The organism is uncultured Campylobacter sp., from assembly GCF_938017775.1.
Taxonomy (GTDB): Bacteria; Campylobacterota; Campylobacteria; order Campylobacterales; family Campylobacteraceae; genus Campylobacter_B.
The window spans coordinates 1-57523 of the sequence record NZ_CALIIU010000033.1 but is presented as its reverse complement, the minus strand read 5'-3'; the positions used below and the strand labels follow the sequence as shown (position 1 = coordinate 57523).

49 protein-coding genes, 10 tRNA genes and 1 pseudogene (1 of these 60 cut by a window edge) are annotated in these 57523 nt (G+C 48.5%); 29 read left to right on the top strand and 31 right to left on the bottom strand.

The window, feature by feature from the left end; translation table 11 throughout:
- The 4 genes and pseudogenes from pyrE to Q0537_RS04975 all read right to left on the bottom strand — a co-directional run.
- On the bottom strand, positions 1-51 hold the beginning of the coding sequence (gene pyrE / locus Q0537_RS04990) for an orotate phosphoribosyltransferase (RefSeq protein ID WP_299225602.1). It extends 561 nt beyond the left edge of the window; 51 of the gene's 612 nt are visible here — the first part of the coding sequence; the start codon lies at positions 49-51; the stop codon falls past the left edge of the window.
- 3 nt (positions 52-54) lie between these two features.
- On the bottom strand, positions 55-612 hold the full coding sequence (frr, locus tag Q0537_RS04985) for a ribosome recycling factor (protein ID WP_299225601.1): 558 nt from the start codon (positions 610-612) through the stop codon (positions 55-57).
- Between the two features lie 301 nt (positions 613-913).
- Positions 914-1234, bottom strand: a pseudogene (gene secG / locus Q0537_RS10405) (preprotein translocase subunit SecG); the annotation flags it as partial.
- Between the two features lie 95 nt (positions 1235-1329).
- A complete protein-coding gene (locus Q0537_RS04975) occupies positions 1330-2025 on the bottom strand; it encodes a Bax inhibitor-1/YccA family protein (protein ID WP_005870935.1) in 696 nt (231 codons plus the stop codon).
- 131 nt (positions 2026-2156) lie between these two features.
- Between Q0537_RS04975 and Q0537_RS04970 the strand changes: the two genes are divergently transcribed.
- The 4 genes from Q0537_RS04970 to Q0537_RS04955 are packed head-to-tail and all read left to right on the top strand — an operon-like array spanning position 2157 to position 5802.
- Positions 2157-2825 (top strand): carbonic anhydrase, encoded by a 669-nt coding sequence (locus Q0537_RS04970; RefSeq protein WP_297948409.1) that lies wholly within the window; start codon positions 2157-2159, stop codon positions 2823-2825.
- A complete protein-coding gene (locus tag Q0537_RS04965; RefSeq protein WP_299225596.1) occupies positions 2791-4905 on the top strand; it encodes a mechanosensitive ion channel family protein in 2115 nt (704 codons plus the stop codon). The genes Q0537_RS04970 and Q0537_RS04965 overlap by 35 nt, the downstream gene beginning before the upstream one ends.
- On the top strand, positions 4898-5071 hold the full coding sequence (locus tag Q0537_RS04960; RefSeq protein ID WP_005870938.1) for a hypothetical protein: 174 nt from the start codon (positions 4898-4900) through the stop codon (positions 5069-5071). The genes Q0537_RS04965 and Q0537_RS04960 overlap by 8 nt, the downstream gene beginning before the upstream one ends.
- On the top strand, positions 5071-5802 hold the full coding sequence (locus Q0537_RS04955; RefSeq protein WP_299225594.1) for a superoxide dismutase: 732 nt from the start codon (positions 5071-5073) through the stop codon (positions 5800-5802). Before Q0537_RS04960 ends, Q0537_RS04955 begins: the two co-directional genes overlap by 1 nt.
- Before the next feature lie 925 nt (positions 5803-6727).
- Here Q0537_RS04955 and Q0537_RS04950 read toward each other — a convergent pair.
- The 4 genes from Q0537_RS04950 to Q0537_RS04935 form a co-directional block, all read right to left on the bottom strand.
- Complete coding sequence (locus Q0537_RS04950; protein WP_299225592.1) at positions 6728-7939, bottom strand: toxin-antitoxin system YwqK family antitoxin; 1212 nt, start codon at positions 7937-7939, stop codon at positions 6728-6730.
- Positions 7940-8101: 162 nt separating this feature from the next.
- The gene (locus tag Q0537_RS04945; RefSeq protein WP_299225591.1) at positions 8102-8614 is read right to left on the bottom strand and encodes a DNA-deoxyinosine glycosylase; all 513 of its coding nucleotides are present in this window, start codon (positions 8612-8614) and stop codon (positions 8102-8104) included.
- Between the two features lie 339 nt (positions 8615-8953).
- Complete coding sequence (locus Q0537_RS04940; RefSeq protein ID WP_299225589.1) at positions 8954-10165, bottom strand: molybdopterin molybdotransferase MoeA; 1212 nt, start codon at positions 10163-10165, stop codon at positions 8954-8956.
- On the bottom strand, positions 10162-11460 hold the full coding sequence (locus Q0537_RS04935) for an MFS transporter (RefSeq protein WP_299225587.1): 1299 nt from the start codon (positions 11458-11460) through the stop codon (positions 10162-10164). The genes Q0537_RS04940 and Q0537_RS04935 overlap by 4 nt, the downstream gene beginning before the upstream one ends.
- A gap of 105 nt (positions 11461-11565) precedes the next feature.
- On the opposite strand from Q0537_RS04935, the gene Q0537_RS04930 reads away from it, so the two are divergent.
- From Q0537_RS04930 to hcp, 8 genes are all read left to right on the top strand, one after another.
- Complete coding sequence (locus Q0537_RS04930; RefSeq protein ID WP_299225585.1) at positions 11566-12195, top strand: non-canonical purine NTP pyrophosphatase; 630 nt, start codon at positions 11566-11568, stop codon at positions 12193-12195.
- A gap of 74 nt (positions 12196-12269) precedes the next feature.
- Positions 12270-12346 (top strand) — tRNA-Pro (locus Q0537_RS04925).
- Between the two features lie 5 nt (positions 12347-12351).
- A tRNA-His gene (locus tag Q0537_RS04920) sits at positions 12352-12428 on the top strand.
- A gap of 6 nt (positions 12429-12434) precedes the next feature.
- A tRNA-Arg gene (locus Q0537_RS04915) sits at positions 12435-12511 on the top strand.
- 15 nt (positions 12512-12526) lie between these two features.
- Positions 12527-12603, top strand: a tRNA-Arg gene (locus tag Q0537_RS04910).
- Between the two features lie 49 nt (positions 12604-12652).
- Positions 12653-12737, top strand: a tRNA-Leu gene (locus Q0537_RS04905).
- Positions 12738-12751: 14 nt separating this feature from the next.
- Positions 12752-12826, top strand: a tRNA-Asn gene (locus tag Q0537_RS04900).
- Positions 12827-13099: 273 nt separating this feature from the next.
- Positions 13100-14428 carry a hydroxylamine reductase gene (hcp, locus tag Q0537_RS04895; protein WP_299225583.1) on the top strand — a complete coding sequence of 443 codons (1329 nt, stop codon included), beginning with the start codon at positions 13100-13102 and terminating at the stop codon, positions 14426-14428.
- 328 nt (positions 14429-14756) lie between these two features.
- Here the strand turns inward: hcp and Q0537_RS04890 are convergent, their stop codons facing one another.
- Entirely contained in the window at positions 14757-15326 is a 570-nt protein-coding gene (locus Q0537_RS04890; protein WP_299225581.1) for a hypothetical protein, read from the bottom strand.
- A 30-nt stretch (positions 15327-15356) separates the two neighbouring features.
- Positions 15357-16253: a tetratricopeptide repeat protein gene (locus Q0537_RS04885; RefSeq protein ID WP_299225579.1), complete on the bottom strand. Its 897-nt coding sequence runs from the start codon at positions 16251-16253 to the stop codon at positions 15357-15359.
- 512 nt (positions 16254-16765) lie between these two features.
- Between Q0537_RS04885 and Q0537_RS04880 the strand changes: the two genes are divergently transcribed.
- Together Q0537_RS04880 and Q0537_RS04875 are read left to right on the top strand one after the other, a co-directional pair.
- Positions 16766-19273, top strand: a complete 2508-nt coding sequence (locus tag Q0537_RS04880) for a molybdopterin-dependent oxidoreductase (protein ID WP_299225577.1) — start codon at positions 16766-16768, stop codon at positions 19271-19273.
- Between the two features lie 2 nt (positions 19274-19275).
- Positions 19276-19977, top strand: a complete 702-nt coding sequence (locus Q0537_RS04875) for a hypothetical protein (protein ID WP_299225575.1) — start codon at positions 19276-19278, stop codon at positions 19975-19977.
- A 902-nt stretch (positions 19978-20879) separates the two neighbouring features.
- On the opposite strand, the gene Q0537_RS04870 is transcribed toward Q0537_RS04875, so the two are convergent.
- Positions 20880-21710 carry a pyridoxamine kinase gene (locus Q0537_RS04870; protein WP_299225573.1) on the bottom strand — a complete coding sequence of 277 codons (831 nt, stop codon included), beginning with the start codon at positions 21708-21710 and terminating at the stop codon, positions 20880-20882.
- A gap of 178 nt (positions 21711-21888) precedes the next feature.
- On the opposite strand from Q0537_RS04870, the gene menA reads away from it, so the two are divergent.
- Complete coding sequence (menA, locus tag Q0537_RS04865) at positions 21889-22791, top strand: 1,4-dihydroxy-2-naphthoate octaprenyltransferase (RefSeq protein ID WP_299225571.1); 903 nt, start codon at positions 21889-21891, stop codon at positions 22789-22791.
- Positions 22792-22866: 75 nt separating this feature from the next.
- Here the strand turns inward: menA and Q0537_RS04860 are convergent, their stop codons facing one another.
- Together Q0537_RS04860 and Q0537_RS04855 are read right to left on the bottom strand one after the other, a co-directional pair.
- Positions 22867-23154 carry a DUF2695 domain-containing protein gene (locus tag Q0537_RS04860; protein ID WP_299225569.1) on the bottom strand — a complete coding sequence of 96 codons (288 nt, stop codon included), beginning with the start codon at positions 23152-23154 and terminating at the stop codon, positions 22867-22869.
- Between the two features lie 344 nt (positions 23155-23498).
- Positions 23499-25346, bottom strand: a complete 1848-nt coding sequence (locus tag Q0537_RS04855) for an aryl-sulfate sulfotransferase (RefSeq protein WP_299225567.1) — start codon at positions 25344-25346, stop codon at positions 23499-23501.
- Positions 25347-25580: 234 nt separating this feature from the next.
- Here Q0537_RS04855 and Q0537_RS04850 point away from each other — a divergent pair, with 234 nt between their 5' ends.
- From Q0537_RS04850 to Q0537_RS04835, 4 genes are read left to right on the top strand one after another with little or no spacing between them, the layout of a single operon-like run.
- Positions 25581-26237: a thiol:disulfide interchange protein DsbA/DsbL gene (locus Q0537_RS04850; RefSeq protein WP_299225565.1), complete on the top strand. Its 657-nt coding sequence runs from the start codon at positions 25581-25583 to the stop codon at positions 26235-26237.
- Between the two features lie 8 nt (positions 26238-26245).
- Complete coding sequence (gene dsbI, locus Q0537_RS04845; RefSeq protein WP_299225563.1) at positions 26246-26869, top strand: protein-disulfide oxidoreductase DsbI; 624 nt, start codon at positions 26246-26248, stop codon at positions 26867-26869.
- A 39-nt stretch (positions 26870-26908) separates the two neighbouring features.
- Entirely contained in the window at positions 26909-28558 is a 1650-nt protein-coding gene (locus Q0537_RS04840; protein WP_299225561.1) for a sensor histidine kinase, read from the top strand.
- Between the two features lies 1 nt (position 28559).
- Entirely contained in the window at positions 28560-29240 is a 681-nt protein-coding gene (locus Q0537_RS04835) for a response regulator (protein ID WP_299225559.1), read from the top strand.
- Positions 29241-29744: 504 nt separating this feature from the next.
- On the opposite strand, the gene Q0537_RS04830 is transcribed toward Q0537_RS04835, so the two are convergent.
- Together Q0537_RS04830 and Q0537_RS04825 are read right to left on the bottom strand one after the other, a co-directional pair.
- Positions 29745-30395 carry a thiol:disulfide interchange protein DsbA/DsbL gene (locus Q0537_RS04830; protein WP_299225557.1) on the bottom strand — a complete coding sequence of 217 codons (651 nt, stop codon included), beginning with the start codon at positions 30393-30395 and terminating at the stop codon, positions 29745-29747.
- A gap of 193 nt (positions 30396-30588) precedes the next feature.
- The gene (locus Q0537_RS04825) at positions 30589-32361 is read right to left on the bottom strand and encodes an aryl-sulfate sulfotransferase (protein WP_299225555.1); all 1773 of its coding nucleotides are present in this window, start codon (positions 32359-32361) and stop codon (positions 30589-30591) included.
- Between the two features lie 188 nt (positions 32362-32549).
- Here Q0537_RS04825 and Q0537_RS04820 point away from each other — a divergent pair, with 188 nt between their 5' ends.
- On the top strand, positions 32550-32759 hold the full coding sequence (locus Q0537_RS04820; RefSeq protein ID WP_297882796.1) for a 4-oxalocrotonate tautomerase family protein: 210 nt from the start codon (positions 32550-32552) through the stop codon (positions 32757-32759).
- Between the two features lie 23 nt (positions 32760-32782).
- Here Q0537_RS04820 and Q0537_RS04815 read toward each other — a convergent pair whose 3' ends face one another.
- The 10 genes from Q0537_RS04815 to thiD form a co-directional block, all read right to left on the bottom strand.
- A complete protein-coding gene (locus Q0537_RS04815; protein WP_299225553.1) occupies positions 32783-33145 on the bottom strand; it encodes a hypothetical protein in 363 nt (120 codons plus the stop codon).
- Complete coding sequence (locus Q0537_RS04810; RefSeq protein ID WP_299225551.1) at positions 33142-33366, bottom strand: hypothetical protein; 225 nt, start codon at positions 33364-33366, stop codon at positions 33142-33144. Before Q0537_RS04810 ends, Q0537_RS04815 begins: the two co-directional genes overlap by 4 nt.
- Positions 33367-33478: 112 nt before the next feature.
- Complete coding sequence (locus Q0537_RS04805) at positions 33479-34237, bottom strand: SDR family NAD(P)-dependent oxidoreductase (RefSeq protein WP_299225549.1); 759 nt, start codon at positions 34235-34237, stop codon at positions 33479-33481.
- Positions 34238-34346: 109 nt separating this feature from the next.
- Positions 34347-34829 (bottom strand): flavin reductase, encoded by a 483-nt coding sequence (locus Q0537_RS04800; RefSeq protein ID WP_299225547.1) that lies wholly within the window; start codon positions 34827-34829, stop codon positions 34347-34349.
- Entirely contained in the window at positions 34801-34923 is a 123-nt protein-coding gene (locus Q0537_RS04795; RefSeq protein WP_299225545.1) for a hypothetical protein, read from the bottom strand. Before Q0537_RS04795 ends, Q0537_RS04800 begins: the two co-directional genes overlap by 29 nt.
- A 176-nt stretch (positions 34924-35099) precedes the next feature.
- Entirely contained in the window at positions 35100-35573 is a 474-nt protein-coding gene (locus tag Q0537_RS04790) for a hypothetical protein (protein WP_299225543.1), read from the bottom strand.
- A 21-nt stretch (positions 35574-35594) separates the two neighbouring features.
- Positions 35595-37178, bottom strand: a complete 1584-nt coding sequence (locus Q0537_RS04785) for a tannase/feruloyl esterase family alpha/beta hydrolase (protein ID WP_299225541.1) — start codon at positions 37176-37178, stop codon at positions 35595-35597.
- Between the two features lie 109 nt (positions 37179-37287).
- Positions 37288-37509, bottom strand: a complete 222-nt coding sequence (locus tag Q0537_RS04780; RefSeq protein WP_299225639.1) for a hypothetical protein — start codon at positions 37507-37509, stop codon at positions 37288-37290.
- 92 nt (positions 37510-37601) lie between these two features.
- Positions 37602-38705 (bottom strand): MFS transporter, encoded by a 1104-nt coding sequence (locus tag Q0537_RS04775; RefSeq protein WP_366811278.1) that lies wholly within the window; start codon positions 38703-38705, stop codon positions 37602-37604.
- A gap of 634 nt (positions 38706-39339) precedes the next feature.
- Positions 39340-40455, bottom strand: coding sequence for a bifunctional hydroxymethylpyrimidine kinase/phosphomethylpyrimidine kinase (gene thiD, locus Q0537_RS04770; RefSeq protein ID WP_299225539.1), 1116 nt, complete (start codon positions 40453-40455; stop codon positions 39340-39342).
- A 174-nt stretch (positions 40456-40629) separates the two neighbouring features.
- Between thiD and Q0537_RS04765 the strand changes: the two genes are divergently transcribed.
- The 9 genes from Q0537_RS04765 (at position 40630) to Q0537_RS04725 (ending at position 50170) form a co-directional block, all read left to right on the top strand.
- A complete protein-coding gene (locus Q0537_RS04765) occupies positions 40630-41757 on the top strand; it encodes an efflux RND transporter periplasmic adaptor subunit (RefSeq protein WP_299225537.1) in 1128 nt (375 codons plus the stop codon).
- Positions 41757-44915, top strand: a complete 3159-nt coding sequence (locus Q0537_RS04760; RefSeq protein WP_299225535.1) for a multidrug efflux RND transporter permease subunit — start codon at positions 41757-41759, stop codon at positions 44913-44915. The genes Q0537_RS04765 and Q0537_RS04760 overlap by 1 nt, the downstream gene beginning before the upstream one ends.
- On the top strand, positions 44902-46359 hold the full coding sequence (locus Q0537_RS04755; RefSeq protein WP_299225533.1) for an efflux transporter outer membrane subunit: 1458 nt from the start codon (positions 44902-44904) through the stop codon (positions 46357-46359). Before Q0537_RS04760 ends, Q0537_RS04755 begins: the two co-directional genes overlap by 14 nt.
- Before the next feature lie 418 nt (positions 46360-46777).
- Positions 46778-46865: transfer RNA gene (locus Q0537_RS04750), tRNA-Ser, on the top strand.
- 231 nt (positions 46866-47096) lie between these two features.
- Complete coding sequence (locus tag Q0537_RS04745; RefSeq protein ID WP_299225531.1) at positions 47097-48050, top strand: Dyp-type peroxidase; 954 nt, start codon at positions 47097-47099, stop codon at positions 48048-48050.
- Between the two features lie 32 nt (positions 48051-48082).
- The gene (locus tag Q0537_RS04740) at positions 48083-48628 is read left to right on the top strand and encodes a hypothetical protein (protein ID WP_299225529.1); all 546 of its coding nucleotides are present in this window, start codon (positions 48083-48085) and stop codon (positions 48626-48628) included.
- A 32-nt stretch (positions 48629-48660) separates the two neighbouring features.
- Positions 48661-48993, top strand: coding sequence for a hypothetical protein (locus Q0537_RS04735; protein WP_299225527.1), 333 nt, complete (start codon positions 48661-48663; stop codon positions 48991-48993).
- A gap of 97 nt (positions 48994-49090) precedes the next feature.
- A complete protein-coding gene (locus Q0537_RS04730) occupies positions 49091-49381 on the top strand; it encodes a hypothetical protein (protein ID WP_299225525.1) in 291 nt (96 codons plus the stop codon).
- A 372-nt stretch (positions 49382-49753) separates the two neighbouring features.
- Positions 49754-50170 carry a hypothetical protein gene (locus tag Q0537_RS04725; RefSeq protein ID WP_299225523.1) on the top strand — a complete coding sequence of 139 codons (417 nt, stop codon included), beginning with the start codon at positions 49754-49756 and terminating at the stop codon, positions 50168-50170.
- Between the two features lie 245 nt (positions 50171-50415).
- Here the strand turns inward: Q0537_RS04725 and Q0537_RS04720 are convergent, their stop codons facing one another.
- From Q0537_RS04720 to Q0537_RS04695, 6 genes are all read right to left on the bottom strand, one after another.
- Positions 50416-53142: a TonB-dependent receptor plug domain-containing protein gene (locus tag Q0537_RS04720; RefSeq protein ID WP_299225521.1), complete on the bottom strand. Its 2727-nt coding sequence runs from the start codon at positions 53140-53142 to the stop codon at positions 50416-50418.
- Positions 53143-53472: 330 nt separating this feature from the next.
- Entirely contained in the window at positions 53473-56214 is a 2742-nt protein-coding gene (locus Q0537_RS04715) for a M16 family metallopeptidase (RefSeq protein WP_299225519.1), read from the bottom strand.
- A gap of 729 nt (positions 56215-56943) precedes the next feature.
- A tRNA-Ser gene (locus Q0537_RS04710) sits at positions 56944-57031 on the bottom strand.
- Positions 57032-57089: 58 nt separating this feature from the next.
- Positions 57090-57245: a hypothetical protein gene (locus Q0537_RS04705; RefSeq protein WP_177387338.1), complete on the bottom strand. Its 156-nt coding sequence runs from the start codon at positions 57243-57245 to the stop codon at positions 57090-57092.
- Positions 57246-57265: 20 nt separating this feature from the next.
- Positions 57266-57339: transfer RNA gene (locus Q0537_RS04700), tRNA-Cys, on the bottom strand.
- A 16-nt stretch (positions 57340-57355) separates the two neighbouring features.
- Positions 57356-57442: transfer RNA gene (locus Q0537_RS04695), tRNA-Leu, on the bottom strand.
- Between the last annotated feature and the right edge of the window lie 81 nt (positions 57443-57523).

Below are 57523 nucleotides of genomic sequence, written 5' to 3'. Positions count from 1 at the left end.
ATGCCCTCGCAAATATGCGCCGCAGTCGCGATAGATTTTTTCTATATTCACAGCTCAAACCTTCAAAAGCTCGGCTTCTTTGGCCTTAACTGCGTCGTCGATCTTGGCGGAGTAGGAGTCGGTGATCTTTTGCACCTCGTCGTAGCCCTTTTTGGCGTCGTCTTCGGAGATCGCTTTGTCTTTTTCGAGCTTTTTGATCTCGTCGTTAGCGTCTTTGCGGACGTTGCGAATGCCGATTTTAGCCTTCTCGCCCATCGCTTTGGCCTTTTTTGCGTTTTCTTGGCGTTGCTCGACCGTCATCGGCGGGAAAAATAGCTTTACGCTCTCGCCGTCGTTAGTCGGATTGACGCCGATATTTGCCGCTGCGATCGCGCTTTCGATCGCCTTTAGCATCGGCTTTTCCCACGGCGTGATCGAAATCGTTACCGCATCGATCGAAAGGACGGTTGCGACCTGATTTAGCGGAGTTTGCGAGCCGTAATAATCCACGAAAATATGATCCAGGATCGCCACGCTCACCTTACCGGTGCGTAGCGTCGTAAAGTCCTTTTTCAAAGCCTCGATAGCTCGATCGCCGTTTGCCCTTTGCTCTTTGTAGATAGCTTCTAGCATTCAAATCCTTTAAATAAAATTTGCGAAATTATAGCGTTAAAAAATAAGAATAGCATTTAAAAGCGCGGATTTTGCGCTTTTAAATTTTAAAATTTAGAGTTTATTTGGTTGTGTTTTGATCTGCAGAAGCGGCGCTCGCATTGGTATCGCTTGATGCTTGCGACCGAACAGGCGCGCTAGCTGCGGCGGTACCGGTAGCAGGAGCTGCTGGCTCTTCGATTTTCGTATCCGTCGCATTGATCTCGCCGCTAATTATAGAATTTGATTCGGTGCTTGCCGGAGCGAAATTAGGCTTTGCGCCTGAAGCAGGGATAGATGGCACGCCAGGAATAGCGTTTGGCACGGATTTAGTAGCATTTGCTTCAATCTTTACGCGATCGACTACGGAAGATTTAGCATCTTGCTGATAGAAATATGCGAGTACAAGTGTATTTATCACGAATAAAATTCCCATCGCGGCGGTAAATTTAGCTAAAAATCCCGCCGGACCCTTCGCTCCAAATAAGCTTTCGTTGCTTCCGCTGTATGCGCCAAGCCCGATAGAAGAGCTCTTTTGCAGCAGGACGGATATCGTAATTATCACGGCGAAGACGACTTGTAAAACCAAAAATAACGTAGTCACTATAAAAACCTTTTGAAAAAATTGAATTCGCGATTATAATAAAAGATTTATAAATTTTAAGTTAAGAGTGCACCGCACGAAGCGGTGCGTAAAATTTAGTCTCTGCTTGCGCCGAAAATTCTTAGCAGCGAAAGGAAGAGGTTGTAGATGTTTAGATACATATCTACGGCAGCCATTATCGGTGAAGTGTAAGTGCCGTTGATGATGTTTTTAGTATCATAGATAATATACATCGAAAAGATTAAAGCCGAAAAAGCTGAAATTGCTATATCAAGCACGGTGCTTTTGAAAAAGAAGTAGTTCAAAAGGCTTAGCACGATAATAGCCACAAGCGATACCAATAGCGGTTTGCCCCAAGAGTCGAAATTTGTCTTTGTATTCATCGCATAAACGGTAAGAGCACCGAAAGTAATCGCCGTAGCCACAAACGCATGCGTTACTACGTCTCCGGCACCCGCTGCGATATAAATAGCGATCAATTTACCTAGAGTAAGACCGGTAATAAAGGTAAATGCAAAAAGCAAAACCAGCGCAATCGTGTTGGCGCCGCGATTTACAGCTGCTTGCATACCGAAGATCAGCCCCATTAAAAGCACTAGATATAAAAATGGATGAATAGCCAAGCTCACGCCGAAGCTCATCGCCACAAAAGCCCCTGCCGCTGCAGCTATCATCGAAGCGGTTAGAAGCGCGTAGGTTTGTTTAATGGTCTGAGAGATTCGTCCTTGTTCCAGTGACGCGTCCGATAGCTCGTAGCCGTCCGCGTAATTTCGTCTGTCGTATAGACTCATATCTTTCTCCTTCTTTTGATTTATGAGCGGGGAGTTTAGCGAAAATTTGGTAAATATATCATTAAAAATTCCCAGAATTCTATCTATTTATGAAAGTAATATATAATTCCCGACTTTTTTAAGGAGAAAGTATGCCCAGCCAGTTAATAAATGGAGCTATTAAATTTATGGAAGAAAATTTTGCCGAGCATGCCGAGCTTTTCGGAAGTCTGGCAAATCATCAAAAGCCCCACACGCTTTTTATCGGCTGCTCTGACTCGCGCGTGGTGCCGAGCCTAATTACTTCGACGCTTCCAGGAGAGCTTTTCGTCGTACGAAATATCGCAAACGTCGTTCCTCCATACCGCATTAGCGAGGAATTTTTAGCGACTACCTCAGCGATTGAATACGCGCTGTATTCGCTAAAAATCAAAAATATCATCGTTTGCGGGCACAGCAACTGCGGTGGCTGCGCGGCGCTGTTTTACGACGCTAAAAAACTCGAAAAAATTCCAAACGTAAGGCGCTGGCTAAATTTAATGCAGCCTGTAAAAGACGAGGTCGAAAAGCTAAAAGACCTCGGCGCCGATAAGCGCGAGTGGATCACCGAGCGGCTAAATATTATAAATTCCATGCAAAATTTACTTAGCTTTCCTGGCATCAAAGATGCCTACAAAAACGGCGAGATTAAAATTTACGGCTGGCACTACGTCATCGAAACGGGCGAGCTATTCAACTACGATGACGAAGGCGCGCATTTTACGCTATTAAATAAGGGAATGGATTATGAAAAAATCTATAATCAGCTTTTTAACGATTAGTATTTTTAGCGCCGCTTTAGCGTTTGCAGACCTCAACACGACCGGTGAGGGAAGCTTTGTAGAGACAAATTCTTCCGCGCCCGAGGCAAATCTTACTTTAGAAAACAACAAAACCGAGATCAAAAAGGAAGTCGCTAAAATTCTATCCAAATCCCTCGGTGCGGAGGATGGAAATAAAACTGAAGTAATAAATATGATCGCAGAAAAGGTCGCCAAAACGGAGACTTCGCAGAAAAAAACTCCTAATGGAGAGACGCTTATCTCTGTAATCAAAGAGATTAAAAAGCTAAATTTGCAGCGTAGCTCCCTGCTTAACGGCGGCGATGCCAACGCGAGCAAAAACGAGCTGGACGCCATCGATCGCAATAAAGCTAAGCTCTTTGATCGCCTACCTTTCGCGATTACACAGCAGGATATGGATATCGAAAGCATAATGTCGTATGCGCAAAATAAAAAGAACATCCAAACTACGCTAAAAAAATACGCCAAAAAGCAGAGCTCTCCCGAATACGTAAATGCAAGCGCGGATTTGGAAAAAATGGAGATGGCAGAGATCTTTTATACCTCGCTTATGAAAATTGAGGATATGTTTGTAAACGGCGCAAGCAGAAGCGCGCTTGAAAGCGAGCTGAGTAGTACGCTACTAAATATCCAAACTAGGGATTTTAGCAAACTTAATGATTTGAAAAACAATCTAAGCAGTCAAGAGCAGATAGACGCCTTAGAGTCTAAAATCAACGATTTGAAAAACGACAAGCAGACCTACGACGAGGTGCTTACGTATCTGTCTCGAAATAGCGATCTGCTCGCAAGTAGCGTGGTTTTTACGAGCTTAAATTTTAAATCGGTGATCGATTATATCAACGATAAAATTCCGTTTAAGCTCAGCCACGTAAATTTCGGCAAGCTCATTTTGATCACGCTAATTACGCTATTTTTCTACTCGCTTCGCAGACTGCTTGCCAACATCATCTATTTCGTATTTAAATTCTTTAATAAAAGCTTTTCGCTGGATAGCGAAACTCTAAAAACGCAAGTAGTAGGTATCATCAAGCGTCCGATGGGTATTTTGCTGATCGCTTATTCGGTTGATATCTGTCTTAGTATCTTTTATTATCCGGCGCCCGTGCCGATAAAATTTGCAAATTTATTCTCGATCGTTTACGTGGTGCTTTGGGCATGGCTCATCATCGAGATCATCGACGGTTACGGTATTATCGTGCTTGGAAACATCACGAAAAAAGGCGTCAGAAAAGATATCATAAATCTAGTCGTTAAAATTCTATATGTCATCGTAATCATCATCGCCGCACTTTTGGTGCTAAAGCGTCTGGGCTTTGACATCTCGGCGCTTATGGCATCGCTTGGAATCGGCGGACTTGCGATCGCGTTTGCGACCAAGGACATCATCGCGAATTTCTTCTCATCCGTGATGCTATTATTTGATAACTCGTTCTCGCAAGGTGATTGGGTCGTATTAGGAGACATAGAAGGAAACGTCGTAGAAACAGGCTTCAGAAAGACGACGATCAGAACCTTTGACAACGCTCTTGTTTTTGTGCCGAATTCCAACATAATGGCGCAAAATATCAAAAACTGGAGCCGCAGGAAGGTAGGACGGAATTTAAAGCTTACCGTAGGCGTCGAATACGGCGCGAGCACAGCTCAACTTCGAAAGTGCGTAAACGACATCAAAGAGATGCTAAAATCTCACCCGGGCATCGCTCAATCTGCCGATACAGCGCTAAATTCCAAAGATTTTCGTATGCGCTATAGGCAAAACATGGTCTCTATCGACGATTTAGCGGGCTATAAAAGTACTATGTTCGTGGCGTTAGATAGCTTTGGCGATTCGTCTATTAATATTTTAGTTTACTGCTTCACAAAAACCGTAATATGGGCAAATTTCATCCAAACCAAAGAGGATGTTTTATTTAAAATAATGGAGATCGTGGAGCAAAACGGACTATCGTTTGCCTTCCCATCGCAGAGCGTTTATATCGAAAACATCCCGGAAATAGCAAGCGAATGCGTAAAATCAAAAGTAAATTCCAACGACAAAGGAGAGCAAAATGGCTGATTTCGATGACTTCGAAGACGAAGAGTTCGATGAGGACGAATACGAGGACGATGATCTAATCGGAGGTGACGAGAGTTACAACTACAACTACGACGAGGACGATTACAGCTACGAAGACGACGACGGTTTCAACGATTATAGCGATTTGGACAGCGAGGATTATTAGTGTTTAGATCCAGGGCGCTGCCTTTTGATCCGCGCGCGAATAAAATCGCGAGCCTGCAGAGCTTAAAATTTCATCACGGCGGACTTTACGAGGACTACGTCTCCGCCCTAAATCGGGATATTGCGGATACGCCGATACAAAACGCGGATCTTTTTACGATCATCACGCAGTCGTTTAAGCAGGCGCACGGCGAGGAGTGCGAGTTTTCGCAAATTTCAAGGCTTTATCAAATTTGCCTAAATTTTAGCCGTATTTTTAATAGCGCCTCTGAAATTTACAACCACGATTTTTATTTTGATTGTATCGCGCAGCCAAGCGAGCCTAGCGGCGAGCTAGCGGACGCTTTAGCTCAGGCTTTCGGCGGGATGGAAAATTTTAAAAGCGAGTTTTTAAAGCGCGCGATGGGGCTTTTTGGCAGCGGCTGGTGCTGGCTCGTATGCGACGAGAGCGGCGCAAATTTAGAAATCATCACGACGCAAAACGCAGACACGCCGATCGCACGCGGCAAAATTCCACTTTTAGCCTGCGATCTTTGGGAGCACGCCTATTGCATAGACTATCAAAATGCGCGCAAATCCTACGTGGAGAGTTTCTTGCGTTTTGCCGACTTCGGCTTTGCAAGCGACGCCTATTCGTGGGCGAAAAAGCAAGGGCTTGGCTCCGTGAAGCTCTACATCGGCGAGCTTCATTCAGCCGCATCTTCGCGCTGCGATTGTGGCTGCTGCGGATAGATTTGAGCTTTCGTTACGCAGCTTCGAGCGCTGCGGATTTTCGGCTCTCTATGACCCCCGCGCTCTAAATTTCAAACGGCTACGTCTTTCAATGCCCGTATTTTGCCGCACGGATACTGCGCCATACAGCCTGCGGTGCTCTGCGAGCACTCACGGTCTACCGCGCTCTAAATTTACGTAAATTTAATTTTGAACCCATTTGGCGTCCGCGGATTAAAATTTAAGATTTTTTATCTGGAGTCCATCTCGCTTCCGCTTACTACGCGCTAAATTTATAAGCGTCTATCGCCTCTCGGCGTCCGCATTCCGCCCTGCAAATACTGTGTCGCACGCACATTGAAATTTAACGCCAAAATAGCACAGCTTGCGAACCGTGGGATAAATTTAGCGAGATTTGACCATCGAATTTAGCCCTTTTACGTTTAAAATTTTAGCGCTATTCTGGCTTGAAATTCCGCTTTAAATTTTAAAAATTTGCGCTACGCCTAGAAAATAACTCGCTATGTCGAAAAGCCAAGCTGTGTCGTGTCGGATGATTTCTGTGTTGCCGTTTGTGCTGAAACAGCGCGTAGAATTTTAATACGTATAAAGTTAAATCGTGCGGCGAGCTTATGCCATACAAAGCCTCGTTGGTTAAAGTATCAAGTCACATTCACGCGCTGTATAAAGTTACACTTACCCAAAGTACAAAGCTCGCTCAAAATTCAAAGTCATGCTCAAAAATTTAAAACTGCACTTGCTCGAAAAAAAGCAAATCTGCGTATATTTAAAGTGCTGAACTATATAAAGCGCACTTGTCCAAAGTCGCGCTCAATCAAAATTCAAAGCCGCATCTGTCTGAAACGCAAAACATAAAGCCGAGGCTGCTTAAAATTTAAGCCTACCCAAAATTCCAAACCTGCAAAATTTTAAAATTTAGCCCGCCTTACTCTCTTGCGAGCCCGTTTTTATCGGATTTGTCGCTGATTAGCTTGCCTGCTTCGTCGTATTTTTTGGCGCGCACGAGCCTGCCGCGCTCAAACTCGCCCTCGGCTTCGAGCTTTCCGTCTGCGTAGTAGTGCTTCGCCGTGCCCGTCTCCAGGCCACCCTTGAACGTCACTCTAGCCTTGAGCGCGCCGTTTTCGTGATATGTTTCGTATAGCCCGTGTTTGCGCCCGTCTCTGAACATTACCTTCGCCGCAAGTGCGCCGCTTGCGTAGTATTGCTTACTTGTGCCCGTTTGCCTACCGCGCTCAAACTCGTATTCGCCCTGCAGCGCGCCGCTTGCGTAGTATTCGCGTACGGCGCCGTCGCGCTCGCCGTCTTTGAAATTTTCGACTACGCGCGTCTTACCGTCCTCGTAAAACAACTTCCAAACGCCCTGTTTGCGGTCATCCTTGTATGCGCCCATCTCTCTTAGTGCGCCGTTATCGTGATACCATCTCTCTACGCCCTGTCTCTTACCCCCTTTATAGCTTCGCTCCCCGCGCACTTTGCCGCTTTTGTAATAATCCACGTCCTTGCCGTTTCGCAGCCCACCCTTATACGGATGGCGCGCGCTTACTTCGCCGCTTTCGTAGTAGTCGGTGAAAACGCCCTCGCGCCTATCCGCTTTATACGCGCCCCGCTGCTTTAGCTTGCCGCTTCCTTGATAATACAGCTTGTAAAAACCCTCGCGCTTGCCGGCTTTGTATTCGCTCTGCGATCTCAGCTCGCCGCTATCTGCGTAGTAGCTCTTCGCGACGCCGTCGTACAGGCCGTTTTTTAGCGGATATTCGTTTGAGGGCTTATCTCTGCCGTCAAAGTAATCGCGCTCGCGCACCGCAGTGCCGTCCTTTACGTCGATCTCGCGGATTAGCGTCGGCGGCAGCGGCTTTGCTCTGGGGTAGACGACGCCCATAAAATTTACGTCGTAGAGATCCTCGGCGCTGTAGTGCAGCACCTTGAGCGTCCCGCTGTAGGGCTTGTCCGCTACGAAATACAGGCCGTTTTTTAAGCTCGGCTCAGGCTTCATTACGATTTTTGGCTCCAGAGCTTGCGCGCCCAGCGCCAAAAACGGAAGCAGAAGTAGGAACTTTAATGCGCTTGGAAAGCTAAAACTTCGCATTAAATTTAAGCCCAAATTGGGCGAATTTTGCGCGGCTTTGCGGGTTTTCATATTTGCTTCCTTTGGCTTGGTTAAATTTAGAGAATTTTAAAATTTGAAGCTAAATTTTAGATAAATCCTCACGGAGTTTGGACTGTGGATTTGGTTTATGATGCGGGCGGAGCGCAAGCCGTACGCGTAAGCTTCTCTCGCGCTGTTTAGTGGAGCCGAGCGCTAAATTTCGGCGCGCTTTAACACATCCGCGACGATCGTCCATTCGCGCACGAGCCTTTCAAAACTAAAATTTGCATTCGCTGGGCTAGTCGAGGGTAGCTTGACGGGCTCTTTGCCCGTTGCGTTTAAAATTTGAGTTTTTAGGTATTTTTCGCAGATTTCATGCGCCTTGCCGCCGTTTGCGAACACCTGCACGATGCGCGCTCCGCTAAAGATCAGTTCTAAATTTGCGGGCTCGACGGCGGTCATTTTGGCGTCGCTCGAGCCCTTTATCTCGCAGCAGATCGCCGCGTCGTAGATGGCGATGCCGCGGGCGAGCAGGAATTTTATCTTTTCCTCCGTGTTCGCAGGCGACGGCGCGTTTAAAATTTGCGCCAGCACGCGCCAGAAGCGATTTTGCGGATTTGCGTAGTAAAAGCCAAATTTACGAGAAACGACGGAGGGGAAGGAGCCGAGGATTAAAATTTTAGAATTCTCATCGAAAATCGGCTTAAAAGGGTGAGTTTGGCTCATTTTGCGCCTGCTTTATATTCGCCAAAAACGCTTGTCGGAGTGCCATAAAATTTATCTTTCATTTTCGTTTTATCTTTTGTAAGTTTTAAAATTTCACCCGCAAAACAGCTTGGAGCTGAAGTTGCGCGGCGGCAAAGATTTTGGCGCACTCGCTGTATAGCGGCGCACGGTAAAAATTCTAATGAGCCTGCCGCGACGCGCGATTTGGGTCTAAATTTCAACTTTCAAAGACCACAAAGCAGAGCTTCTGCGGCTAAATTTAGCGCCTCGCAATGACAAAATTTTAACTCCGCAGGAAGCTAAATTTCGTCCGCCGCAACAGCCTCGAACCGCTGCACGCTAAATTTTAGGTACCGAGATTACGCGCACGAGCTCGCCTTTTTTGAGCTCTTTTACTTCGAGCGGCGCGACGAGCAGGACGCTATCGTCGTCTAAATTGTTCAAAATCGCGCTGGAGCCTTGCTTTTTGCTTTGCAGGCTAACAAAAAGCCGCCCGTCTCTGTTTTGCAAGACGGCGGGCATAAACTCAAGCCACGGCGTCTTTTTTACATAGTCGTGATCTAAGATTGCGCTAAATTCGGTGTTTTCGTGCACGCCAAAAGATCTTTGTAAAAATACGCGCAGAAACAAAATGCACGTAATGAGCGCCGAGAGCGGGAAGCCCGGGAATGCGAAGATATATTTTTCGCCCGTTTTGGCTACGCGCACGTGGCGGCCCGGTTTGATCGCCGCACCTTTTACGATTAGCTCAAATTTTGATTGCAGCGTGCTTTGCACGAAGTCGTAGTCCCCGACGCTCACTCCGCCGCTGGTTAGAAGTATGTCGGCGCTCTGTAAAGCCGATAATATCGCGCCTTCCAGCTCTTTTTCGTCATCGCGTACTAGAGGCATTATCATCGCTTCGCAGCCTAGCTGCGTTACTAAATTTGCAAGCGCGATGTGGTTGGAGCTGTAAATTTGAGCGTCGTTTTCGAGTTTTTCGCCCAGATCCTTGATCTCGCTGCCGGTGGCTAGGATCGCTACTTTTGGGCGGATGAATACGCTTATGTGAAATAGCCCTAGCTCGGCTAGCAGCGCGATCTGCGAAAAGCCGAGCTTCGTGCCGCTTCTAAGCAAAAGCTCGCCCTCGCGGTAGCTCTCGCCCGCCGCGCGCACGGCAAAGCCCGCCGTGACAGGCTTTGTGACGATAATCTCGCTGCCTTGTACCTGCATGTTTTCAATCGGCAGAAGCGTGTCGCTGCCCTCGCACATGAGCCCGCCCGTGAAGGTTTTGACGCACTCACCCGCCTTTGCCACGGCGCCAGGCATCTTGCCTGCAGGCGTCGTGCCGACGATCTTAAATTTAGCCCCCTCGCTTAGATCCGCGCCATTTAGCGCGTAGCCGTCCATCGCGGCGGTCGGGCGGCGCGGAGTGCTAAAGGGCGCCGCGATGTCGCTTGCCAAAATACGCCCCAGTGCCTGCGTGATCGCGACTTTTTCGATGCGCGAGGACTTTTGCACCGTGTTTGCGAAGCGCTCCATCGCGCTTTCAAATTTTTCAAATTCCATCATTTGCCTCCTACGATTTTATAAATTTGATCTTCATTTATCAGTTTCGAGTTAAATTTCACAACGAGTTCGCCATCGGTCTCGTAAATTTCAATAATACCCTTGACGCCCTGTAGTGCGGAAAAATCGCCGCCTTTAGGAAAGTATAAATTCTTAAAAAGTTTCGGATCGCTCAGCCTAGAAAGTAGCACAAGCCAGATCACACCCAAAACCGCGACGCCAATGCCTAGCGCTTCGATGCCGATTTTGCCAAAAAGTGCGCCGCCGCATAGCCCGCCTAAAAAACTGCCAAAAAATCCGAACGAATTAAAAATCCCAAGTGCGGCGCCTTTTTGAGCGACTTTGGCAAATTTGGACGCAAGGCTTTGCATAATGGGCTCATGCGCGTTAAATCCCACGAAAAAGAGCATCACACCCACCACGAAAGCGCTCGCCCCGCTAGCAAACGCAAAAATCAAATACGAAGCGATGAAAAAGCAGATGCCGATGAGTAAAATTTGCTTAGCTAGCGCGCGCTTTTCGCCTAAAGCGCCGCTCGCACCCATTGCGGTAAATCCAAAAACAGCACCTAGAGCATAAATTTTAGTCAAATCACTTTTGGAAAGTCCGAATTTTTGCACGAGCAAAATTGGAATTAGAAAAAACGCTGCCGTCATGAAAGCTTTTTGAAAAAAATTCGTTAAATTCATAAGCATTAAATTTTTGTCACTCAAAAGTGAGCCGAGCGGGACCTTTTGGCGCAGGGAGCGGATATGCGGTTCGGTGGGTACTACGAAAAAAAGCAGCATCAAACATAAAAGCGTAAGCGCCGAACTTAGATGAAATAGGCTGGCAAGCCCAAATTTGGCGCTTAAAAGCGGACTTAAAATCATTGCGACACCAAAGCTCACGCCTATCATCGCGCCCATTACCGCCATTGCCTTGCCACGCTCTTCCTCTCGCGTAAAATCGCTAATTAGTGCGGTAGCTACGGCTCCTACAGCACCGCAGCCTTGCAAAAAACGCCCAAAAATCATCGTATAAATGCTCTCGCTCGCCGCGCAAACGCAAGCGCCCACGATAAAAAGCGCCAGCCCTATCGCAAGGGTTTTTTTACGTCCGATCTTATCGCTTAGTACCCCAAATGGCGTTTGCAAAATCACTTGCATAATCGCATAAATTCCAAAAAGTAGCCCCACTAAGCTTTCGTTTGCGCCGTGCAAGCTCAATGCGTACAGGCTAAGCACGGGCAGTAAAATAAATAATCCAAAAAACCTCGTAGCGATGATAAAACTAAGCGGAAGAACGCTTTTTAGCATAATCTTAGACCTCAAATAATATGAAATTTGTGCCGATTATAGCCAAAAATCGTAATGAATTCTTTGATTTTGGGTAAAATGGCGCATTAAATTTAAGGAGCGAGGATGAAAATTTTACTTGCGACGAGCAACGCGGATAAAGTAAAAGAGATAAAAGAATTCTTCGCAGAATATGAAATTTACGCGCTTGGCGAGGTGCTGGATCCTTTTGAGATCGACGAGTGCGGCACGAGCTTCAAACAAAACGCGCTCATTAAAGTTCGCGCAGTGTATGAGGCGCTAAAAAGTAAAAATTTGCAGAGCGAATTTTTCGTGCTAAGCGATGATAGCGGTATCTGCGTGGACGCGCTAGGCGGGGCTCCGGGGATATTTTCGGCACGCTTTAGTGGAGAGGGTGCAACGGATGCGAGCAATCGCGATAAATTGGCAAGCGAGCTGAGAGCTCTAAATTTAGATTCCTCGCCCGCGCATTACACGGCGGCGATCGCGCTAAAATGCGCTCTGGGCGAGTTTTGTACGCACGGCTTCATGCACGGCACGGCGATAACGCAGCAGCGCGGGCAAAACGGCTTCGGATACGATTTTATGTTTATTCCGCGCGGATTTGACCGCACGATCGGGGAGTTGCCTGCTGCGGTAAAATTTAAAATTTCACACCGCACGAAAGGGCTAGTGCTGATGCAAATTTTGTTGAAAAATTTAGAAAAACAGATGCGACTTGCCAAATTTCATTAAATTTAAAGCCGCAAAAAGCGTAATTTAAGAAAAAATATATATAATACGCTTTTCATTCAATCCACGAAAATCTACGGAGCGTAGCGCAGGCTGGTAGCGCATCTGGTTTGGGACCAGAGGGTCGAAGGTTCGAATCCTTTCGCTCCGACCATTGTGGTGAGTTTAGCTCAGTAGGTTAGAGCATCAGATTGTGGTCCTGAGGGTCGTGGGTTCGATTCCCACAACTCACCCCACTTTATGCGCTCGTAGCTCAATTGGATAGAGCAACAGACTTCGGATCTGTAGGTTGAAGGTTCGACTCCTTTCGAGCGTACCACTGATTTGATATTTTGCGCTCATAGCTCAGTTGGATAGAGCAACGGCCTTCTAAGCCGTAGGCCAGAGGTTCGAATCCTCTTGGGCGTACCATATTAAGCTCATATTAAGAGCTTTTTGGCTAATATGCGCTTTCTTTTTTGCGGATGTGGTGAAATTGGCAGACACACCAGACTTAGGATCTGGCGCCTCACGGCATGAAGGTTCAAGTCCTTTCATCCGCACCATCCATTCTACGCGTTCCGGATTAGCTCAGCGGTAGAGTAGGCGGCTGTTAACCGCTTGGTCGCTGGTTCGAATCCAGCATCCGGAGCCATATATACTCAAAAATTCCTTTAGACCCCTGATTTTATCGATGTTTAAAGAGCTTTAAGTTTTCTTAGTTTTATAAAAATTTGTTCCAGAAATTTTTTAATATTCTAATTTCTCGTTATACTTTCTAAGCAATCTAGAATACCTTTTATAAAATTTAAAATTCTCATTTTGTAAATAAATTTGATAAAATTTAGCCGTTTCTTGATGACGATCAAGCCGTTATTATAAATAAAATCTTAAAATTACCAACTAAATTTTTTATAAAGGATTTTCTATGAGCGACAATCTAGAGATGTTCTGTCATCAGTGTCAAATGAGCGCACCCGAGGGCTGCGGCGCCAAGGGACAAGACCGCGGCACCTGCGGTAAAACCTCGACGCTGGCGTTACTTCAAGACACTATGGTTTTCGGACTTAAAGGCCTTAGCGCCTACCGCCACCACGCGCACGAGCTCGGCGCCGACACTAGCGCAGTCGATACCGTTATGGCGGATACGCTGTATTTTACGCTGACGAACTCAAATTTTAACTTTAACGAGCATATCGCGCAGCTGATGGCCGTCGGAAGCGCGGGCGTGCAGATTATGGATATTTTAAGCGAGGCTCATACCGCAAAATTCGGCGTACCGACCCCTGTTAAAGTTAGCCAAAACAAGGTCGAGGGCAAGGCGATTTTGGTTAGCGGACACAACCTGCATGCTCTTGAGGCGCTACTAAAAGCGACCGAGGGCAAGGGTATCAATATCTACACCCACTCCGAGATGCTTCCTGCGCACGGCTATCCGCAGCTTCGCAAGTATCCGCACCTAAAGGGCAACGTCGGCAAGGCGTGGTTCGATCAGACCAAGCTTTTTAACGAATTTAAGGGCGCTATTTTGATGACTACTAACTGCATCGTGCCGCTTCGCTCATCCTGTAGCTACGCAGACAGGCTTTTTGGCTACTCTATCGCGGGCACCGACGGTATCAAACATATCCAAAACGACGATTTTACGCCACTCATCGAGTGCGCGCTTACATGCGGCGACGTGAGTATGGACAGCGACGAGAGCTTGGTGACGGGCGGACACTACAAGACGATTTTGAGCCTTGCGCCGCAAATTTTAGACGCGATCAAATCGGGCAAAATCCGCCGCTTTTTCGTCATCGCAGGCTGCGACGCACCTGGCAAAGGACGCGAGTATTACCGCGAGCTAGCGCTTAGCTTGCCGAAGGATTGCGTGATTTTGACCTCCAGCTGTGGCAAATTCCGCTTCAACGACGTGGATTTCGGAACCGTGCCCGGCACCGAGCTTCCGCGCTATATCGATCTAGGTCAGTGCAACGACAGCAACGGCGCGGTCAAGATCGCCCTGGCGCTTAGCGAGGCTACGGGCATCGCGGTAAACGATCTGCCGGTCTCGATCGTGCTGATGTGGATGGAGCAAAAGGCGGTCATCATCCTGCTTGCGCTGTTTAGCCTTGGCGTTAAGAATATCAACGTGGGTCCTACGGTGCCTGAGTTTTTCAACGACGAAATTTTGGGCTTTTTGGTGCAAAATTTCGGCCTTCGATTAATCAGCGGCGACGCGCAGGCGGATCTTAAATACTTCCTGGGCGAATAAATTTCATAGCGAGGCAAATCGGGTAAATTTAAAATTCGGCAAAGCTTAGATTTTAAATTTACCCTTTATATAGCGCTTTTAGCGGAGCTAGCCGATCCGCGGCTATTTTACGCAACGCTCATATTTAAATTTCACGACTATGTCGCCCTTCTTAATTTAAATTTTAAAATCATATAATCTCACTAAATGCTTCGCAGAAGTTAATCAAGCGGCTTTAAATTTGCGCCGTTAAATTCCAAAATACTCACGATTAGACAAGCGGTGATGAGTGATATATTGTGAAAATTACGCCTAGCAAAAGCACTCACTTTATAGCTTTGCCACATAATTAAGGTCGTGCGGCATCGCGTAGAAGTCTTTGCGCCGCAGACTCTTTAGGTCGGAACGATTTTAGCGATTCGGACGCTTCACATAAATGATTTACGATATCTCCTACTTTTTCGTCCGTCGTACCAAGACGCGCCCGGTCGCCGAGTCTGCAGGCTTTTTCGTAATAGAGTGCCGCTTCCTGCATTTCCTCTATACCGATTTGATACTCTGCATACAATCCGCAAGCCGCCCATTCTCCGCCTATGCCATCGCATCCCTTTTTATAAAGCTGCGCGGCTTGCGCCATATTTTGTTTGGTGCCCTTTCCCTCTTGATACATCATACCAAGTTGCAAGCAACTCTCTTTATGCTTGCCTGCGCAAGCTTTGCCTAGGAATTCTGCAGCTTTGCCTAGATAAATCTCAGGCGTCAGATTATCTGATCGCTCGGCTTCTTTCAGATACGATGCGGCGGCGGAGGCGCAGGAGTTGGCGTGTCCTGCTTCGCAGACGATTTCATCTATTTTAGTTCCCAAACCGCCGAACGCTGCATAGCCCAACAGCACTAAAGCTAAAATCATCTTTTTCATTACAACTCCTCATATAAATTTAAAACCACCTCAGCGGGCGGCTTTTTCGCAAGATTTTTGCAGTATCTTGTTAGAATCGATACTTATGATTTTTTTGCCCAATTTGCACGCCTTGTCATAGTATCTCATCGCCGCTCTTTGATCGTCGTTCTCTATATTAGAGGCGTATATCGCGCAAGATACCCAGTTCCCCTCAGAATCGCAAGATATTCTATACTCTTCGGCGATTTTTGCTTTAATTACGTCCTGCACAGCTCTTAAATTTTGCGCTTCAAGCTCAGCAGGTCTGCTGCAAAATTGCCTTATCCCATCGTTAAATGCAGGGTTATTTTGCAATGCGGGATCCGAGATATTTTTGCCAAGCTCGCAAGCTTTTTTATAGTATTTCGCCGCTTCTTTATTATCCTTTCCCTCCATAAATAAGGCAAATAACCCGCAAGCGAGTATATCGCCCTTGCTATCGCAATCTTTCTTGTGTTGCTCGGACGCCTTTGCTAAATTCGCGTTATCGCCGTCCATAACAGCCGCCAAAGTGCAGCTCTCTTTATCGCCCATATCGCATGCCTTTTTAAAGAACTCGAGAGCTTTTTTATCATCTTTTGTTACCTCTTTTCCTTCAAAATAAAACCCTCCTAATCCAAAGCAGCCACGAGCATAGCCGCCGTCGCACGCTTTTTTATAAAATTTAAAGGCTTTTTGTAAATCTTGCTTTACGCCAAGATCGCCTAATACAGGGATATTTTCATATATCATACCGAGAGTAGCGCAGGCTTCCTCATACTTCACGGTTCCATTTTCATTCGTGAAATCTTTACCGCTTTCGCAGACCTTTACCAATGTATTTATTTGCTCATCCGTAAGCTCTTTTACCTCCTTGGCAAACATAAAAGAGCTTAAAAAAGCCAAAGTTAAAATGATTTTTTTCATTTCTTCCTCCTTAAAATTTTTCGTATTATTTCATTTTTCGTTGTCAGATACTGTCATTTAATGGCGTTAAAATTTTATTGCTCTATTTGTTTTTAAAAATTTAGCCGAAAGTATACCTCCTCCTTAATAAGCGCAAAAATATACGATTGCCATGTTTTACAGCCTGCGTACGGTAGTCGCATCAATATCTAATTTTCAATCTATGACTTACTGGCGCTATGAAATTTTATAGCGCCTAATACCGACGAGCTCTTGATATACTCAAAAATTCTAAAATTTTTTAAGAGTTTATGTGCAAAATTTCAAAAGTCAATTTTTAAAGTAAAATTATTTTAAAAACTTAATTTATAATTTAAGCTTTTTAAAGCCACGAAATTTGAACGCTCTTTTAAAAATAGAAAAATAAAATTTCGCCCTATAACTTGTAATTTCATTTTAAGGCCGAAAAATTCGCGATTTTTAATGCTAAAATTCCATAAATCTTTCATTCATTTCACATTAAAGGAGAGAAAATGAAAAGACGCGAATTTTTAAAAGGCGTTGCCGCGAGTGCGGCAGGTGCGGCGAGTGCAAACGCTACTAGCGTCATCAGCGACGATCTGATGAATAGCGAGGACGCGCCGATCACCGCCTCGCATTTCGGCGCGGTTAGGGCTCTTAGGCGAAACGGTAAATTCGAAGGCGTTTTAAGCGAGAGTGAGCTCGATTTTTTCCCAATCAGCCTTACTCAGGGGCTTGCGGCGCGCACATACGATGCTACGCGCATCGCGCGACCATGCGTGCGAAAAGGCTATCTAGAAAAAGGCTGGCAGAGCAACAAAAACATGCGCGGCAAGGACGAGTGGATCGAGATTAGCTGGGATGAGGCGTATAAACTCGTAGCAGACGAGCTAAAGCGCGTGCTTAAAGAGCATGGCGCAAGCTCGATTTACGGCGGCAGCTACGGCTGGTACAGCGTCGGCAGCGTAAATAACCCACAAACCCTGCTCGGTCGCATGCTAAATATCATCGGCGGCTACACTACGAGAAAGCTTAACTATTCGTGCCACTGTATAAGCGCGATAACCCCACACATCAGCGGAACGGACGAGGCTAACGCCCTGCAAACTGCGTGGCCTACGATCCTAAAGCATAGCGAAGCGGTGCTCATCTGGGGTGCCGATCCGATCAATACCAATCAGATCGCGTGGGCGGTGCCCGATCACGAGAGCTATTTGTATTTCGCAAAGCTAAAAGAGCAGATGCAAAAGCGCGGCGTAAAGGTGATCACGATCGATCCCGTATATAACAACACCGCTAAATTTTTAGGCTCTGAGCACATTTCGATCAACCCTACCACCGACGTTGCGATGATGATGGCAATATGTTATGAGATGATGGCGCAAGGGTTTGCGGATGAGAAATTTCTTAAAAAATACACTCAAGGCGCGGAGGAATTTAAAGCCTATCTTAAAGGCGAAAGCGAAGATGGGCTCAAAAAAGACGCGGCGTGGGCGTCTAAAATTTGCGGCGTAAGCGAGGATGAGATCAAAGGCTTAGCTAAAATTTTAGGCAGCAAGCGCACTATGATAATGTGCGGCTGGGGTCCGCAGCGCGCTCATCACGGCGAGCAGTTTCACTGGATGGCGACGGTGCTTGCCGCTTTCGTGGGCCAGATCGGGCTTGCGGGCGGCGGATACGGCTTTGGCTATCATTACAGCGACGGCGGCTGCCCTAGCCCCGCAGCTCCTGTAGGAAGTGCGCTAAGCCTCTCAAGCGGCGCGGCGACTACTTCCTCGGCTTTTCCGGGCTTAGGCAGCATGAGTATCGTGCCTGCCAGCGAGGGCGAGTGGAAAAACCGCGACAACATCGCAATCCCCGTCTCGCGCATCGTAGATTGTATCAACAATCCGGGCAAGGAGATAGATTTTAACTGCAAAAAGATAACCTACCCTAACATCAAGCTTGCCTACTGGGCGGGCGGCAACCCGTATCTGCACCACCCCGATACGAATTTGCTCGCGCGCACGTTTGAAAAGCTCGATACCTTCATAGTCCAAGAGTGCTTCTGGACGGCGAGCGCGCGCATGGCCGATATCGTTCTGCCCGCTACCACCGAGCAGGAGCGCGATGACATAACCAAGTCGCATACGAATAAATTTATCATCGCTATGCATAAGATCGCCGAGCCTTACGAGCAGGCGCAAAACGACTATAAAATTTACTGCGAAATTCTAAAGCAGTTCGGCGAGAAGGAGTATATGGCATTTAGCGAGGGCAAGAGCGAGATGGAGTGGATCAAGCAGTTTTATGACGCTTCGAAGAAAAAAGCGGATGCTTCAAAGATAAAGATGCCGGAATTTGAGGAGTTTTGGAAAAAGGGCTTCGTGAAATTTGAAATTCCAAAGCACGCCTACGAATACGTAGCGATGGAGGAATTTAGAAAAAATCCTATCATAAACCGCCTCGGAACGCCGTCGGGAAAGATCGAGGTCGTCTCGAAAAAGATCGCTAAAGCGGCACTGGACGACTGCCCTGCGCATCCAACTTGGATGGAGCCGATGGAGTGGCTAGGGAACGCGCAAAAGACGCAAAAGTATCCGCTAAATTTAATAACCCCGCATCCGAAATACCGCCTGCACGGGCAGCTAAACAACACTTGGCTACGAAACCTAGAAGAGATCGGCGGTCGCGAGCCCGTGTGGATGCACCCAAAAGATGCCGAAGCAAGAGGGCTTAAAAACGGCGACGTAGTTAGGGTTTTCAACGATCGCGGCGCCGCGCTTGCGGGGCTCATCATCACCGAAAACGTAAAGCAAAGCGTCGTGAGGATGCAAGAGGGCGGCTGGTGGGATCCGCTCTTTAGCGCAAGCGGCGATATATGCGTTCACGGCAACGTAAACGTGCTGGTGCCCAACGAGCCTAGCTCGAAGCTTGCGTGCGGCAACCAAGCCACCGCGCTGGTACAGATCGAGAAATTTGATGGCGAGCTTCCGCCGCTTGCGGTATTTTCACAGCCGAAATTCGGCAAAAGGAGCTAGCGATGAGGCAAAATTTTAAAATTTGCGCGAGCGAGCGAGGTAAAATTTCACCGCCGGGCGCGAGTGAAATTTCATCATTTAGCGCGGATAAAATTTCATGCGATGCGGGTAAAATTTACGCGTCCGAGCGAGGTAAAATTTTATCCAAAGCGCTAGCGGCGTTTTTACTCGTAACAGCTTGCCATTTGGGCGCGGCAGATCTTTTCGTCGCGGCTCAAACCCCGCTTCTAAACAAAGCGGGCGGCAAGGAGATCGCCAAGCTGCACGTAGGTGCGAAACTGCAAGTGCTAAAGGACGGCAAGGACTACGTGCAGGTGCGATACGCGGGCTTCGTGCCCGAGGGAAGCAACGTAAGCTACGCAAGGCTTGGGATTTTGGAACAGGACTTGCAAGCGCAAAACGCAAAGAGCCTAAAGACGCTAAAGACCGTGAAGGACGACTACGACAACGAATGGGCGAACGTCACTATCGACGGCTACGTCGCGAAGCTCGCCGTAACGGACGATGCGGCTAAAATTTACGACGCGGGCGAAAATCTATTCAAGGAGCGCTGCGGCAGCTGTCACGCGCTACACGGATATGACGAGTTCAACGTCAATGTCTGGCCCAGCGTGGTCGAGACGATGATACAAAACTCGGGGTTGCAGCCTGACGAATACGAGACGCTCGTGCGATTTTTGCAAAGCAAAGCGCCGGTGGAATGAAATTTAAAGCGCTTGCTATTTACGCAGCGGGTGGAATTTATCGCCTAAATCTCGCCCGCTAAGTAAACTTAGAATTTTAATACTCGAGGCAGAATTTAGCTTTAAAATTTACAAAGTAGAATTCTACCCACGAAATTTCGGCTATGGAATTTTGCGCTAGCACCTTTTTGTGCGAGTAAGCTCATTCGCCACGGCGTAAATTTCGGCTATAGACTTATGCGCGGAATTCTGCTTGATTTCGCGCAGTAAAGCTCTACCGCTACGCGATAAATAATAGAATTTTTCCACAATATTTGCTGTCAAATTTCACGCTCGGTGCGCATTTTGCCTATATCACAAAACGCAGCAGCCGCAAAATTTCACGCGATAGCTTTCCGCCGCAGATGGAATTTCACCGCGCAAATTCTAGATTTTTAAAGCGAAATTTCAAATAAAATTCGTGCCATAAACTCATCGTGTAAATTCTATACCAAAAACTATAACTGCGTGACATCGATATGGATTTTAATCTAAATTTTACTCATAAATTTTGAGATTATTTTATAAGTGCATAGCACACGACTCGCAGGAATAAAATTTTAAGCAGATTTCGTACGAAATTTCAAAATGCGGCCCAAACTTGCAAGCAGATAAATTCGCTGTAGCCTTGCGTTTAGAATTCCGCGCTATCGATAAATTTCGCATCTTTACTTCGGCGCAAATTTTAAAATTCTATGTAGGAGATAAAATTATAAGCCGTGCAATGTGAATTCTAAAATTCCATGCCCCACACGACACATAAATTTTGAAATTTTAAAATTTCACACCGCAGATAAAATTTAGGAATTTCCTTTTGCGGTAAAATTTTAAAGCTCTACCGTAAACCCTCTGTCCGCGCGGCGAGTTCCAAATCCGTCTAGAACTTAGATTTTCCTCACCAGCTCTGGGATTATTGCCTCAAAATCGACCCCTTCGTAGTCCTTACGCTCATCGTCGCTCATCGTCTCTTTGATTGTGCTGACGACGAAGTCTGCAGCGATACGAACCGCGGTTTCCAGCGACTTACCGCGCATTATTGCGCCGAAGGCTACGGCGGCGAAAATATCGCCGGTACCGTTAAATTTAACCGGCAGCAGCTCGTGAAAATACTCGTTCGTCCTGCCCGTGCGCGCATCGTAGCTGAAAACCCCGCACTGATCGGCGATGTAGCCGATGCCCTTTAAAATAACCTGTCTGGCGCCCAGCTCTCGAAGCCTTGCAAGCAGATCCATGATGAAATCCCTATCCGCCCCCTCTCGGTACGGCACGCCTGTAATCGCGCAGGCCTCGGTGATATTGGGCGTAATGATGTCGGCTTGAGCGCACAGAAGCGCCATCATACGAGCAAAATCCTCGTTAAAGCCTGGATAAAACACGCCGTTATCGCCCATGCAAGGATCTACCAAAATAGTTTTGCCCGCGCCGCCGAAGCTCGCAAATAGCTCGCTCATAATCTCGATCTGTGCCGCCGAGCCCAAAAAGCCCGTGTAGATGCCGTCAAATACCACTCCGCGGTCTTTCCAGTGCGCCATGATCGCGCGTATTTGAGAGCTTAGATCGCAAAAGGTGTAGCCCGAAAAGCCAGTATGCATCGATAAAACCGCCGTAGGGATCACGCTCGTGCTCATCCCCATCGCGCTAAGTATCGGCAATGCAACGGTCAGCGAAACCTTGCCCACGCAGGATATATCTTGAACGGTAAGAACTTTTTTCATCACAATTCCTAAAATTTTTGGCTCTATTTTACCGCTATTTATATTAAAAAGGCGAATTTAAATAAAATTTACTCTACGAATAGTCTAAATTTATAATATTTTTGGCGTTTTTCCGCTAAATTTTATCTCGGGTTCGCCGTAAATTCGGCGTATAAATTTAAAAACAAAAGGCAAAAAAATGATAACCGCAAAGGCCCTTTACGCATCCGCTCGCCTCAGATCAATACCTCTTAGCGTCTCGGGCGTGTTGCTCGGTAGCGGTGCGGCATACGGCGCGAGCGTATTTAGAGCGGATATTTTCGCACTGGCGCTGCTTACGACGCTGTTGTTTCAGGTACTTAGCGACTACGCCAACGACTATGGCGACGCGGTAAAAGGCACCGACGATGATGGCAGGCTGGGGCCGCGCCGCGCGATACAAACGGGGCAGATGAGCGTGGCCGAGATGAAGCGCATCATCGTCGCTACGGCGCTGCTTTCGGCATTTTCGAGCCTTGCGCTAAGCGTTTTGGCGTTTGGCGAGCGATTTTATCTCGTGCTACTGTTTTTAGCGCTAGGCGGCGCGTCGATATACGCGGCGATCCGCTACACCGTGGGCGCCGGCGCATACGGATATAAGGGACTTGGCGACATTTTCGTGTTTTTGTTTTTTGGGCTACTTAGCGTGCTGGGCTCGTACTTTTTATACGCGCGTTCGCTCGATGCGGCGCTGCTGCTGCCTGCGTGCGCATGCGGGATGCTAAGCACCGCCGTGCTAAATTTAAATAATATGCGCGACGTACAAAACGATGCGCTCAAAGGCAAGCGCACGATCCCCGTGCGTATCGGACTGCGCGCGGCTAAACGCTACCACTATGCGCTGATCGCGGGCGGAGCGGGTCTGATGCTATGCTACTCGTTTTTGCGGGGCGAGCCGGGCGTAAGACTACTCTACGTAATTAGCTTTGCGCCGCTTGTTTGGCACCTATTTTTCATCTCGAAAGTGCGGGAGTGTCGCGACTTCGACGGGCAACTAAAGGTCGTCGCACTCTGCACGTTTGCGATGTCGGCGCTGTTTTTCGTCGGAAAAATTCTGAGTTAAATTTAAACGCCGCGCTGGTAAAAATTTACGAAATGCGATGCAGGGGCAAAGCCATATCTCCCTGCGCATAGCTCCCTAAAACTCAAAGCAATTTTGCACATTGTTTAAAACTTCGCAATCGCAATACCCGCCGTTTTGCTCGCAAAAGTCCAAAACCGCCGCTTCATTCGATGCGCGGCGGGCTCGCAAAAACTCCAGCGTGAGCCTATGCGTGCCGTCGCAGCCACGATGCGCCAAGCCCTCGCCTAAGAACTCAAATAGCCCCTCAAACTCCGCCCTACTCATCGGCAGGCTCTTTTCAAATGTATCTCGCTGCCGCTGCGCCGCGAGCTTTTTGAGTTCCTTTTTTCTGGATTTTTCCACTATTTCTCCTTTGTTGCGCCGCCTTGCCGCATGAATATCTTTTGGGCGCATTAACCTCATACCTATCGTCCCCTGCCCCAAGCGGCATGCAAATTTCATCCAAACCGTGCGCTACCTATCTGTTCAAAATAACGCTTATTGATTTTAGCAGAGTGCGAAATCGCAAATCCGCATGATTAAATTTTATCTAGAACAAAGAGCTATGTTTTCGGCTAAATTTTGCCGTACCGAGGGATAAAATTTGGCAAATTCGGATGAAATTCTATCGAGTAGATGCGTAGAATTTGACCATAAACTAAACAAAAGCGGCCGCGCTCGAAATACGGCCGCTAAATTTTAAAATTTTACTTCTCAAACGCCTTTTCTAGGCTAAACGGAAACGCCTGATAGCCCATCGCGTTGGTCATTTTGATTTCGATTGACGGCTCTTTTGCGCCCCATTCAAACTCGTTGATATGCGGGCTAGGTACGCCGACCGGACGGCCTTTGACGATGTCAAACTGCATACCCGCGACCGCAGAGTAAACCATCACGCTATCTAGGTCGTCTTGATACTGCGCGAGCGATGTGACCGAGCTGTACCACTCGCTACCGCGCTGTTTGCCGTATTCCCAGACCTGCTCGACGGTCTTGGCATTCTCGTCGATTTTATAAACGACCGCGCGGGAGTATTTCATACCCGCCATCGCAGGCTGCTCCATGCCGCGGGTGTCGCCGTTGTCAAAGACGGTTAGATACACTACGCCCTTTTTAGACTTGCTATCGATGCGAAATGCCGTATGCTGCGTCCACTGCCAGTCAAATCCGCCCTTTTCGCTCTCGTAGCCCGGGCATTTTGAGTACTCGTCCTCGCAGACGATCTTTTTGCCGTCTTTATCTACAGGCTGGAGCAAGTAGCCCTTAAACTGATCTTTCCAGCCTTTGTGCGCGCCCATTATCCACTTGACTTTTTTGTCGCGGCCGATCTTGATGACGGCGTCTTGGTGGCGGCTGGAGATGATGATGCTATCGTCGCTTGGATCATAATCCACGCTATTTACGTGCGCCCAGTTGCGTCCAGGGCCAGAGCCCACGATGTCGCCCCATTTTTCGTTCGTATCCATCGCGGCTAGCTCGTCCGTGCTCGCGGTGTGACCAGCCTTGCTAGCGTCGATATTTAGGCACACCGCGCCCTGATCGAGAGTTTTTAGCACGATGTCGCGATACGGATCTAAAATTTCATACAGCCTAAAATCATCCACGACGTTGCCGTCGCGATCGACCTCGACGATGACATCGCGCACGGTGCGGACGTTTTTACCGTCGGCGCGTTTATAGTTGGCGTTTGCCGCGCGGAGGAAATAATGCCCGTTTTGCGCCACGTCCATAGAGTGCGAGAAGTCGTTGTAACCCGCAGGCAGCTCGCGGTTAAAGATTTCTCGTCCCATTATGTCGTATTTGGCGTATCTTTGGCCATATCCCCACGTCATCGCGCCGTCGTCGTTTTGCTTAAAGCCCATCATGACGCCCGCAGAAAAAGGCTGTTTGAGGTCGTAAATTTTACTCGGCTCCAGATACCAACGTACTTCGCCCTTGGTGTCAAGGATGAAGTTGTTCGGGCTGTAGTTCCACTCGATCGCGCCGCCTGCGGGGTTGTTCCACACGACTTTGGTGCCCTTGCCGGTTTTGTTTACGAAGTTATTTACGTAGTAGAGGCGATTGGCAAATTTGGCGCTCGGAGCCTTTACGACTTCGATTTTATCAAACAGCGCGCCCTTTTGAGACGGCATGCCCGAGCTCTCTAGATAAATCGCCGGAGCGTAAATTTTATAGCTTTCTTTTACGTGCTCGGTTTGGCCCTTATAAATTTTATCGTACTCGACCTCGACGGTGTTTTGATAGTCGGGGTAGAGCCCAAAAACGGGGATTCCACCGTGCGTGCGAAGGTGCTTGTCGGCGACCTTATAGCTGATCGTCTGACCGTCAGGTTTCGGCACGATAGTGACTTTCGCGTTTGCTAGCGTGTAGCCGCCGTTTTTGATCACCGCCGTTAGAGGCGCGATGTCGTATGGGTTTACGACTACTTCGCCAATCTTGCCCGGGACGGCGTAGTCTATGTGCGCGCCGCTAGGTCCGCCGATAGCGAGCGCAGCCGTGCTTAGACCGCCGAGTAACGCCGCAGCTAGCGCAAATGAAGAAAGAGTTCGCTTCATCTTATTCTCCTTTGAATTGATTTGATACCGTAATTTTAATCAACCTCGCTAACGTAGAAATCACGCGTTTATTAAAACTTGCTTAATTACAAAAAATAATTCAATTTTTTATACTTTCCGCTAAAATTTAGCCCAAATTTTACGAATTTAATCTAAAATTTATCTTAGCGTGAGTTCTGCGGCGGCGAAAAGGTATAAAATTAACGCAAACAAAATCATTTTAAGGAGCACTCCATGAACCTGCTTTCTAAATTTAGCAAAGGCTTTCTAGCAGTCGCGATGTTTGGCGCCCTTAGCGCGTCAGCATTTACCGAGGGCGAAGACTACGTAAAGCTGCAAAAGCCGCTGCCCGTGGAGCAAAACACGCTAGTTAAGGTCTTTAGCTACGCATGCCCGTTTTGCTACAAATACGACAAAACCGTCACGCCGAAGGTCGTAGAAAAGGTCGCGGGGCTAAAATACGTGCCGTTTCATCTAAAAACCAAAGGCGAATACGGCGAGGCAGCGAGTAAAATTTTTGCCGTCTTAGCCGTGATGGACGAGGAAAAAGGCGTAAGCCTGCTAGATGAAAACTCGCTGTTTAAAAAGGCTAAATTTGCCTACTACAAGGCCTATCACGATCAAAAGCAGCGCTGGAGCGACGGCAAGGACGAGGCCGCGTTTTTAAAGACCGGGCTTGATGCGGCGGGCATTAGCGAAGCGGACTATCAAAAAAAGCTAGAGGATCCAAAAGTCGCCGAACTACTTAAAAAATGGGACGAGAGCTACGACGTAGCGAAAATCCAAGGCGTACCGGCGTTTGTCGTAAACGGCAAATACCTCATCATGACGAAGTCCATCAGCTCTATCGACGGCATGGCGCAGCTAATTGAAGAGCTGCTTAAAAAATAGGGCGCGGCATGAAATTTGCGGAAAAAATAGCAAAATTCGCAGACAGCCGTCTGCCGTGGGCGATCCTCGTAGCAGTGAGCGTCGGACTCGTGGTGCTGGCGCACTCGCTGTTTCAAAACTACGTCTATATGCCGCCTTGCGAGCAGTGCGTCTATATCCGCTTTGCCTTTTTGTGCATGGCACTGGGAGGCCTTGTGGCGATCATAAATCCTAAAAATTTACTCCTCGCCGCGGCAGGCTACCTGCTAGCCTTTTGGGGCGCGATCCAGGGCATAATGTATAGCGCCAAACTAATCAAAATCCACGGCGCCGTACACGGAGACGATCCGTTCGGCGTGCAGGGCTGCTCGACCGAGCCGCACTATCCATTCGGTCTGCCGCTTGAGCGGTGGGCGCCCGATTGGTTCTTGCCTACTGGCGACTGCGGATACGATAATCCGATGGTTCCAGACGGCATCACGCTAGACGGCTTTCAGAAGTATTTAGTCGATCTTTATCAAGACGGCTGGTACCTGATCCCCTCAAGCAAATTTATGTCGATGGCCGACTGCACGCTGATCGGCTTTGGAGTCTGCTTCGTCGTGCTCGCCGCGATGTTTATTTGCAAAATTTTAACTCTGAAAAAAGCTTAAATCGGTCTAAATTTAGACCGATTTTGCTATACTCGCCGTATGAGAGCCTTACGCGAGCATAATTTTAAAATTTACTTCATCATCATTTTCGCGAGCCTTTTCGTGGTGCTTTTGGGCGTGAAAAACTACGAGGACGCCAAGGCGCAGATCACGGCGCTCGCGGATAAAAACAAGATCGCCGCTAGCGAAAATATGGTCGGGAATTTCTCGTTTTGGCTGGATGAGCGGCTGCACTCTCTGGTGCGCGCGGCTAAATTTATGCAAAACGCAGGCGCGATACGAGACGACGAGAAGCTCGGCGGCTTCATACGTCTTTTTAAAGAAAACTCCGCGGAATTTGACGCTTTGCAGTTTTTGCGCGAGGACGGAGAAATTTTCGTAGACGGCAAGGAGCTAGAGGGCGACGAGGCGATGCCAAAGAACCTTCGCACGGGGCTTGTGTGGTTTGAGGAGACCAAAAGCACGCTAGCGCCCACGGTAAATTTTATGCAGCGCCATAAAATTTTAGGCGAGCCGACGCTAAATTTATGCGTGCCCGTACTGGACGGCGGCTCGTTTGCGGGGGTACTTTGCGGCGTAGTGAAGCTGCAAAACATACTAAAAAATATGGAAAAATTTAAACTCGCGCCCGATTCCTACGCCTTTATCGTAACTCACGGCGGCGAAATTTTAACGCCGATGAAGGACGCGTCGCTAAAAAAGCAGATCGAGGATAAATTTAAAGAGCTTTTCCTGAGAGACGAAGACATCACGAGCCTAAATATCGGCTCAAATTTCATCTCCGTCGCCGAGATCCCCACGCTAAACTGGTTTATAGGCGCAGGTACGGATAACGAAAAGGAGCTCGCCGCGCTGCTTAACTCCGCGCTAAAAAACGCCCTTACACTGCTTTTTGCATTCGCGGCGCTGGCGCTGGTGGCAAATTTCCTCCATAACTTTATGTACTCAAAAATCAAAAACCTGCAAGACGACTACGAGGCCCTGCTCAAGCACAAAGCTCGTATGAGCGAGGCGGGCGAGCTAATCAGCGGCATAAATCATCAGTTTATCCAGCCGGTTAATTCGCTAAATTTGATGATCTCAAGCCTACTCATGCTGCAAAAGGACGGCAAGCTAGACGCCGCGACGCTAGAGCATATGCTGCAAAAAGGGCAGGCTGCGACCGTGCTTTTGAGCGATACGATCGAGATTTTTAGAAATTTTTATAAAAGCAGCGACAGTCCGCAAAAATTTAGCGTGCAACGCTGCATAAAAGACCTACTAAAGCTAATGCACACCGAGCTTAGCAAAGCAAACGTCGCGGTAAGCCTGCGCGAGTTTCAAGACGAAGAGGCTACCCAGCGGATGGGCATCGTGCAGCAAATTTTACTCATCCTCATACACAACGCCAAGGACGCGGTCGTGGAGCGATATAAAGACGAGATCGCCAAGCGGCAGATTTTTTTGGACGTCAAATTTGAAAACGGCACGTGCAAAATAGCCGTCACGGACTACGGCAGCGGCGTGAGCAGAGAGCTGCGGGATAAAATTTTAACCCAGCCAAAAACCACCAAAAAGCAAGGAAGCGGCATCGGGCTGTATTTTGGCAAAAAGCTAGCAAACGAGAAGCTCGCAGGCGACATCAAACTGCTAAGCGCGGGCGATCCGACGACGTTTGAGCTGAGCTTTGAGACAAATTTAAAGGAGTGAGATGCAAGAGCATTTGAGGCTACTTAAAGACCTGAGCGTCCTCATCGTCGAAGACGACGAGATCGCAAGGGAGCTGCTAATAGGCGGGCTTAAGCCATACTGCCTAAGCGTCTGGGGCGCGGGCGACGGGTTGGAGGGGCTGGAGCGCTTTAAAAAGCTAGCCCCCGCCATCGTCATCACCGACATCCACATGCCCGCGATGAACGGCTTTGAGATGATGAAGGAGATGATACGCATCAAGCCCGTGCAAAAATTTATCGTCTTTACCTCCTACGACACCGACGACAATCTCATCAAAAGCATCGAGCACGGCGCGGCGTCTTTTCTAAAAAAGCCGGTCGATATCACGGCGCTGCACCGCCTACTAGTGGCTCTGACCTACGAAAAGGACGAAAAGCTCGTGCGCTTAAGCCCGCAAACGAGCATAAATCTCGCCAAAGAAAAGATCTACAAAAACGGCGAAGAAATTTATCTCTCATTTTTGCAAAACAAGCTTTTTTGGCTCTTTGCGTACAACTTAAACAAGCTCGTGAGCTACGAGATGATCGAGGAGTTCGTCTATGAGGGCGAGCAAACGAGCAAAGGCGCGATACAAAACGTCGTGCTGAGGCTAAAGCGGGAGCTGGGGGTTAAATTTAAAAATATCAGTGAAAGCGGATACATCTTATTAAGCGGCGAGTAAATTTAACTTTGCGGCTTGCCTCGCGAGCGTCTTTAACGGAGCTAGTAAAAATTTAGCTCGGCGGACTACCTTGTCCAGCCCACGCTAAATTTTTACGTCGCAACCCTTAAATCCGTCTCGCGATACTTCGCCTTGACTTTTTTTGCACTCAAATTTGAAGTCAAATTTATAAATTTTGGCTCAAATTTTATTCACCGAGACCTGCATCTTGAAAATGTCAAATCGGTCACGGACGACCGAACCCGCTCCCTCGCCTCGTTCGCCGCTGCCTCGTCTGACGTAAAAATACTTCACCTTAATTTTTTATGTTCAAATTTAAAGTTAAATTTTTAAATTTTAGCTCAAATTTTACTCGCCGAGATCCGCGCCTCGAAAACATAAAATTTAATCGCTATCGTGCCGCGCGGCTTAGCGATAAAATTTACTGGAAGCCTCGCAGCCAAATTTAACGCGGCGCATAAAACAAAGTTTGCTTTGGTGCGGCTAAATTTAATGCGACAAGACCTATTTCGCCAGTAGCTCCTTTACTGCGGCGGCCATTTCATCGACGGAGCCGAACGAGGAGGTGTTTAAGAGATACTTGCCGCTGACGACAAATGCCGGCACGCCTGAAATCACCGCGACCTCGTAGCCCGCATCCCACTGCGTAAGCAGAGCCTGCGCCTTTTTGCTAGCAAGTGCCGCTTCGTATTCGCTCAAGCTCACGCCTGCAGCATCCAGCGCGGTTTTGATGAATCTTTGTTTATCACTGCCGCCGCCAAAATCGTCCTTTTTGTCATGGATCGCTTTGTAAATCGCGAATTTCGCTTTTTTAAATTTCGACTCGTCGCTTAGCAGGCTCACATCGTCCTTCTCATCAAGCACGATGAGGGCTGCGAATACGCCGCTAGCGGTCTGCCCAAACACGCCTTTGGTCTTTAGATGCCATGGCAAAAACTCCGTCCCCTCAAGCTTTTTCATCAGCTGCGGCGTGACCGTCCTATCAAACGCATAGCAGTGCGGGCACTCGTAGTTAAAAATTTTGACGACGCTGTTTTTCGGTACGTTTAGCGGCTTTTGCAACACTTGATAATTAACGCCCTCCTCTAGCGCGTTTGCACCTACGCTAAGCAAGCAAACGGCGGCTAAAGCTTTAAAAATTTTAGCGATTTTCATAGAATTCCTTTGCGGTAAATTTTAAAGATTGTATAAAATAAAGGGTAAATTTGAGATTAAGCGAGCTAAGCTAGTCAAATTTAAACAAAGCGGCGAGTAATTTTTATCAAATTTAACTCGCCGCGAAATTCTAAATCCAGCCGCGCACATAGTTTTAGCGGTGGCTAGAAAAACTAAACCAGAAAGGTTAAATTTAATACTCAAAGATATTCGGATCGATCACCAGCGCGCGGTAAGCTACGTCGTCTCTAGACGCCGACTCCACGTCCATCTCAAATTTGACGTCATTTGTCTTCGGATCGATCTCCACGAGCACCATTTTGATCGTCTTATCGGGCTTTAGCAGATAGACGTTAGAGCTTGAGATGAAGTACGTGCTTTTATCCTTTTGCCACTCCACGTTGCTAGTAACCGCGCTATAGAAGTCAAATCCGCGCTCCTTGCCAAACTCCCATGTTTGCTCGACGGTACCCTTTTTCTCGTCAATCTTGTACTCGACCGCGCGTGAGTATTTTTGCTCTTTTAGCGCAGGCTGCTCCATGCCGCGGCCGTCGCCGTTGTCAAATACGCTGATGTGCTTAACTGGGCCCTTGTTGTCGTAGCGCGGAGTTAGCCATGCGGTGTGCTGCGTCCACGACCAGTCGAAGTCGCCCTCGCATTTTGAGTTTTCACATTTGATTTTATTGCCGTTTTTATCCACTGGTACTAGCACTTTTTCCTTAAAGTCCGCGCTCCAGCCCTCAGGCGATGCGAGGATCCATTTTACCTTTTTGTCGCGGCCGATCTTAACTATGCCTTGGTGGCGGAGCGAGAGGATGATGCCGTCGTCGCTAGGATCGTGCGAGATCGAGTTTACGTGCGCCCAGTTGCGTCCCGTGCCGGTCGAGGTCACGTCGCCGAAAGGCAGATCGTCGCTGATTTTGATCTCTTTGGCGTCCATATCGATATTTAGGCACACGGCGCGAGCGTCAAGAGCCTTAATGAGGCTGCTGCGATAAACGTTTTTGCCGAAAATTTCATTCAGATCCCACTCGTCCACGACCTTGCCGCTACCGTCCACTTCGATGATGTGATCTCTGATCGTGTGCGAAATTCTGCCGTCAGGATGATGGTAGTTATATTTGGCAACGCGAAGCAGCAGATGATCGCCTTTTAGCGGCATAACTTCGTGGCTAAGATCGATGTAGCCGCGCGGCAGCTCGCGATTATACACCTCCTTGCCCATCATATCGTAGCGCATATATCGCTGCGCCATACCCCAGCTCAGATCGCCGTTTGGCAGCTGATGAAAGCCCATCATCATGCCGCCGTCCATAACCCTGCGCTCGCTGCGGTCGTAAAATTTCTGATAATCTAGATACCATCTAACCTCGCCCTGCGTATCGACGACGAAATTTTCGGTGAAATCATTCCAGCTAGCAGCACCGCCGTTTTTCCAATCAAGCGGCTTATGAACGCTCGTGATGGTGTTGTTGATGAGATAGAGCCTATTTTTAAACGCAGGATCGACCTTTTTGACCTTCATCTTTTGCATATGGCTAAATCTATAATCACGGCTATAAGTCACGATCGGCTGAGCGTAAATTTTATACTTTTCGACCTTCTTTTCGCCGTTAAAAACGTAGCTCACTTCGACCTCGTTTAGATAGTCCGGATACAGCCCCCAGATCGGCACGCCGTCGTGCGTCAGCAGCGCATGCTCGGAGACATTATAGGCGATGTCGATGCCGCCGCCCGGTTTACCCAGCACCCGCACGTGGATATCCTTGATGTCCTTGCCGGCGCGATCAATGACGGCGGTCAGAGGCGCCACGTCGTATGGGTTGATAAACACCGAGCCAAGCTCGCCTTGGGTTTTTACCTGATGCGCCAAAACGCCCGCACTCGCAGTCTGCGGCACCGCTATAAACGCGCCGCTCGCCAAGGCTGCAGCCAAAACGATAGAACCGAAAAAATTCTTACGCATATTCGCTCCTTTTGGGTAAATTTATTGAATTTTACTACTACCAAGTCACATAATAATCATACTAGCTTTAAATCAAATTTAAAGTTAAATTTAAATACATCTACTTAAATTTTAGAACGCAAACGAGACGGGTAACAGTCTAAAATTTGATATAATTAGCCCTGCTTTATCAAATTTAAGGAGAGAAAATGCCATTCGTAAATATAAAAGTAGCCGCTCCAGAGCCTACAAAAGAGCAAAAAAAGCAAATCATCGCCGAGATTACGGACACGCTAGCGCGCGTATTAGGCAAAGACCCAGCCGCAATACTCGTGATGATCGAAACGCTCAGTATGGACAGCATCGGTAAAAGCGGTCTAAGTCTTGAGGAGATCAAACAAAATAAAGAGAAAAAATGAGCGAATTTTTATAGGATTTTGCGCTAAAAATCACGCTCGCAGCGGGCGATACTTGCGCCGCTAAGCGGTCTAAATTTACCGAACGCACAGGCAGGCAGCAGTTTAAAAACCGCCGCCGCAAGCCGTTCTATCGGGCGAGCATCCGACCTCTCGCCCAAGATTAACGGTGGACGGACGATCTGAAGACTCTCAAAACCAAGCTCGCTCACGCGCCGCTCAATACGTCCTTTGGCGCGCAGATAAAAGCTTGGCGAACCTTCGCTCGCACCCGGAGCTGATACGAGCACGAAGCGCCGTACGCCCGCTGCTTTGCCCCACTTCGCCACCGCATAGACGTAGTCCACATCCACGCGCAAAAACGCCTCGCACGAACCCGCCTGCTTCATCGTCGTGCCCAGCGCGCAAAAATTTCGTCAAATTTATGCGGCACGATATCCGAGATACCCTCAAAATCAATGATCCGCGCGCGAAGCTTAGGGTGGCAAAAGCCTATCTCGCGGCGCACCCACGCCTCTACCTCATCGTAACCCGGGCTCTCGCAAAGCTCGCGCACCAGCTCCCTGCCTACGACGCCCGTAGCGCCCAGCACTAAGGCGGATTTTCCCATTTTCACTCCCTGAATTTCTTTAAATTTTAACGCGCTTTGCAGTCAAATTTAGCTCCGGCGCTACGTTACTCAAAATTTTACGCTTCGTCGCGCGGCGCGTAATGCATAAATTTTAGCGTTTACCTGCATAGTCAAATCGCGGGGCTTGTAAGCTAAACTCAAAGCTGTTTCGATCCACCGCACCCACGCACGCGTCGCTATCGTAAAGCGCGAGCAGGAATTCCGCCATCTCCTCGCTCGAGTGATAGCGCTTAAAAGCCGCGTCGTAGTCGTAGCCCGCGTCATCCGTCGCCACGGGACCAAATTCCGTCCTAGTCGCGGCGGGCGCTAGAACTTTAGCCTGCATTTTAGCCTCTTTATCCTGCGCCAGCTCGTAGTGCAAGCCCTCCGTAAAGGCGCTTACGAAAAACTTGCTCGCGCAGTAGGTGACGGCGTTTGGCACCATGCTGTAGCCACCCGCGGAGGAGATATTGATGAGCTGGGCGGGTTTATGCTTGTAATCGCGCACGAAGAGGTGGCTTAGCAGCGCAAGCGAAATGATGTTGAGACGTAACATCTGCGAAATTTTGGATAGATCACGCTCGCCGACCGCGCCGTAATCTCCAAAACCCGCATTGTTTATGAGCGCCTTTATCTCGTAGCTTTTTAGCTCGTCCCAAAGCGCTAGGACGTTCTCGCTGCACGCAAGGTCGCAAATTTTAATGACTACATCCGATTTGGGCGCGATCTGCGCGATCTCGTCCTTTAAGCTTTGCAGCAGCTCCACTCTGCGCGCGATTAGGATCAAATTTTCTCCGCGCCTCGCAAATGCCTTTGCCGCGGCCGCTCCGATACCCGAACTTGCGCCTGTGATGACGATATATCTTTTCATTTTTTATCCTTTTTTAGATTCTTTAGTTTGAAATTTTACCGAAGCTAGCCGCGTATTTACGCGTGCGCTCGTCTTAAATTTACAAATTTGCCAGCATTTTGCGAGCGGTTTATTCCTCGCTTATGGGCGTGCGCTTAGTATCTACCGCTTTGCTGTCCAGATAATACCGACCGCCGGCGACGTAGTGAAGCGTTTTTAGCTCGTCAGGGATCTTTTCAAACAGCCAGCGTCCGCCGTCAAAGATCCTCTCGTCCGCATACGCCGCGACGATCTCGCCGATGAAAAGATCATAGCTCTGCTCGTTATGAGGCTCGGGGATACGCTTGCAAACTAGCCATGCGGCGCAGCCCGCGATCAGCGGCACGTCGAACTCCTCTTTATAAAAAATTTCCACGTTTTTCATCTTGTCCGCGTTATCAAAGCGCGAGTTGTTCTCGGCGCCCAGCTCGCTAACTAGCTCCGCCTGCGCGGCCGTAGGGATCTGCACGGCGAAATACCCGCTCTTTTCGATGAGCGTCCCCGCGCATGAGCCGTTGTGCGGCACGATGGTAACCTTGTCGTAGTCAAGCGCTTGCGCCCACGTTATCGCCATCGCATTGACATCGCCATTGTATTTGACCGATACGAGCGTAGTCGCGCCTGGATTTGGGATATGATTTTTGTAGATCTACTTTTATGATCGCCATTTTTTGCTCCTTTGATTAAATTTCATCGGCGGCAGATACCGCAAATAACCGAATGCTTGGTATCAACTTGCCCTTAAATTTAAGCCTTAAGCCCTACTAGATCGGCTAAACCTTGGCGCGCTTGGATTAAATTTCTCCGCGGCGCGCGAAATTTGGCGGGTTTAAAATTTCACCCGCTATTTTCTGCGGATCTTATAGCCCTTGCCGCTTTTTGTTTTTAGCAGCGAAATTTTTCCGTCCTTCGAGACGTAGTAGCCACCCTTAACTTTGCTTAAAATTTCGCTCTGCGGCAAGCTCGCCCAAAAAATTTCTACCCTGCTTTTATCCGCGGAAAATATCCCGTAGATCGCGAGCGTAGCGTTATCGGGGTCGTGCAGCCTCACGTCTGCGACATCGAAAACCTGCACGCAGCCATTCTTAATCTTTGAAAAGCTCTGCCCTGCGGCTACCAAGCAGCCGTGCTCGTCCATGCCGCCGCCTACCATCGGTCCCTGCACGGCGGGCACCTTGCAGACGCCCTCGCTCGTGCCACAGTCCGCAGCCGCGCTTTCGCTTCTCTTATCCGCCTCCTTGCCTATCTTTGCATCGTGCGCCGCGCAGCCGCACAAAAGCGCCGCCGCAAAGGCCGCGATTAAAATTTTACCTCTCATCTTTACTCCTTTAAATAAATTTTATCTGCACTCAAAGCTACTCGCGCTATTTTCGTCGCCGCCTACGTAGGTAGCCACTTTTGGATACGCGCAAATCGGGATCTGCTTACCCGCGCGGCTCGTGCTTTTGCCTAGCAGGCTAGATGGAGCCGTTCCCTGCTCGCGCCACGCTTCAAGCGCGCTTAGCGGATCGACGTCATCGATGCCGTTACCGCCGCCGCAGTGATTCATCCCAGGCAAGGCAAAAAATCGCGCAAATTCGTCCGCATTCGCGTTCGTTTCCACTAGCTTTTTATACCAATCGCGCTGATCCATCGCCGAAAATACGGGATCGGAAACGCCCGTTACGATGATGAGTTTACCGCCGTTAGAGCGGAAGCTATCAAGCTTGGTCGAAATCGCATCGTTTATCGCCGCGGTCTCGAACGTTCGCTCTACGTCCTTATCAAAATCAAAGCTCATCAGATCAAACTCCGGTTGCGGCGGCGTCAAGAAATAATAATTCATCGAACCCTTTGAGAGTACGATATTTCTAGCATTTGGCTCTGCCGTTTGCGAGTCGCCAAGCTTCCACATGCGCCAGCCGGGCTGATTTACCCCCGCGTCGTAAAACCAGCCGCTGTAAATTTGCTCGCCCTTGCTGTTTTTTGCGCCGTCAAATATTGCCTTTATCGCAGAAATTTTATCTTTGGGCAGATCAAGTCCGCTGGGATCGAACTCGCAACGCTCCCAAGCGCCGATAATGCCGTCTTTTAGGCCGTCTAGCGCATCGCATTTATCTAAAACCGCCATGCTTAGCTTATCCAAATCCTCCTGCGTAAGGGCGTTTGCGAAAACTTTATCCCCAGCGGCGTTTTTAGGCGCGATCTTCATAAGCTGCCGGTTGTCCCATTGCTCCGCGATCGCCGCGCGCGAAAGCCTAAAACCCGGATTTGCCGCGATTACGCCGTCAAATTCCAGTGGATACCTCTGCGCCGCCATCAGAGCCGAGCGCCCGCCGTTTGAGCAGCCCATAAAATAGCTGTGCGCGGGCGCTTTTTTATATGCCGCGAAAACCAGCTGCTTTGAGACGCTCGCGACCTTGCCGATGGCCTGATAGGCATAGTTTAACCGCGCCTGCTGCTCAAGTCCGAACTCGGGCGTAGGCGTAGGGTGTCCCGAATCGGTCGTGACGACCGCATAGCCCCTCATAAGCGCGGGCGTTGCAGTGCTAGTGCGGATAGGCACGGCGCCGAGAGCCGGCGCTACGAAGCCGTCCAAACCGCCTCCGCCCTGAAATAGCAGCTTGCCGTTCCAATCGCCTGGCAAGCGCAGCTCAAATTTTATGCCGTAATGCTTGCCGTCCGAGCCCGTGCGGGAGGCTATCTCGCCGTGAATTATGCAGTGAGGCGCGGCTTTTAGCGTCTTTTTGGCTCCGCCGGTTAGCGCAGACATCCTATCGGCGCCGATTTCGCCGCTTTGATTCCAGATCGCTTCGCTAATCTTTGTATCGTAAATTTTTGCGCCCTTTAGCGCCGCACAAGCCTGCTCGTCAAAATCGCTCGCAAGCGCTCCCTGTAAGCCCAGAGCAGCCGTAAAGGTTGCAACTAAAATTTTATATTTCATTGCCGCTCCTTTTGAAATTTTATTAATCATAATTCTAACATAAAAATTTATCGTGAATTTCAAGCGTATTTGAGAAATTATGGAATTCCTAGCGGAGCCATGCGGAATTTCAAATTTTAATTAAAAGGACGAAGTACTTTGGCGATCCGCAGAATCTGGCTCGTCGGTTAAGCGGTTTCGTGGATCGCGACGAAATACTTCGATCGCCCAAAACCAAACCACGTGCCCAAAAAAATCCCGAAACGAACTCATACCACGGAAGCTGAAAAAGCGGTGGTGTAAGTCCTAAAAGCGGCAGCGTGATGCAATGCACTGCGATATTTACGACGATACCGAATGCAGCGCCCTGAAATAGCGTAATTTTAGGAAATTTCTCGGTAGCGAAGTGTGCTTAATTTTAAATTTTGCTATTGTTGCGGAGCATTAAATTTCACGCGTGCCCTTAAAGCTTGCACGGTAAAAAATCAGCAGCGCGGCGGCTAACGCGGCAAAGCCGCAAAATAGCCCTTGGTAGCTTAAATATTCAAGTGCCTTGCCACCTACGGCAGTACCGATGCCGCCTCCGAAAAATATCGCCGTGCCTATGATCCCGGAGGATAGACCTTTGGCGGAGCCACAACGAAGTGCCGCGCTTGCTAGGACGGACTGTGCGCAAACATAGCCAAATCCCAGCAAAAACGTCCCTACATATGCAGTGGCAGCAAAGCAACTCGCCAAAAGGCACAGCGCAGAAGTGGACGCCAAAAAGCCGAGGGATAGAATTTCTTTTGGCGGCAACTTCTCTTTTAAATATCTAGCAGCGTTTCCTGCCAAAAAGCAAGCGACGCCGTAAAGCATAAGGCAGGCTCCGGCAAAATTTGAACTCAAGCCCAGCTTTTTAAGCAGATAAGCGCCTATGAATGAATACGCCCCAAGCACGATTACGCCGTTACATAAAGCCAAAAAATAGCTTCTCAAAAGCGCAGCATCGCCGCGCAAGCTAGCTAGGGATTTTACGAAACTTTCGCCTCCGCTTTTCGGAGCGTCTTTGAAATTTAGCGTAAATAGTGATACGAAAGATACCGCAGACAGCGCAGAAAAGGCTAAAAATATCTCCCTCCAAGAAAATCTAGCCACCGCCCATCCGCCTAAAGCCGCACTCAGCCCCTGCCCTAAAAATACCGAGCCTAGAAATATCGCTACGATTTTTTGTCTATCCTTATCGTCATATGCATCGCCTATAACGCCGAGGCAGACGGCGATTATACCCGCTGCCGCGCATCCCGTGCAAAAACGAAATAAAACAAGCCACGCTAGACTTTTTGCAGTGGAGCAAAGAAGCGTAAATATCGCCAAAAAGAGCATTAGCAGAATTAAAATTTTACCTCTACCGTAGCGATCGCTAAGATGTCCGTATACCGGCTGAAGTAAGCCATAGGGGATCAGATATGCCGTCAAAACTGCGGAGGCGGCGCTTACCTGCACCCCAAACGTATCTGCGATGCTAGGCAGCAGTAGCGATGCGATCCAGTTATCTGCGGCAGAGATTATCCCTGAGGCGATGATTAAGAGTAGTAGTCCTTTTTTTGCAGTGCATTTTAAATTCCTAAATTTACGTAATTTTAGCCATTATAACTCTTTTGCTAGAAAATTTGGAATTTTAGCAAGCCCTGCGAATATGAGGCGGCGGACATAGATCGCTAAGTTCGCAACGGGGACACAATGCCGCGGCAAGTATAGCGCAACGGTCGGCATACAATGATGCATCTACCTTGAAGGGGCGAAGGCAGGTAGTAACGTGAGCAGTGAGTGCATGACTAGCTTATATTTATAATCCACTTTTTTCGCGTATAAAGACCTATAAGAAATAACGCAAATTTAACAATGCCACGAAGCAGGGCTATAGCATAAGGCAAATAAGGAAAGCCCTAACTTGCAACGCGAACCCTACAATAAAATTCAAAAATTCTTTAAAATTCTACGCGGATTATGATGCCTAAAAATCAACTAAAATTTTAAGTGCGCATATCCCCGTAGCGCACGCTTTTTAGCCGCGCAATCCCGCCGTTTATCACAAGTCGCGACGAGCCATTCGGACGATCTCGTGCCGCTAGGTTAAATTTAATAGCAGCGGAATTTTGAAATTTTACGAATGCAGGGATTTCAATGAGCGCTTGAAATTTTAATCCGGGGCGATGATTTTGATTTCATTCGCGCAAGATCCGCCAAAGTCCGCGCCGAAGGGATCTTGGACCGTGAAATAATGATCTATCGCGCCGCATCCGTGCCCGATCTGCTCACCCCAGCCAAGCGCCCTACGCACGAAGCCTTTGGCATGGGCAACGGCTGCAGGCAGACTAAGCCCCGCCGCCAGCGCGCACGCGATCGCGCTTGAGAGCGTGCAGCCCGTGCCGTGGGTGTTACGCGTAGAAATTTTAGGCGCGGAAAACTCATAAAATTTGCCGTTTTCGTACAAAATATCAACCGCTAAATTTCTCGAATCCTCGCCCTCGCTGCTTAGTTTAAAGCCGTCATCTAAAGGCGCTGCGGATAAATTTTGTTCAAAAGAGGGCTCCGCGCTCGCAGTTAAATTTTTGCATTCGCTAGTAAAATTTTCACTCGTGAAATTTGCGCGCTCTGTTAAACCCGCAGAATTTTTGAGCGCCCCGTTTTCGCTCGTCTTGCGCCCAAAAGCTTTAAAATTTCGCGCTGTATTCATTTCCGCCGTATCCGCATCCACCGCGCCGCAAGCCACGCTCGCAGCTGTCAGATCGCCGCCTTTTATCAAAATCGCGCCGCCGAAAAACTGCGAAATTTTAACCGCTGCGGCGCGCATATCGGCTAAGCTTAAAATTTTCATCTCCGCCAAAACCTCGGCCTCGCGCACGTTGGGCGTGATGATCTCCGCAGTGGGGGCGAGCTCGTATTTTAGCGCATGCAGCGCGCTTTGTTTCATCAAAACTCCGCCGCTAGTAGCGACCATCACGGGATCTAAGACGACGTTTTTCGCGCCGTGCCTGCTCAGGCTTTTTGCGATAGCCTCGGCAACCCTCTCATTGGAGACCATTCCGATTTTAACGGCGTCCGGAAAGATGTCGCTAAAAATCGCATCGAGCTGCGCCTCTACAAAATCTGGCGGAACGTCCAGCACGCCGAATACGCCGCGCGAATTTTGCGCCGTAAGCGCCGTAATAGCGCTCATTGCAAACATCTTATGCGCGCTGATCGTCTTGATATCGGCTTGGATGCCCGCGCCGCCGCCGCTGTCCGAACCCGCGATAGTAAGAATTTTTCTCATAAAAAGCCTTTAAAATTTTAGCGCGATTATATCGAAATTCCGCTATAATTCCACTCGGTAGATTATTTTACGGGCTAAATTTAAGTTTTCTTTATGTAGTTTTTATTATAATCTACGTTCGTTTCGTAATAACTATTACAAATACAAAATTTTAACCCAATTAGAGGAAATTACATGAAAAAAGTCGCCAGTTTGATTTTCGCAGCGTTTTTAGTTTCGGGCTGCTCCTATTTCGAAAAAAAGGAAGATAAAGGCGCGAAGCAAGGCGGTGAGACGCCTGCGCTGCCGGTAGGCGTATTTACGGCAAAATCCGCCGACGTGCCGATAATTTTAAAATTTAACGGGCAGACCGTAAGCGAGCTTGAGATAATGCTAAAGCCGCAGGTTTCGGGCACTATCGAAAAGCAGCTTTTCGAGCCGGGTCACAGCGTTAAAAAGGGCGACGTACTCTACGAGATCGACCGCTCGCGCTACCAAGCGGCATTTGACAGCGCAAACGCTAATCTGCAAAACGCCTCGGCGGACTACAAAAGAGCTAAAGCGCTAAAAGCTAGCAACACGATCTCTCAAAAGGACTTTGACACCGCAAAAGCCGCGTTTATGGTAGCCGAAGCAAATTTTAAAAGCGCAAAGATCGATCTTGACCACTCGCTTGTGACCGCGCCTTTTGACGGCATGGCGGGCGATACGCAAAAGGACGTGGGCGCGTACGTAAACGTGGGCGAGGATCTGGTGCGCCTTAGCAAATTTGATCCGATCGACGTGGAATTCGGCATCGCGGACGTCGATAGACTGGAGCTTGATGCAAATTTAAAAAACGGGCAGTGGAAGCAGCTGGGACGTCAGGTAAGCATAAATCTCGGCGGCAAGGACTACAATGGCACGCTAAGCTTCATCGATAGCGTCATCAATACAAACACAGCGTCAGTCAGCGCCAAAGCTCAAATTCCAAATCCAAACTTAGAAATTCGCCCTGGAATTTTTACTAAAGTAAGCGTCGATGGCTTTTATCAGAAAAACGGCTTTAAAATTCCTCAAGTTGCGCTCAAGCAAGATCTTAGCAACACCATAGTCTACGTCGTGCAAGACGGCAAGGTCGCTAAAAAGGTGGTCAAAATCGCGGCGCAAGATACCCGCACGGCGACGATCTCAAGCGGGCTGCAGGACGGCGATCAGATCATTTTAGATAATTTTAAAAAGATCAACGTGGGCTCCAAGGTCACTCCCGTACCCGCGAGCACCAATCCTTACGTAGCGGGACAGCCTGAAGCATCTCAGAGCAATGCGGAAAGCGGGAAATAATGTTTTCTAAATTTTTCATCAACCGCCCCGTTTTTGCCTGCGTCGTTTCGATCATCATCGTAATCGCGGGCGTTTTGGCTCTTAAAAATTCCTCGGTCGAGGAGTATCCGCAACTCACGCCGCCGCAAATCGTCGTTAGCGCTACATATAGCGGCGCGGATGCACAGACGATAGCCGACGTCGTCGCAGCCCCTCTTGAAAACGCAATCAATGGCGTTGAAAATATGATCTATATGGAAAGCTCAGCAAGCTCCTCGGGCTCTGTTAGTATCAACATATATTTTCAAATCGGCACAAATCCAGCAGATGCGAAAGTCAATGTAAACAACCGCGTCACGCCAGCTCTTACGCTACTTCCCGACGAAGTGCGTAGGTACGGCGTAACCGTCACCGAGCGTAGCAGTACGATGCTCGAAGTGCTTGCGTTTTACGATCCTAGCGAACAGATGGATGTCGTAGAGATGCAAAACTACGTAGCTATCAACGTCGTAGATGAGCTAAAGCGCGTGCCAGGCGTCGGAGACGCTCAAGCATTGGGTACGAAAGACTATGCTATGAGGATCTGGGTTAAGCCTGAGCTACTTAAGAAATTTAACGTTACGACCGCCGAGATAATCGCCGCAATAAGCGAACAAAATAGCCAATATGCCGCAGGAAAGATGGGCGAGCAGCCGATGAACTTAGGCAATCCCTACGTATATGCGATCAAGCCTGAGGGTCGTTTAAAAACCGTCGAAGAGTTTGAAAATATCATCATACGCGCGCAAAAAGATGGAAATTTCTTGCGAGTAAAAGATGTCGCCGATGTCAAACTCGGTGGCGCAAGCTACAATATCTCGGCGAAATTTAACGGTAAAGAGATGGTGCCTGTGCTTATCTTCATGCAAAGTGGTGCCAACGCCCTAGCCGTAGTTGAAGCGGTAAATAAGCGCATAGACGAGCTTAAACCAAATTTCCCAGGCGAGCTGACCTACGACGTCGCCTACGATACGACGAGCTTCGTAAAAGTATCGATCGAAGAGGTCATTCATACTTTCATTGAAGCGTTAATCCTCGTCATCATCGTTATGTATATGTTCTTAGGGAACCTTAGAGCGACGATCATTCCGACGCTTGCTGCGCCCGTATCGATCTGCGGCGCGTTTATCGGAATTTATGCCTTCGGATTTTCAATAAATTTAATCACTCTTTTCGCGCTTATTTTAGCTATCGGCATCGTCGTGGACGACGCCATTATCGTGATCGAAAACGTAGAGAGAATTCTGCACGAGGAGCCGCAGTTAAGCGTCAAAGAAGCCACTACGAAAGCGATGGGCGAGATCGTAGCACCCGTCATCTCTATCGTACTCGTGCTTTCGGCAGTTTTCGTGCCGGTTGCGTTTATGGAGGGCTTCACCGGAGTTATGCAGAGACAATTTGCCCTAACGCTCGTAGCTTCGGTGTGTTTTTCAGGTTTTGTAGCCCTTACGCTAACGCCCGCACTTTGCGCCCTGATCTTGCAAAAAAAGGAATCCGAGCCGTTTTTCTTCGTAAGATGGTTTAACAATCTTTTCGGCGTCTCGACTAAAATTTACGCCGCAGGCGTCGGCATGGTTCTGCGCCACGTGCTAATCAGCCTCGTTTTTGTAGGCATCATCATCTATGCGATGATAGAGCTTCTTAAACTTACCCCTACCGGTCTGGTGCCTAACGAGGACAAGGGCTCGATTATGGCGATGACTACGCTTCCGTCGGCATCTACTCTGCCTAGGACGGAAGCCGATCAAAATTTCATCGCAAGTATCGCCAAAAAGCATCCGAACGTAAAAGACATAACCCAAATCGCGGGATACGATATGCTAGCCGGAGCGCTCAGAGAAAACGGCGGAGCATTTTTCATAAAGCTAAAAGACTGGAAAGAGCGCCCGGGCGATGAAAATTCCAACTTCGCCATAGCCGCCGCTCTAAACGGCGAACTCTACGGCGCAGATCGCAACTCGATGACCTACGTCGTTACGCCGCCGCCTATCATGGGTCTTTCACTTACGGGCGGATTTGAGCTCTACGCGCAAAGCACGACGGGTAAAAGCTACGATGAAATTCGCGCCGATATGGACCGCGTAACCGCCAAAGCCAATCAACATCCCGCTTTAAAGCTCGTGCGAACTACGCTGGATACCGATTTCCCGCAGTATAAGCTCTATATCGATAAAGAGAAGATAAAGATGCTAGGCGTTAAGATAGCCGACATTTTCACCGTGCTAAATTCTACCATCGGGCAGTATTATATCAACGACTTTAACCTCTTGGGCCGCACGTTTAAGGTATATATCCGCGCTACGCAAGACTACAGAGACGATCCTAACGATCTAAAATCTCTCTACGTCCGCAGCGCTAGCGGCGATCTGATCCCGCTAAATTCTTTAGTTAGGCTTGAGCGCTCTTTGGGCCCCGATTCCGTTAATAGATTTAACGCCTTTCCGGCCGCGCTAATTATGGGCGAGCCAAATACGGGCTACACTTCTGGCCAGGCGATCGCCGCGATCCAAGAGGTTATAAAAGAGGAGCTTCCTAGCGGATATTCGATCGGCTGGTCGGGCTCCGCGTATCAAGAGGTCAGCGAGACGGGCAAGGGCGCGCAGGCATTCGTATTCGGAATGATCTTCGTGTTTCTGATCCTGGCGGCTCAATACGAAAGGTGGCTCATGCCGCTTGCCGTGCTTACCGCCGTGCCGTTTTCGGTATTCGGAGCGCTCGTGTTTACATATTTCCGCGGGCTGAATAACGACATATATTTTCAGATCGGTTTGCTGCTTCTAATCGGTCTGGCGGCGAAAAACGCGATTTTGATCGTGGAATTTGCGATGAATGAGCACCTAAACAACCACCGCCCTATCGCGGAAGCCGCCGTCGAGGCCGCCAAGATGAGATTCCGTCCTATCGTCATGACGAGCCTTGCGTTCGGCCTGGGCGTGCTTCCGATGGTTATCGCTACCGGCGCTGGCGCTGCTAGCCGCCACGCGCTAGGAACGGGCGTCGTAGGCGGAATGCTCGCGGCATCTACAATCGCGATCTTTTTCGTGCCGCTGTTTTTCTACCTGCTTGAAAGCTTCAACGCTTGGCTTGATAGACGCGGCAAAAAAGTCCAAACTAACGAGGTGAACGATGAAAATAAATAACGCTCTTTTAAGCGCCTTGACGATTGGAATTTTACTCTGCGGCTGCAACTTCAAGCCTGTTACGCCGCAAAAGCAGACCGGCTTTAAGGCGGATTACGCGAGCACGAATGTTAGCACGCAGTGGTGGAAAAGCTTCAACGATCCGCAGCTAAACGCCCTGATCCAAAGCGCGCTGGAGCAAAATTCCGACCTGCAAACCGCGCTGAATAACGTCGAGTACGCACGCGTAAATTTAGGACTAAGCAAGCTTGAATACCTGCCGAACGTAAATTTAAGCGGCAGTGCGGTGCGCCAAAATAATTTCGGCAACCAGCCCGATCGCAACTCTCACGGCGCGTATCAGATCGGCGCCGTGCTAAGCTACGAGATCGATCTTTGGGGGCGCGTGCGCAATAGCGTGGATTCAGCGCGATCGCGATTTAATGCGACGAAATACGACTACGAAACCGCCAAAAACACGATTACTAGCACGGTTGCGACGACCTATTTTACGCTACTAGCGTTAAAGCAGCAGGAGAAAATTTTAAAAGATAGCCTAAAAAGCTATCAAGATACGCAAAACTACCGCAAAAAGCAGCTCGATGCGGGCGCGGTTAGCGAGATCGTATTTTATCAAGCCAAAGCTGCGGTGCAAAGCGCCGAGGCAAGCCTCATAAGCGTGCAAAATCAGCTCTCTGCGGCGCAGACCTCGCTAAATATCCTAACAGGCAAGAGCTACGATGAAATTTTACGCGGCACGGCGCAGACCGCCGCGAAAATGCCTAGCGCTCCGCAGATCCCAAGCGGAATCCCAAGCGATGTGATCCTGCACCGCCCGGACGTCGCAAGCTCGCTCGAAAATCTGCGCGCAAGCAACTTCTTAGTGGGCGTCGCCAAGGCGGGCTACTTCCCTACCTTCTCGCTTACGGGCTCGGCAGGATATGCAAGCGGCGAGTTTGACAGGCTGTTTACAGCAAGCGCAAGCACGTGGAATATAGGCGGCTCGCTCGTAGGACCGCTGCTTGACTTCGGCCGCCAAAAAAGGCGCGTAGAGCTTGCAAATCTGGATCAAAACGCAAGCTTCATCGCATACGACAAGGCGCTTAAAACCGCTTTCGGCGACGTTCGCGACGCGCTTGTAGGCGTGCAAAACGCCAAATTAAGGCAAGCAAGCCTCACCGATCTCGTCGCTTCGCAGAGCAAAATTTATTCAAACGCCTCAAGCAGGTATCAGGCGGGCTACAGCGACCATCTGGAGTTTTTGGATTCACAGCGAAACCTGCTTAGCGCGCAGCTAAATAAAGTGCAGGCAGATCTTGACGTGCTAAGCGCGACGGTAAACGCCTACAAGGCGCTCGGCGGCGGCTTTAGCATAGAAGATAGCGAAATAAAGGCGCTTATCGGCGCCGAGCAGGACGTGCAGCCCGATATGTCCACCTTCCCGAAGGATAGAATTTTTAATTAGCTTTATAAATTTACGGGCAGCGCGAAATTTTAAAATACCCGTAAATTTAAAGCGCAGCTCGGCTTTTACGGCGCAAGCGGATCGTTTAAAAAATCTGCTTGCGCTTTTTAAATTTAGCCCTGCGGCGGGCGGCAAATCCAAATTTCAAAGATAATCTAAATTTTAAAATGGCCGCAGCAAGGTAAAATCGCCGCTCGACCAGAAAACACAAAGCGGCCTGGCTTAGCGACGTGATAGAATTTAAAGCAGCACGGCGGAATTCTAATCGCTGCAGAAAAATTCCAAGTAGCGCGATAGAATTTCAAACGCTGCGGCGAAATTCCAAGCGTCGCGTTTTAAATTTAAAGGCGAGCGGTTGCGCGCCGAAAAGGAATTTGGCAAAATTTTAGATTTTCGCTATAATCGCGACTTTTAATTTAGATGGGTGTCCGAGCGGTTGAAGGAGCACGCCTGGAACGCGTGTAAAGTGCAAGCTTTCGAGGGTTCGAATCCCTTCCCATCTGCCATGATCTTAAAATTTCATCCCCGCAAAACTCTAAAATTTCGCTTTTCAACTCGGCGCAAATTTTATAAATTTAAAGCCAAAATTCCACCCTCGCCGTAAATCCTACGATCAAAGACAAAATTTCCTCCGCCGAAAATCAAACCCGAAAGCCACCTAAATTCTATCTCTGCGCCCGCTATTTACCGATATTGCGCTAAAATTCCTTTTAAATTTTACTTTAAAGGAGAGAAAAATGAGTGAAGAAAAAAGTTGCGCCTGTGCGCATGCCAAATCCCAAAACGTAACCGACGCGCCCGGCAACAACACCGTATTTATGATCTGGCGCTTTGGTGCGGGCAAGACCGCCTGCAAAAAGGCTTTTGAGAGTCTTTGCGCTCTGGTGATAAATTTAAACAAAACCGCCGTTACGAGATTCGGCGCGGCTAGCGAGACGAGCTGCGTGCTCGGCGTGGGCTTTGAGGCATGGAAAATGCTCGGCTTGCCGAAGCCTTTGCCGAAAGAGCTAAAAAATTTTGAAGAGATTAGAGGTGACAAGCACGCTGCGCCCGCTACTGGAGGCGATATCCATATCCACATCAGAGCCGCAAATCAAGCCGTTTGCTACGATATGGCAAGCGAGATCAGAGCCGCGCTGAAGGATGTCGCGACGTGCGAGGAGGAGATCTGCGGCTTTAAATACTACGACGGGCGCGCTATCATCGGCTTTGTGGACGGCACCGAAAATCCGCAAGGCGCAGATCGCGACTTTTTTGCTAAGGTAGACGACGAGGATGCCGTATACAAGGGCGGCAGCTATCTTTTCGTGCAAAAATATATCCACGATATGAGCGCATGGAACGCCGCGGGCGTCGCCGAGCAGGAGCGCGTCATCGGACGTAGCAAACAAAACGACATCGAGATGAGCGAGGAGATAAAACCTAGCAACTCGCACTCCGCCGCAGCCAACGTCGGCGACGATAAAAAGGTCGTGCGCGACAATATGCCGTTTATGCAGGGCGGCGAGACGGGAACCTACTTCATCGCCTACGCAAGCACCTTTAGCACGCTGGAGTTAATGCTTGAGAGCATGTTTATCGGCCGCCCGCGAGGCAACTACGACCGCCTACTGGATTTCAGCACCGCAAAGACGGGCGCGCTGTTTTTCGCTCCGACCTTCGATATGCTTGAGGCTTACGATGCGGGCTAAATTTAAAGTGCTTTAAAATTTAAAGACGCGCGATGTTTTGCGATCTAAGCCCGTATCAGAGCAGACGCTGTAAAGAGATCATAGAAAATAGAGCCGTAAACAGCGAAAATATCAGTGGCTTACTGGAGTTTATAAGTGCAAAATTTAAGGTTCGTCCTATCAGCGCGTTTTACGGCGCGGGCAAGAACTCGGCGTGGCTTAAGATCGTGCTTCGCTTCGATAAAGACGCCGCAAAAATCACCGATAAAAAGTGCATCGAGCGCTATCTCGCCCGCACGCCGCTTTTCGAGAAACTAAACGGGCTAAGGAATTTTTATATCTCGATCGAGTCCTTCGAGTCGCAGATCCGCACCGATCTGATCCAAGGCGCCGTAGAGGAGCTGCTGCGAAACCGAAGCGAGCTTTTAGCGCCGCTTAAAATTTGGTATATCGCAGCGGTGTCCGACGCGCCCGTAGTTTTTTTATTTCACGAGACAAGACGCGGCACGCCACGAAGGGGGCGGAAAGATAGAGCGGCTGATAAGAAATTTTATAGAGAAAGCGCAAGACGCCAAATACCTGAGTCACATGAAATTTAAGCTATATTTTGACAGCAAGGAGTTCGTGGATCTTGAGTGCGGCGGAAATTTGTTCTATTATTTTAAATAAAATTTTGCAAAGGAGCGAAAATGGATGCGAAGCTTTACAGAAGGTAACGCGGCTCTCGCGAGGGCTTGAGGAGGGTGGCGTGCAGAGCCTAAAAGCAGCAGTAGAGGGCGAAAGCGACGAGGTTAGCAAGACGCAAGCTCGCGTGATCTTAGGCGAATACTTCGTGATGAAGGGCGAGCCCGCGCAGGCCAGGGAGCATCTAGGCCCGTGGCGCAAGACGCCGAGCGACTGCGAGATCAATATGACGATCTGCTGGACGATGAAATTTGCAGAGCCAATATGCTTTTGGATATGATCGAGCGCTTCGAGTTTTTGGCGGAGTAAAACCGCTCGCGATATGCGGCGGCACAGTAAGCGTCGCGGCGGCGATAAAATTTTAAGATCGGAGCGAAATGCCAGACTACTCATTTGAAACCATAGAGCAAATGCTGCTAAAATGCGTAGCCGAGGGTGGCGAGCCAGAGCTCGGATTTCGCCTACGCGGCGCAGAGTATATGATCATCGCCTATGTGGATCGCTGCTCGTTTCAAAGGTGCGCGGACGAAGCGGGCGCAAACGCAAGCGGCGAACGGTATTTCGCCACGCTGCGAGAGCTCTGCGGCGCGCCGCAGATAGACGGGTGCTCGCTAAAAGAACTCTGGAGCGAGACGGATGATTTTTACTGCTTTGATTTCGAGCTGTGAGGTCTCGAAATTTCATGCGGCGATGCGGCAAGCGTACGCGGTGCCGATACGCGGCGCGGACGAATTTTAACGAAATAAAATTTTGAAAGGACGCAAACAGGCTCTGCTTGGGATGGCCTCGCTAAAGCGTGCGGCGCGAACGGCAAATTTAGCGCCGCAAAACGCTCGAGCCGCTAGCGATAAAATTTTAAAACGAGAGTAAATTTAATGAAAAATTTTAACGATGAGCCACGGAGGTCGCAGCAGCCTGAACAAAACGGCGCCGAGCGCCGAAATCCGCCGTAATTTGATAATAACCCCCTCATCGTCAAAGACTACAACATCGTGGTATTCTTTATTTATAACCTATTCTTCGCCCCCTTGGTGGTACCGGTGTTTCTATATATAGGGGATATTTTTCCATACTATACGCCGTTTATTCCTGTAGTATTCGCCGTCGTGTCCTATCTCAACAGCGCCCATACGCGCTTTGTTCATTTGACGAATAGGAGCATCCACTACGTCAATAAAGGCAAAATCACGAAATCTATAAAATTTGATGAGATATCGCTCATAAAGCTCACCGCCACGCCACTATTCGGACATATCGTGCCCGCTAGAAATTCCGCAGGTATTGTGTTTTCGTTCATCGTGATAGCCGTCGCGTTTGCCGGATTTTTACAAAGCCTTAGAGGATTTATAATTTTTATGATGAGCGAAACGGACTTTGAAAGAGTTTGCCGCTACATGCTGAAAGAGCGGCAGATCAGCCCGTCAAAATTTCAAAAGCAGTTTGTGATATTTCAATGAAAGAGCCTATTAAGCGATATCGGCGTTAAATTTAAAAAGTCGTTTCGACTCCTTAAATTGATTGCAAGTTAAATTTGGGCGTAAATTTTATAATTTCGCATACGCTAAAATTTTACAGCGCGGTACGAAATTTTAAGGAGCGTGGCGTGAAATTTGAAATTCCGCAAAATGCCGTAAATTTCAGAAAATTTCACAAAATTTTGCGGAGCCCTGAAATTTGAAAAGCTCCGCAAATTTAGCTCACGCTACCACCGAATGCCCGCTTCCAGCCAAAACTGCCTGCCCGCCTCATAGACTAGATCGAGCGAGGTGTCGCTGCTAAGTCTTGCTTTGTTGCGCTTATTTAGGACGTTGTAAATGTCTAAATTCGTAAAAAATTCCACCTCGCCCGCCATCTTTTTAGCGTATCCGATGCGCGCATCCCAGCTGTAGCTTTTGCCGAGATTTACCTTTTCGTATTTATCGTATCTAGCAGGATACTTGCCCGCAGGCGTCCTGCCGGTGCGAGCGATCGCTTCTTGCGAGCCTTTAAACGAGAGGAAGTTATTCACGCTGATACCGTAGCTTGGAATTTTCGTGATGATGTTTAGGCTCGCAGTCCAAGGCCTAGCATAGTCCTGCGCCGGAAGCTCCGATAACCTCATCAGCCTGCCGTCGTATTCGACAATCTTTTCATCTTCGAGCGTTTCTCTATCAAGCGATATGTCATAAAGGGTGTTGTTCGTTTTCATCTTGATGTGCTCAAAGCCCAGCTCAAAGCCATTTAGCGTACCGAAGGCCTCATAATCATCAATCGTTTTAACGCCGAAGGTTAAAATTTTATTTTCGCTTCTGCCGTCATTAGTAAAGGTTTGATAGTTGTTTTGGTAGTTCGGATTCGGCGCTAGACCTAGATCTCTTCGCGTAGATTTGATGATCTGATCCCTGCCCTTGCGGCTTACATATTTGCCGAAAAACTCGAAATTCCCGAGCTTTTGCTTTGCCCCGAATACCAGCTCATCCTCATAAGGCACCTTTAGCTCATTAAATTTAGTTAGAGACGGGTCTTTTGGCAGTTGCGTCCAGTTTTGCGTATAGGCATTGCGTGGACGCGTGTAGGTAGTGGCAAGACCCTCTCGACCTTCTCTTAATTTATAGGTAAAGAGATTGCGTCCGTAGTAGCGGTTTGCGCCGAAGCTAAGAATCGAATCGCCGTCGCCAAAAATATCGTAGTAGCTGTTAAATCTCGGCGCCGCAGTCGTTTGCTTCATATAATCATCCCTATTTAGTCTTACGCCCGGTCGCAAAGTAAGATCACCGATTTTTATCTCATCCTCCAGATAAACCGCCAAGCTCTTCATATCTACCTTAGTATTGCCCTTGTAATAGCTTTTTCGCGTAAAAAACTGACCGCTTCTACCACGCCTCGCAAAAGAATCATCTATAGAGCAGAGCTCGTCATTCGGATCGCAATCATGTACGCCCGCAGGTAGCGGTGCTATTCCGCCAGCGGTCATAAATTCTTTTCTTACGTTAAATTTAGCCTCTTGCTTTTTAAACTCAAAGCCCGTGATAAATCTATGCTTGCTGCCGCCGAGATCAAATTCGTTAAACTCCAGATCTCCGTTGTATGAAAAGCTCTTTTGCGTCTGATCGAGATCCCCAAAGCCGCCCTCTATCGCCGAAGCATCGTAAATTTTACTACCCCAATTCTTTACGTTTGAGTATTGCCAAGCCCTGTAGTATTCATTCTCCGCATCGCGAGAGCTCTCGAGCTTGCTGTAGGATAAAATTTGATTGAACCTAGCGAAATCGCCATCGTAGTCGGCTTTAAGCGCTAAATTTAAACCTCCCGATTTCATATCTGCGTATGAATCCTTGATATGGTCGTTAAACATCTTGTTTCGCTCGGGCGCGTAGGTTACGCTAGGCGTGATAGTTAGGCGGTCGGTCGCATACCAGAGCGCTTTTAGGAAGTAGTTGTCAATATTTCGCCTCTGAACTCGCTCGGTGATGGTCGTATCGGCGTTGTATCTTCTGTCGTAGGCCTTGAGCGGAATTTTACTTCTAGTGTTGGTGTAGCCGAACATCAAGCCCAGATCCTCTGTAACGGTGCCCTCTAAATTTAACCTCGTGATCCACTTATCAAATCTCGGCTGATTTAGTGGCGTAGCGGAGTTTTCAAAGCTCTGTTCATCGCCGTAGATATGGTATCTAGTCCAACTATCCTCGGTGTGCTGCATCGAAAACTTGCCGTGAAAGCCCGCGCGCGGATCTCGCGTCTTAGCCTCCACTACGCCGCCGGTAAATCCGCCGTATTTTGCCGAGACGCCGCTATCGTGCACCTCGACGCTTCGTAAAAAATCGCTATCGATCGCCATACCTTGCGAGACGGAATTCATCGTATCAAACGCCGAGAAGCGCGTAGGATTGCCGCCGGGGTTTCTAGCGGGATCGAGATCGTTATTCATATTCGCGCCGTCGAGCATAAAGTTATTTTGCCAATACTTCGCGCCGTTGATACTGATGTTTGCGGGGCTGATCTCGCCGAGCGTCGTGCTCTGGCGATTTGTGGAGCTGAATTGCACGTTTGGATTGGTGCGCAAAAGCTGCACGAAGTCGCCGTTGCCGCTAGGCATTGACTCGATCATCGTCCTGCTTATCTTTTGCGTACCGCCGTAGCTATCGCCGACGCTCGTCAGGCTAGAGTCGATGTTGCCGACGACGACTATTTCAGGGAATTTATAACTATTTATCGTCGCAGCGGAGCTCTGCGCGCCTGGGTTTTCTTTGGTAGAAACGCTCCTTGTTGCGTTATTTCCAGACGAATCCTGCGCGATGCTTAGACCGCAAAGGCACGCCGCGACTATTAAGGAGCGTGCAAGCCCCCCCCCGCAGCGATTTTGAGTAAATTTCTCGCCTTTTACGGAAGCGGAATAATTGCGGCCTGCGCCGCTTTTACATGGCTTACAGGCCCAAAAACCGACAATCATTTTTTCTCCTTTTTTGAAAATAAAAATTAAGACTGAGGAAATTTAGCCAATAATATTTTAAATTTCAATAAAAGTGATAACAATTATACGACTTATGCAAACAATAGAAAAAATGTAACAAAATAGCGGTATATCGGCGAGATAAATCTATTCCAAAATAAAATTTATCTAAAATCTATGCGCGATGCAGATAGATTTAATTGAGCTTTATTCTTGAGTTCGTTTTTAAATTGTATAAATTTACGAAGCCGAAATTTGCCGTGCAAGCGCCGTTAAATTTAAACGCGCTTAGTAAATTTTCCCGAGTAAAATTTAAAGACGCCGAGCCCGTTAAAATTTCGGCGCATTTATCCTCACGGTTTCATCGGTGTCAAAAATATATGTCTGCGCCGCCTCCGCGATATCCTTCGGCGAGATGGAATTTATGATCTTTTCAAAGGTCTTAAAATCGGCGATCTCCTCATTCCAAAGCGCGTATTTTACGAGCGCGTCATTCCAAAACTCGGGGCTTTCGCGAGCGATGCGAGCCATGATGATCTGAGATTTTTTAAAATTTTCAAGATGTCGCGCTACGTCCGATCCGCCGCCTGCGATCTCTGCAAAAATTTCTCTAATTGCGGATAAAATTTGATCCGTATTTTGCGGCGCGCAGGAAAACGAAATATGAAGGCTAGAGTGCTCATACGGGATGCGGCTTAGGCTCGAAGCGACCGAAAAGCCGTAAGTACGCCCCTCGTCCTCTCTGATGCGCTCTCTAAGGGCCTCCTGAAGCACCGAAGCTAGAGCGGAAATTTTAATTGCGTTTTCAAGCGAGTGCGGAGCGGATCTGTTTATCGCGGTAAGCGCAACGTCGCTTCTAGGGGAGTTTTGATAGTTGCGCATAAAGACATGCCGTCCGCTTAAGCTGCGAATTCCATCGTCTTTAAAATCCTCGCGCTCATTGCGAGCAGGCAGGTTCGCCAGATATTTTTTTATGAGGGCTTCGGCGTCTTTTAACTCAAAATCGCCGCTAAGCACGAAAGTGTAGGAAGCGGCGTTGCTAAATTTATCATAGACGATCTTTTTTAACTCTTCCGCGTTAAGCGCTTTGATCTGCGCGGCGCTTAGCGGGCGCATTCGCGCATTGCCGCCGTAAAAAAACTCGCTAAATTCCCTGCTAAATTTATACCCGGGCAGCTTTTCGTTTCGCCCAAGCTCATCGAGCGATTTTATCTTTAAATTTTGCAGCGCTTTCTCGTCCGTGCGCGGAGAGCTAAGCTCTAAGTTTATCGCTTCCAGCAGCCATTTTAGATCCTGCGAGCCGCAGCTTCCGTAAAATCCGTGAGAGAATGCGGAGATATTTTTGCGGTAATTCACCTGCCGCCCGCTTAAAATTTGCGAAATTTCATAATTGTTAAACTCGCCCGCGCCGCTTTCGTTTGCAAGCATTGCGGCAAAACTGCCGAGCCCCGGGTGCGCCAGATTGGACATCCCGCCCCTGCTTACCGCAGCGAACGAGATGAAATCCTTGCGCGTCTTAAGCGGCTTTAAGATCACGGTCGCGTTATTTTCAAGCAGGTAGGTATAAAATTTAAATCTCGGCTCAAAGCTTTTGCTTAAAATTTTGCCCTCCGGCAGGCTTTTAGAAACCAAGCTATCCGGTAGCTTTTTATGCGCGGCATGCGTATTTATCGCCTTAGCGCCGCTTTGCAGCTTCTTAAATTTAGCCTCATCCAGATTATATCCTGAGCCGCTAAAGACGCTTGCGTGCACCTCGCTTAGATCCGTAAGGCGCCTAAATTCTAAATTTAGCTCCTCTAGGCTGATCTCGCGCAGCAATTTTACCTCCAAATCACGCTGTTTTGCGGCGCTAGGCAGAACGGCTCCCGATTTTACGGCATGAAGAATCTCTCTTGCAAAAAACGCGGAATTCGCGCTTTTTTTGCGTTCGAAGGTGCTGTGCCGCGAGCTGATCAAGGCATCCTTCGCAAGGGCGAAATCGCGCGCATCAAAGCCGCTATCTCGCAGGCCTTTGATTAGCCCAAGCGCCTGCGAGATCGCGCCGTCAAAGTCTCCGCCCAAAACGGCGACGTCGAAGTTATAGATCGTTTTTTGAAACTGCAAATTCGATCTGGAAAAATTAACTCGCAGCAGCGCGCCTTCGCTAGCCTTCGCTCGCTCGTAAATCGTAGAAATAAGGCTTGAGATAAGCTCACTTTTTAAAATTTTTCTTGCATTCGCCTCGCTATTTGGTGACGCAAATTCCTCCCAAAATGAAATTTTGACGGAATTTAGCGACATTTCATTCGTATCGTAATTGTAAATTTTCAAACCCTGTCTCGGTGGAATGCCCATATCCGGGCGGGCGTAGGAGTTTGTATTTTTAAGAGGCGAAAAATTTTGCTCTAGCAGTTTTAAAATTTTATCCCTTTTAAAATCGCCCACGGCTATAAATTTCATAGATCTGGGCTGGTAAATTTTTTGATAAAGCTCCTTGATCCGCTGCGCGCTTACGGATTTTACGACCGCCATATCGCCGATCGGCGCACGATCAAAATACGCGCTGCCGCCGTAAAGCTCCTCATCCATCCGCTCGTAAAGCCTCGCGATCGGCGTATCGCGGCTGCGCGCCTCCTCGATTATGACGCCTCTTTCTTTTACGAGCTCTAGCGGATTAAACTCCACTCCGTCCGCAATCGAAGCAAAAATTTTAAAAACGTCCTTTAAATTTTCTTCGCTAACGGCGATGTTAAGCGTGTAGATCGTGCTGTCGTAGCCCGTCTGCGCATTTACGTCGGCGCCGAATTTCACGCCCAGACTCTGCAGCTTTTTGATAAGCTCGTTTTTACTAAAATCGCGGCTTCCGTTAAAAGACATATGTTCTATGAAATGCGCAAGCCCGCGCTCATTAGGGCTCTCATCGATCGAGCCCGCATCCACGATGAGATAAAAAACGGCGGAATTTTTAGGCACGGAATTTTCTAAAATATAGTATCTAAGTCCGTTTGGCAGCGATCCTCGCAGGACGGCTTCGTCCCACTCAAGCGCAAAAGCTCCCGCACAAAGCAGTAAAAATAGTAAAATTTTTCGCATTTAAGCCCTTTATTTTCTAGTAAAATTCGCTTGCAGATATTTTTGCAGACTCTTCTCTTTCGGCTTATCAATCTGCCTGCCTGCGCCATTTTTTGGATTTGCTCGCTTCGACTCGTTAGCCTGCGATATCTCTTAGATCCGCCTACTTTTAACCCGCCTGCTCGCTGCGCTAGTCCCGGTCTGATCGCGAGCGTATCGGTTCTAGGCTTGCGCTGTGCGGCTTCTATCGTTTATTTTATCGCGGAAGTCTGCAGGCACATTTGATCTTGATCTACACATCCGCGCGGCGACACGGCAGTACGGCGGGCGCGCTCGCGCAAGATAAATTTTGAAATTTACTTGGACTCTGGCTAAATTTAAAAAGCGCAGGTCGGTAAATTTTAAAATTTTACGCCGAGCGCGGCGGACTGCTAAGCTTTGAAATTTCATGGCTAAATTTCGCAATTATCTTTCACAGTCGCTTTTATGTCCAGACGGACAAACATTTAAATTTGACATCGCCCTATTCTCGCTACGCGCTGTTTTAGCACGTATCGATCAAACAAGCCACTGACGCGCAATCTTGACTTATTCGCCACATGCCATTCTGGCTTTCCGCCTATAAACACACCGCCCCGAACTGCCGTTTGCTACAGGATAAAATTTTAGCCTAAAGAGCATTAAATGAAAATTAGTATAAATAAAATGTAAAATTTTGAAGTTAAAATGGAATTTCGGATTAGATTAAAATGGCCGGGAGATAGGGATTCGAACCCCAGGAGGCTTTCACCTCAACGGTTTTCAAGACCGCCGCTTTCGACCGCTCAGCCATCTCCCGATTAAGGGCGGGTAGACCCCGCCGAAAGTTCGCGCAGATCAAGACCCGCACGTGCAATTTATTCGGTTTTTTCTCCGACCCACTCGGCGCCGTTGTGAACCTTTTCTTTGGTCCATTGAGCCGCGTTGTGCGAATCCTCTTTTACGCCGTGCCAAGTATTAGAGCACCCGCTAAAAACCATCAATGCCAAAAGAGCCGCTAGTATGTATCTCATAATAACTCCTTTTTAGGATCTGGAGGCGACACCCGGATTCGAACCGGGGATCAAAGCTTTGCAGGCTCATGCCTTACCACTTGGCTATGTCGCCACGCCGGCTTATTAGGTGGTGCCCGGAGCCGGACTTGAACCGGCACGGAAAAAATTCCGAGGGATTTTAAGTCCCTTGCGTCTACCGATTCCGCCATCCGGGCACGTTTAATACAAAACAGAATGTAAAATGGAGCGGGAAACGAGAGTCGAACTCGCGACATCAACCATGGCAAGGTTGCGCT

Excerpts from the sequence above, each read along its gene's own strand:
- frr (WP_299225601.1), bottom strand. The coding sequence starts at position 612 with ATGCTAGAAGCTATCTACAAAGAGCAAAGGGCAAACGGCGATCGAGCT.
- Q0537_RS04975 (WP_005870935.1), bottom strand. The coding sequence starts at position 2,025 with ATGAGTCTATACGACAGACGAAATTACGCGGACGGCTACGAGCTATCG.
- Q0537_RS04970 (WP_297948409.1), top strand. The coding sequence starts at position 2,157 with ATGCCCAGCCAGTTAATAAATGGAGCTATTAAATTTATGGAAGAAAAT.
- Q0537_RS04965 (WP_299225596.1), top strand. The coding sequence starts at position 2,791 with ATGAAAAAATCTATAATCAGCTTTTTAACGATTAGTATTTTTAGCGCC.
- Q0537_RS04960 (WP_005870938.1), top strand. The coding sequence starts at position 4,898 with ATGGCTGATTTCGATGACTTCGAAGACGAAGAGTTCGATGAGGACGAA.
- Q0537_RS04950 (WP_299225592.1), bottom strand. The coding sequence starts at position 7,939 with ATGAAAACCCGCAAAGCCGCGCAAAATTCGCCCAATTTGGGCTTAAAT.
- Q0537_RS04945 (WP_299225591.1), bottom strand. The coding sequence starts at position 8,614 with ATGAGCCAAACTCACCCTTTTAAGCCGATTTTCGATGAGAATTCTAAA.
- Q0537_RS04940 (WP_299225589.1), bottom strand. The coding sequence starts at position 10,165 with ATGATGGAATTTGAAAAATTTGAAAGCGCGATGGAGCGCTTCGCAAAC.
- Q0537_RS04935 (WP_299225587.1), bottom strand. The coding sequence starts at position 11,460 with ATGCTAAAAAGCGTTCTTCCGCTTAGTTTTATCATCGCTACGAGGTTT.
- Q0537_RS04930 (WP_299225585.1), top strand. The coding sequence starts at position 11,566 with ATGAAAATTTTACTTGCGACGAGCAACGCGGATAAAGTAAAAGAGATA.
- hcp (WP_299225583.1), top strand. The coding sequence starts at position 13,100 with ATGAGCGACAATCTAGAGATGTTCTGTCATCAGTGTCAAATGAGCGCA.
- Q0537_RS04890 (WP_299225581.1), bottom strand. The coding sequence starts at position 15,326 with ATGAAAAAGATGATTTTAGCTTTAGTGCTGTTGGGCTATGCAGCGTTC.
- Q0537_RS04885 (WP_299225579.1), bottom strand. The coding sequence starts at position 16,253 with ATGAAAAAAATCATTTTAACTTTGGCTTTTTTAAGCTCTTTTATGTTT.
- Q0537_RS04880 (WP_299225577.1), top strand. The coding sequence starts at position 16,766 with ATGAAAAGACGCGAATTTTTAAAAGGCGTTGCCGCGAGTGCGGCAGGT.
- Q0537_RS04875 (WP_299225575.1), top strand. The coding sequence starts at position 19,276 with ATGAGGCAAAATTTTAAAATTTGCGCGAGCGAGCGAGGTAAAATTTCA.
- Q0537_RS04870 (WP_299225573.1), bottom strand. The coding sequence starts at position 21,710 with ATGAAAAAAGTTCTTACCGTTCAAGATATATCCTGCGTGGGCAAGGTT.
- menA (WP_299225571.1), top strand. The coding sequence starts at position 21,889 with ATGATAACCGCAAAGGCCCTTTACGCATCCGCTCGCCTCAGATCAATA.
- Q0537_RS04855 (WP_299225567.1), bottom strand. The coding sequence starts at position 25,346 with ATGAAGCGAACTCTTTCTTCATTTGCGCTAGCTGCGGCGTTACTCGGC.
- Q0537_RS04850 (WP_299225565.1), top strand. The coding sequence starts at position 25,581 with ATGAACCTGCTTTCTAAATTTAGCAAAGGCTTTCTAGCAGTCGCGATG.
- dsbI (WP_299225563.1), top strand. The coding sequence starts at position 26,246 with ATGAAATTTGCGGAAAAAATAGCAAAATTCGCAGACAGCCGTCTGCCG.
- Q0537_RS04840 (WP_299225561.1), top strand. The coding sequence starts at position 26,909 with ATGAGAGCCTTACGCGAGCATAATTTTAAAATTTACTTCATCATCATT.
- Q0537_RS04835 (WP_299225559.1), top strand. The coding sequence starts at position 28,560 with ATGCAAGAGCATTTGAGGCTACTTAAAGACCTGAGCGTCCTCATCGTC.
- Q0537_RS04830 (WP_299225557.1), bottom strand. The coding sequence starts at position 30,395 with ATGAAAATCGCTAAAATTTTTAAAGCTTTAGCCGCCGTTTGCTTGCTT.
- Q0537_RS04825 (WP_299225555.1), bottom strand. The coding sequence starts at position 32,361 with ATGCGTAAGAATTTTTTCGGTTCTATCGTTTTGGCTGCAGCCTTGGCG.
- Q0537_RS04820 (WP_297882796.1), top strand. The coding sequence starts at position 32,550 with ATGCCATTCGTAAATATAAAAGTAGCCGCTCCAGAGCCTACAAAAGAG.
- Q0537_RS04815 (WP_299225553.1), bottom strand. The coding sequence starts at position 33,145 with ATGAAGCAGGCGGGTTCGTGCGAGGCGTTTTTGCGCGTGGATGTGGAC.
- Q0537_RS04810 (WP_299225551.1), bottom strand. The coding sequence starts at position 33,366 with ATGGGAAAATCCGCCTTAGTGCTGGGCGCTACGGGCGTCGTAGGCAGG.
- Q0537_RS04805 (WP_299225549.1), bottom strand. The coding sequence starts at position 34,237 with ATGAAAAGATATATCGTCATCACAGGCGCAAGTTCGGGTATCGGAGCG.
- Q0537_RS04800 (WP_299225547.1), bottom strand. The coding sequence starts at position 34,829 with ATGGCGATAACGTGGGCGCAAGCGCTTGACTACGACAAGGTTACCATC.
- Q0537_RS04795 (WP_299225545.1), bottom strand. The coding sequence starts at position 34,923 with ATGGCGATCATAAAAGTAGATCTACAAAAATCATATCCCAAATCCAGG.
- Q0537_RS04790 (WP_299225543.1), bottom strand. The coding sequence starts at position 35,573 with ATGAGAGGTAAAATTTTAATCGCGGCCTTTGCGGCGGCGCTTTTGTGC.
- Q0537_RS04785 (WP_299225541.1), bottom strand. The coding sequence starts at position 37,178 with ATGAAATATAAAATTTTAGTTGCAACCTTTACGGCTGCTCTGGGCTTA.
- thiD (WP_299225539.1), bottom strand. The coding sequence starts at position 40,455 with ATGAGAAAAATTCTTACTATCGCGGGTTCGGACAGCGGCGGCGGCGCG.
- Q0537_RS04765 (WP_299225537.1), top strand. The coding sequence starts at position 40,630 with ATGAAAAAAGTCGCCAGTTTGATTTTCGCAGCGTTTTTAGTTTCGGGC.
- Q0537_RS04760 (WP_299225535.1), top strand. The coding sequence starts at position 41,757 with ATGTTTTCTAAATTTTTCATCAACCGCCCCGTTTTTGCCTGCGTCGTT.
- Q0537_RS04755 (WP_299225533.1), top strand. The coding sequence starts at position 44,902 with ATGAAAATAAATAACGCTCTTTTAAGCGCCTTGACGATTGGAATTTTA.
- Q0537_RS04745 (WP_299225531.1), top strand. The coding sequence starts at position 47,097 with ATGAGTGAAGAAAAAAGTTGCGCCTGTGCGCATGCCAAATCCCAAAAC.
- Q0537_RS04740 (WP_299225529.1), top strand. The coding sequence starts at position 48,083 with ATGTTTTGCGATCTAAGCCCGTATCAGAGCAGACGCTGTAAAGAGATC.
- Q0537_RS04730 (WP_299225525.1), top strand. The coding sequence starts at position 49,091 with ATGCCAGACTACTCATTTGAAACCATAGAGCAAATGCTGCTAAAATGC.
- Q0537_RS04720 (WP_299225521.1), bottom strand. The coding sequence starts at position 53,142 with ATGATTGTCGGTTTTTGGGCCTGTAAGCCATGTAAAAGCGGCGCAGGC.
- Q0537_RS04715 (WP_299225519.1), bottom strand. The coding sequence starts at position 56,214 with ATGCGAAAAATTTTACTATTTTTACTGCTTTGTGCGGGAGCTTTTGCG.
- Q0537_RS04705 (WP_177387338.1), bottom strand. The coding sequence starts at position 57,245 with ATGAGATACATACTAGCGGCTCTTTTGGCATTGATGGTTTTTAGCGGG.